This is a genomic window from Natronobacillus azotifigens (genome assembly GCF_026805325.1).
GTDB lineage: Bacteria > Bacillota > Bacilli > Bacillales > Amphibacillaceae > Natronobacillus > Natronobacillus azotifigens.
Genome location: NZ_JAPRAT010000024.1, coordinates 1 through 57,671, shown reverse-complemented (window position 1 = coordinate 57,671; position 57,671 = coordinate 1). Strand labels below are relative to the sequence as shown.

Annotated in this window: 55 protein-coding genes, 1 tRNA gene and 1 riboswitch (1 of these 57 running past the window's edge); of the genes, 35 read left to right on the top strand and 21 right to left on the bottom strand. The window is 35.9% G+C overall.

Going from position 1 to position 57,671, the window contains the following annotated elements:
* Positions 1-1,116: the 5' portion of an MATE family efflux transporter gene (locus OWO01_RS12015; protein WP_268780703.1), read on the bottom strand. 225 nt of this gene lie to the left of the window's left edge; 1,116 of the gene's 1,341 nt are visible here — the first part of the coding sequence; the start codon lies at positions 1,114-1,116; its stop codon lies off the left edge, out of view.
* 264 nt (positions 1,117-1,380) lie between these two features.
* Positions 1,381-2,241 carry a DegV family protein gene (locus OWO01_RS12010; RefSeq protein ID WP_268780695.1) on the bottom strand — a complete coding sequence of 287 codons (861 nt, stop codon included), beginning with the start codon at positions 2,239-2,241 and terminating at the stop codon, positions 1,381-1,383.
* Positions 2,242-2,500: 259 nt separating this feature from the next.
* Here OWO01_RS12010 and OWO01_RS12005 point away from each other — a divergent pair, with 259 nt between their 5' ends.
* The gene (locus OWO01_RS12005; RefSeq protein WP_268780694.1) at positions 2,501-3,349 is read left to right on the top strand and encodes a YitT family protein; all 849 of its coding nucleotides are present in this window, start codon (positions 2,501-2,503) and stop codon (positions 3,347-3,349) included.
* Positions 3,350-3,438: 89 nt separating this feature from the next.
* Here OWO01_RS12005 and OWO01_RS12000 read toward each other — a convergent pair whose 3' ends face one another.
* Positions 3,439-3,702 (bottom strand): NifU N-terminal domain-containing protein, encoded by a 264-nt coding sequence (locus OWO01_RS12000; protein ID WP_268780693.1) that lies wholly within the window; start codon positions 3,700-3,702, stop codon positions 3,439-3,441.
* 137 nt (positions 3,703-3,839) lie between these two features.
* On the opposite strand from OWO01_RS12000, the gene OWO01_RS11995 reads away from it, so the two are divergent.
* Positions 3,840-5,456, top strand: coding sequence for a GGDEF domain-containing response regulator (locus tag OWO01_RS11995; protein WP_268780692.1), 1,617 nt, complete (start codon positions 3,840-3,842; stop codon positions 5,454-5,456).
* A 279-nt stretch (positions 5,457-5,735) separates the two neighbouring features.
* Here the strand turns inward: OWO01_RS11995 and OWO01_RS11990 are convergent, their stop codons facing one another.
* Entirely contained in the window at positions 5,736-6,557 is an 822-nt protein-coding gene (locus OWO01_RS11990; protein WP_268780691.1) for a Cof-type HAD-IIB family hydrolase, read from the bottom strand.
* A 179-nt stretch (positions 6,558-6,736) separates the two neighbouring features.
* On the opposite strand from OWO01_RS11990, the gene OWO01_RS11985 reads away from it, so the two are divergent.
* A complete protein-coding gene (locus OWO01_RS11985) occupies positions 6,737-7,501 on the top strand; it encodes an alpha/beta fold hydrolase (RefSeq protein ID WP_268780690.1) in 765 nt (254 codons plus the stop codon).
* 287 nt (positions 7,502-7,788) lie between these two features.
* Entirely contained in the window at positions 7,789-8,100 is a 312-nt protein-coding gene (locus tag OWO01_RS11980; protein WP_268780689.1) for a metal-sulfur cluster assembly factor, read from the top strand.
* Between the two features lie 284 nt (positions 8,101-8,384).
* Here the strand turns inward: OWO01_RS11980 and OWO01_RS11975 are convergent, their stop codons facing one another.
* Together OWO01_RS11975 and OWO01_RS11970 are read right to left on the bottom strand one after the other, a co-directional pair.
* Positions 8,385-9,077, bottom strand: a complete 693-nt coding sequence (locus OWO01_RS11975; RefSeq protein ID WP_418936220.1) for a Crp/Fnr family transcriptional regulator — start codon at positions 9,075-9,077, stop codon at positions 8,385-8,387.
* Positions 9,078-9,118: 41 nt separating this feature from the next.
* Positions 9,119-9,937, bottom strand: a complete 819-nt coding sequence (locus OWO01_RS11970) for an undecaprenyl-diphosphate phosphatase (protein ID WP_268780687.1) — start codon at positions 9,935-9,937, stop codon at positions 9,119-9,121.
* Between the two features lie 165 nt (positions 9,938-10,102).
* On the opposite strand from OWO01_RS11970, the gene OWO01_RS11965 reads away from it, so the two are divergent.
* The 5 genes from OWO01_RS11965 to OWO01_RS11945 all read left to right on the top strand — a co-directional run bounded on the left by OWO01_RS11965 (position 10,103) and on the right by OWO01_RS11945 (position 15,239).
* On the top strand, positions 10,103-10,672 hold the full coding sequence (locus OWO01_RS11965) for a hypothetical protein (protein WP_268780686.1): 570 nt from the start codon (positions 10,103-10,105) through the stop codon (positions 10,670-10,672).
* Positions 10,673-11,132: 460 nt separating this feature from the next.
* Positions 11,133-12,068, top strand: coding sequence for a beta-ketoacyl-ACP synthase III (locus OWO01_RS11960; protein ID WP_268780685.1), 936 nt, complete (start codon positions 11,133-11,135; stop codon positions 12,066-12,068).
* 50 nt (positions 12,069-12,118) lie between these two features.
* The gene (gene fabF / locus OWO01_RS11955; protein ID WP_268780684.1) at positions 12,119-13,354 is read left to right on the top strand and encodes a beta-ketoacyl-ACP synthase II; all 1,236 of its coding nucleotides are present in this window, start codon (positions 12,119-12,121) and stop codon (positions 13,352-13,354) included.
* Positions 13,355-14,161: 807 nt separating this feature from the next.
* Positions 14,162-14,374, top strand: a complete 213-nt coding sequence (locus tag OWO01_RS16195) for a YuzI family membrane protein (protein WP_268780702.1) — start codon at positions 14,162-14,164, stop codon at positions 14,372-14,374.
* A 97-nt stretch (positions 14,375-14,471) separates the two neighbouring features.
* Positions 14,472-15,239, top strand: a complete 768-nt coding sequence (locus OWO01_RS11945) for a DUF3603 family protein (protein WP_268780683.1) — start codon at positions 14,472-14,474, stop codon at positions 15,237-15,239.
* 140 nt (positions 15,240-15,379) lie between these two features.
* Here OWO01_RS11945 and trpS read toward each other — a convergent pair whose 3' ends face one another.
* Positions 15,380-16,375 (bottom strand): tryptophan--tRNA ligase, encoded by a 996-nt coding sequence (trpS, locus tag OWO01_RS11940; RefSeq protein ID WP_268780682.1) that lies wholly within the window; start codon positions 16,373-16,375, stop codon positions 15,380-15,382.
* Between the two features lie 1,033 nt (positions 16,376-17,408).
* On the opposite strand from trpS, the gene OWO01_RS11935 reads away from it, so the two are divergent.
* From OWO01_RS11935 to pepF, 11 genes are all read left to right on the top strand, one after another.
* Positions 17,409-18,422: an ABC transporter ATP-binding protein gene (locus tag OWO01_RS11935; protein ID WP_268780681.1), complete on the top strand. Its 1,014-nt coding sequence runs from the start codon at positions 17,409-17,411 to the stop codon at positions 18,420-18,422.
* The gene (locus OWO01_RS11930; RefSeq protein WP_268780680.1) at positions 18,409-19,341 is read left to right on the top strand and encodes an ABC transporter ATP-binding protein; all 933 of its coding nucleotides are present in this window, start codon (positions 18,409-18,411) and stop codon (positions 19,339-19,341) included. The genes OWO01_RS11935 and OWO01_RS11930 overlap by 14 nt, the downstream gene beginning before the upstream one ends.
* A gap of 7 nt (positions 19,342-19,348) precedes the next feature.
* Positions 19,349-20,314: an oligopeptide ABC transporter permease gene (gene opp4B / locus OWO01_RS11925; RefSeq protein ID WP_268780679.1), complete on the top strand. Its 966-nt coding sequence runs from the start codon at positions 19,349-19,351 to the stop codon at positions 20,312-20,314.
* A gap of 25 nt (positions 20,315-20,339) precedes the next feature.
* The gene (locus tag OWO01_RS11920; RefSeq protein WP_268780678.1) at positions 20,340-21,248 is read left to right on the top strand and encodes an ABC transporter permease; all 909 of its coding nucleotides are present in this window, start codon (positions 20,340-20,342) and stop codon (positions 21,246-21,248) included.
* Positions 21,249-21,349: 101 nt separating this feature from the next.
* Positions 21,350-23,164 carry an oligopeptide ABC transporter substrate-binding protein gene (gene opp4A / locus OWO01_RS11915; RefSeq protein ID WP_268780677.1) on the top strand — a complete coding sequence of 605 codons (1,815 nt, stop codon included), beginning with the start codon at positions 21,350-21,352 and terminating at the stop codon, positions 23,162-23,164.
* Between the two features lie 514 nt (positions 23,165-23,678).
* Entirely contained in the window at positions 23,679-24,896 is a 1,218-nt protein-coding gene (locus OWO01_RS11910; protein WP_268780676.1) for a putative glycoside hydrolase, read from the top strand.
* Between the two features lie 171 nt (positions 24,897-25,067).
* Entirely contained in the window at positions 25,068-25,658 is a 591-nt protein-coding gene (locus OWO01_RS11905; protein WP_268780675.1) for a GNAT family N-acetyltransferase, read from the top strand.
* Positions 25,659-26,041: 383 nt separating this feature from the next.
* Entirely contained in the window at positions 26,042-26,437 is a 396-nt protein-coding gene (spxA, locus tag OWO01_RS11900) for a transcriptional regulator SpxA (protein WP_268780674.1), read from the top strand.
* 325 nt (positions 26,438-26,762) lie between these two features.
* Positions 26,763-27,449, top strand: coding sequence for an adaptor protein MecA (gene mecA, locus OWO01_RS11895; RefSeq protein WP_268780673.1), 687 nt, complete (start codon positions 26,763-26,765; stop codon positions 27,447-27,449).
* 431 nt (positions 27,450-27,880) lie between these two features.
* A complete protein-coding gene (locus OWO01_RS11890; protein ID WP_268780672.1) occupies positions 27,881-29,038 on the top strand; it encodes a competence protein CoiA in 1,158 nt (385 codons plus the stop codon).
* Positions 29,039-29,206: 168 nt separating this feature from the next.
* On the top strand, positions 29,207-31,024 hold the full coding sequence (gene pepF, locus OWO01_RS11885) for an oligoendopeptidase F (protein WP_268780671.1): 1,818 nt from the start codon (positions 29,207-29,209) through the stop codon (positions 31,022-31,024).
* 216 nt (positions 31,025-31,240) lie between these two features.
* On the opposite strand, the gene OWO01_RS11880 is transcribed toward pepF, so the two are convergent.
* The 3 genes from OWO01_RS11880 to OWO01_RS11870 form a co-directional block, all read right to left on the bottom strand.
* Positions 31,241-31,417, bottom strand: coding sequence for a hypothetical protein (locus OWO01_RS11880; protein WP_268780670.1), 177 nt, complete (start codon positions 31,415-31,417; stop codon positions 31,241-31,243).
* 390 nt (positions 31,418-31,807) lie between these two features.
* A complete protein-coding gene (locus OWO01_RS11875; RefSeq protein WP_336284138.1) occupies positions 31,808-32,710 on the bottom strand; it encodes a ClpXP adapter SpxH family protein in 903 nt (300 codons plus the stop codon).
* Positions 32,711-32,875: 165 nt separating this feature from the next.
* Positions 32,876-33,454 carry a CYTH domain-containing protein gene (locus OWO01_RS11870; protein WP_268780669.1) on the bottom strand — a complete coding sequence of 193 codons (579 nt, stop codon included), beginning with the start codon at positions 33,452-33,454 and terminating at the stop codon, positions 32,876-32,878.
* 172 nt (positions 33,455-33,626) lie between these two features.
* On the opposite strand from OWO01_RS11870, the gene yjbM reads away from it, so the two are divergent.
* The 4 genes from yjbM (at position 33,627) to OWO01_RS11850 (ending at position 36,916) form a co-directional block, all read left to right on the top strand.
* Complete coding sequence (gene yjbM / locus OWO01_RS11865) at positions 33,627-34,280, top strand: GTP diphosphokinase (protein ID WP_272506110.1); 654 nt, start codon at positions 33,627-33,629, stop codon at positions 34,278-34,280.
* A gap of 3 nt (positions 34,281-34,283) precedes the next feature.
* Positions 34,284-35,084 (top strand): NAD kinase, encoded by an 801-nt coding sequence (locus OWO01_RS11860; RefSeq protein WP_268780668.1) that lies wholly within the window; start codon positions 34,284-34,286, stop codon positions 35,082-35,084.
* A 339-nt stretch (positions 35,085-35,423) separates the two neighbouring features.
* Positions 35,424-35,744 (top strand): GNAT family N-acetyltransferase, encoded by a 321-nt coding sequence (locus tag OWO01_RS11855; RefSeq protein ID WP_336284134.1) that lies wholly within the window; start codon positions 35,424-35,426, stop codon positions 35,742-35,744.
* 293 nt (positions 35,745-36,037) lie between these two features.
* Complete coding sequence (locus OWO01_RS11850; RefSeq protein WP_268780667.1) at positions 36,038-36,916, top strand: RluA family pseudouridine synthase; 879 nt, start codon at positions 36,038-36,040, stop codon at positions 36,914-36,916.
* Between the two features lie 34 nt (positions 36,917-36,950).
* On the opposite strand, the gene prpE is transcribed toward OWO01_RS11850, so the two are convergent.
* Positions 36,951-37,694: a bis(5'-nucleosyl)-tetraphosphatase PrpE gene (prpE, locus tag OWO01_RS11845; protein WP_268780666.1), complete on the bottom strand. Its 744-nt coding sequence runs from the start codon at positions 37,692-37,694 to the stop codon at positions 36,951-36,953.
* Positions 37,695-38,034: 340 nt separating this feature from the next.
* On the opposite strand from prpE, the gene fabI reads away from it, so the two are divergent.
* Complete coding sequence (gene fabI, locus OWO01_RS11840; RefSeq protein ID WP_268780665.1) at positions 38,035-38,814, top strand: enoyl-ACP reductase FabI; 780 nt, start codon at positions 38,035-38,037, stop codon at positions 38,812-38,814.
* A 191-nt stretch (positions 38,815-39,005) separates the two neighbouring features.
* Positions 39,006-39,644: a CotO family spore coat protein gene (locus OWO01_RS11835; protein ID WP_268780664.1), complete on the top strand. Its 639-nt coding sequence runs from the start codon at positions 39,006-39,008 to the stop codon at positions 39,642-39,644.
* A gap of 422 nt (positions 39,645-40,066) precedes the next feature.
* Here OWO01_RS11835 and OWO01_RS11830 read toward each other — a convergent pair whose 3' ends face one another.
* Positions 40,067-40,516, bottom strand: coding sequence for a CotY/CotZ family spore coat protein (locus OWO01_RS11830; RefSeq protein ID WP_268780663.1), 450 nt, complete (start codon positions 40,514-40,516; stop codon positions 40,067-40,069).
* A gap of 205 nt (positions 40,517-40,721) precedes the next feature.
* Between OWO01_RS11830 and OWO01_RS11825 the strand changes: the two genes are divergently transcribed.
* The 3 genes from OWO01_RS11825 to OWO01_RS11815 are packed head-to-tail and all read left to right on the top strand — an operon-like array spanning position 40,722 to position 41,652.
* Positions 40,722-41,105: a hypothetical protein gene (locus OWO01_RS11825; RefSeq protein ID WP_268780662.1), complete on the top strand. Its 384-nt coding sequence runs from the start codon at positions 40,722-40,724 to the stop codon at positions 41,103-41,105.
* 41 nt (positions 41,106-41,146) lie between these two features.
* The gene (locus OWO01_RS11820) at positions 41,147-41,299 is read left to right on the top strand and encodes a hypothetical protein (RefSeq protein ID WP_268780661.1); all 153 of its coding nucleotides are present in this window, start codon (positions 41,147-41,149) and stop codon (positions 41,297-41,299) included.
* 56 nt (positions 41,300-41,355) lie between these two features.
* A complete protein-coding gene (locus tag OWO01_RS11815) occupies positions 41,356-41,652 on the top strand; it encodes a hypothetical protein (RefSeq protein ID WP_268780660.1) in 297 nt (98 codons plus the stop codon).
* A 65-nt stretch (positions 41,653-41,717) separates the two neighbouring features.
* Here the strand turns inward: OWO01_RS11815 and OWO01_RS11810 are convergent, their stop codons facing one another.
* From OWO01_RS11810 to OWO01_RS11785, 6 genes are all read right to left on the bottom strand, one after another.
* The gene (locus OWO01_RS11810; protein WP_336284146.1) at positions 41,718-42,371 is read right to left on the bottom strand and encodes a DUF421 domain-containing protein; all 654 of its coding nucleotides are present in this window, start codon (positions 42,369-42,371) and stop codon (positions 41,718-41,720) included.
* A 106-nt stretch (positions 42,372-42,477) separates the two neighbouring features.
* Positions 42,478-42,906: a GNAT family N-acetyltransferase gene (locus tag OWO01_RS11805; RefSeq protein ID WP_268780659.1), complete on the bottom strand. Its 429-nt coding sequence runs from the start codon at positions 42,904-42,906 to the stop codon at positions 42,478-42,480.
* Positions 42,907-43,202: 296 nt separating this feature from the next.
* Complete coding sequence (locus tag OWO01_RS11800; RefSeq protein WP_418936219.1) at positions 43,203-43,790, bottom strand: cell wall hydrolase; 588 nt, start codon at positions 43,788-43,790, stop codon at positions 43,203-43,205.
* A gap of 532 nt (positions 43,791-44,322) precedes the next feature.
* Entirely contained in the window at positions 44,323-45,435 is a 1,113-nt protein-coding gene (gene ftsW / locus OWO01_RS11795; protein ID WP_268780658.1) for a putative lipid II flippase FtsW, read from the bottom strand.
* 24 nt (positions 45,436-45,459) lie between these two features.
* Entirely contained in the window at positions 45,460-46,623 is a 1,164-nt protein-coding gene (rodA, locus tag OWO01_RS11790; protein ID WP_268780657.1) for a rod shape-determining protein RodA, read from the bottom strand.
* Between the two features lie 205 nt (positions 46,624-46,828).
* Positions 46,829-46,901, bottom strand: a tRNA-Val gene (locus OWO01_RS11785).
* Positions 46,902-47,262: 361 nt separating this feature from the next.
* Between OWO01_RS11785 and OWO01_RS11780 the strand changes: the two genes are divergently transcribed.
* Complete coding sequence (locus OWO01_RS11780) at positions 47,263-48,261, top strand: permease (RefSeq protein ID WP_268780656.1); 999 nt, start codon at positions 47,263-47,265, stop codon at positions 48,259-48,261.
* Positions 48,262-48,296: 35 nt separating this feature from the next.
* Complete coding sequence (locus OWO01_RS11775) at positions 48,297-49,217, top strand: TIGR03943 family putative permease subunit (protein WP_268780655.1); 921 nt, start codon at positions 48,297-48,299, stop codon at positions 49,215-49,217.
* Positions 49,218-49,299: 82 nt separating this feature from the next.
* Here OWO01_RS11775 and OWO01_RS11770 read toward each other — a convergent pair whose 3' ends face one another.
* Positions 49,300-49,713 carry a NusG domain II-containing protein gene (locus tag OWO01_RS11770; RefSeq protein ID WP_268780654.1) on the bottom strand — a complete coding sequence of 138 codons (414 nt, stop codon included), beginning with the start codon at positions 49,711-49,713 and terminating at the stop codon, positions 49,300-49,302.
* 376 nt (positions 49,714-50,089) lie between these two features.
* A riboswitch (cyclic di-GMP riboswitch) is annotated at positions 50,090-50,181 on the top strand.
* A gap of 125 nt (positions 50,182-50,306) precedes the next feature.
* On the opposite strand from OWO01_RS11770, the gene OWO01_RS11765 reads away from it, so the two are divergent.
* The 3 genes from OWO01_RS11765 to OWO01_RS11755 all read left to right on the top strand — a co-directional run bounded on the left by OWO01_RS11765 (position 50,307) and on the right by OWO01_RS11755 (position 54,941).
* A complete protein-coding gene (locus OWO01_RS11765; protein WP_268780653.1) occupies positions 50,307-52,385 on the top strand; it encodes a methyl-accepting chemotaxis protein in 2,079 nt (692 codons plus the stop codon).
* 297 nt (positions 52,386-52,682) lie between these two features.
* Positions 52,683-53,636: an immunoglobulin-like domain-containing protein gene (locus OWO01_RS11760; RefSeq protein WP_268780652.1), complete on the top strand. Its 954-nt coding sequence runs from the start codon at positions 52,683-52,685 to the stop codon at positions 53,634-53,636.
* A 540-nt stretch (positions 53,637-54,176) separates the two neighbouring features.
* Complete coding sequence (locus OWO01_RS11755; RefSeq protein WP_268780651.1) at positions 54,177-54,941, top strand: hypothetical protein; 765 nt, start codon at positions 54,177-54,179, stop codon at positions 54,939-54,941.
* Positions 54,942-55,374: 433 nt separating this feature from the next.
* Here the strand turns inward: OWO01_RS11755 and OWO01_RS11750 are convergent, their stop codons facing one another.
* The gene (locus tag OWO01_RS11750) at positions 55,375-56,178 is read right to left on the bottom strand and encodes a Cof-type HAD-IIB family hydrolase (protein ID WP_268780650.1); all 804 of its coding nucleotides are present in this window, start codon (positions 56,176-56,178) and stop codon (positions 55,375-55,377) included.
* A 137-nt stretch (positions 56,179-56,315) separates the two neighbouring features.
* A complete protein-coding gene (locus OWO01_RS11745; protein WP_268780649.1) occupies positions 56,316-57,455 on the bottom strand; it encodes a YecA family protein in 1,140 nt (379 codons plus the stop codon).
* 90 nt (positions 57,456-57,545) lie between these two features.
* On the opposite strand from OWO01_RS11745, the gene OWO01_RS11740 reads away from it, so the two are divergent.
* The coding region (locus OWO01_RS11740; protein WP_268780697.1) for a transposase at positions 57,546-57,671 on the top strand (126 nt) is incomplete at its 3' end.

The window sequence follows — 57,671 nt, the reverse complement described above, 5'->3', positions numbered from 1 at the left end:
TCGTAAAGAGTTGATTAACACGAGGTTAAATGCTCTTCCGGGTTCCAGAATAATCGTAATGAGAAGTAAGAATTTCCCTTCAGAAATGATCGTAGCATCATTAGAAAAAATACCAAGTAAAAATTCACTAGAAAAATAGATGGTGACGGCAGCGAACAAACTGATTATAAAAGAGATTTGTAAGCTTTTCATCCCACGTTTATAAGCGGAATGAGTATCTCCAGCTCCGATCATGTGTCCAATAATAATTTGTGAGCCTTGCCCAATTGCAATGGAAAATAACAGAATGAACATCATGATATTTTGAACATATACTTTCGTCGTGATGGCTACCGTACCTAATTGAGCAATAAAATATGTAATTACCATCTGACTTCCATTGTACGAAAGTTGTTCGCCGGCAGAAGGTATTCCGATATTTAATAGATCTTTCACATGTTGTTTGTTGTATTTGTATAAAGATTGAAAAGGTAAAAGACCTTTATTTCTTTTGACCAAAATAAAGAGTAAAACAATAAAACCAAGAAAACGACTGGTCATCGTGGAGTATGCTACTCCTTCTACACCGAGAACTGGAAATCCGAACGGACCAAAAATAACAAAATAGTTACCAATAATATTAACAATATTCATTCCAACTGTAACAAACATTGTATCTTTGGTGTAACCATAACTTCTCAAAATAGCTGCAACAGTCATAATAAGTGCTTGAATGAAGATGAAGCCACCAACAATATTCATATATCCGGTAGCTTCACTCATTAATTCAATCGGTAAATTCATTAAATGGAGTAACCGCGTACTAAAAACAAAGAGAAAGATACTTAGAGATAACGAGAATAGCAAATTTAAACTTAGTGCTGTTACTGCAATTTTACCAGCAGTCAGCGGATTATTAGCCCCAAGGTTTTGAGCGACTAAGATTGATGCCCCTGCAGCAACAAAACCGAACATGACAATAATTACGGATAAAATTTGATTAGAAACCCCAACAGCTGCCACGGCATTATCAGAGAATTGACTCAGCATTAATGTATCCGCATTCCCCATAAGCATGTGGAGAAATATTTCAATGAAAATTGGCCATGTTAAGGCAAGTAATGATAGTTTTTTCATCGTATTATGATCTTTCAAATGAGCACCCCTTATATAGTGGTAAAATAATTTCGAGTAACTAAATATATATACACGATTAATACTTTACTGCGGGGAAGAAGAAAAGGCAATAGTTTTTTTGTAAATCATGATAGTATTTTTCCCTTTTGAAAAAAGTTCATAAAATTATCAAGTGCCACGCAACAAAGTTTCTTATCTTTCAGACCATAATCTGGTTATAAATAAACTCGTCATGGAAAATTTCCATAACGAGTGAATTATACTTTATTGATATTTATCGTTTGAGAAGAACAAAGCAATTGTTCCTGGCCCAGAATGAGCACCCACCGTTGATCCTACCAGTCGAATTTGAATGTCTTTTACTTCAAAACGTTCTTTAATCATGTCCGCTAATTGTAGAGCGGTTTCTTCGACATCACCATGACTAATACCAATTGTTTGGTTGCTAAAATCGGTACCACGTTCTTCCATGATGTCTAACATCCGCTTGAATACTTTTTTTGAACCACGAATTTTTTCTAAAGGAATTAATTTACCATCTTCCATATGAAGAAGTGGTTTAATCTTTAATAGTGTACCAACGAATGCAGCAGACTTACTTACACGTCCACCACGGTATAAATACTCCAAGTCATCTACGGTAAAAATATGTTCCATATGATCTGCTTGATACTGACTAATGGCAGTAATATCTTCAAGTGAACGTCCTTCTTTTGCTAATTCTGCTGCTCGAAGAACTACTAACCCGTAGCCGAATGAAGCACATTTTGTATCAATAATTTTTAAATTCCAATCAGGGAATTTCTCTTGCACCTCTCTCGCAGCAATTGTTGAAGCCTGATAGGTCCCAGAAAGCTCAGATGAGAAAGCTAAATAGAGACAAGGTTGTTTCTTTTCTGCATATTTCGTAAAAATTTCTGAAAAATCCTGAGGTGTTACTTGTGATGTTTTTGGAGACTTACCTGCACGCATTGCATCATAGATCGTTTTTGCAGAAATGTCTCTGCCATCTTGATAATTTTGATCGTCTAAATGAACGGTTAAACTAGCTCGGTCTATCTCATGTTGCTGATAGTCTTCGTTATTGAGATCACAAGCTGAATCGGCAATAATTTGTACCTTCATTTTGTCCCCTCCATTAAATTAATTTGATTGTGCGAAAGATAATAAAATAATTACTTAAATAATTTCGTCCTTACTACTTCTAGTTTATAGTTAACCATGGTTTTCGTCAAAAGATATTTCTGCTATTGCATGATATACTGACATTTACGTAGAATAAGGTAGAATGTATCTTAGGAAGTAGATTACTCTATCGTATGATTGGGTATGGAAAAGGTAAGGCTATCAAATTAATTTATGACAGTTTTAAGGGGGAAGAACGTTGTTCATATTTGAAGCAAAGAGAATTATTATTGTAATTGTTGGTGCTTTAATTAACGCATGTGCTCTAAATTTTTTCTTTATTCGTGCAGATGTATATGCTAGTGGGTTTACCGGGATGGCGCAGTTATTATCTACAATATTTTCCGATTTTCTTAATATCGATTTTATTAGTACAGGTATTTGGTTATTATTATTAAATATTCCTGTCGCTATTTTAGGTTGGTATAAGGTCGGCAGGCATTTCACCATTTATAGTTTTCTATCAGTAGCCACTACTACTATTTTTCTTGAACTAATTCCGATCTATAGTTTTTCTAATGATATTATGTTAAACGCGGTTTTTGGTGGTGTTCTTGGCGGATTTGGTGTTGGAATCACACTAAAATGGGGGGCTTCAACAGGTGGGTCAGATATTGTAGCAATGGTTTTATCACGGATGAAAGATCGCCCAATAGGTAGTTATTTAATGTTGGTAAACGGATTTATCATCCTATTTGCTGGGATATTAAATGAACCAGAAAACGCTTTGTATACTTTATTAGCACTTTACGTATCTACCCGTGTTATCGATGCGATTCATACTCGTCATGAAAAGGTTACAGCAATGATTGTAACCAAAAAGACAGATGAATTACAACAAGCGATTCATACTAAAGTGGTACGAGGGATAACTATTTTACCGGCACGTGGTGCTTATTCAAAAGAAGACAAATCAATGCTTGTACTAGTGATTACTAGATATGAGTTATATGACTTAGAACGAATTATTACGGAAGTAGATCCAGAAGCCTTCACAAATGTTGTTCAAACCGCCGGAGTATTCGGTTTCTTTAGAAAAGATGCTTAGATTGTTTACTATCAAATGAAAGAATGAAACTAACGTCAAGAAAAGAACCATTCTTTGGTCACTATTCTTGACGTTTTTCTTTTGAGTGACTAATAGCCGTAATTGCTTATAATTGCTTCTACTTTAGGAACGATTTGTTCCCAATCTGCCTCAGAAGATTTATTGATGGTAATAAAATGTTGGTAACCAAACACGTTATCCACGTGATCAAGTGCAATTAGTTCATTTAACAGTTCGTGTTCGCTAGCTTGCCCAGTCTTAATAGAAATGCTAGCATCCCCAGTAAATATTTGTTTATCGGAAGTGAATTTCATTGCGTTTGGATTTGGTGTTGCTTCTGTTATAATAGCCAAGTTAAGTCCTCCTTATCGTTACTAGCTAAAACTAGTTTAGCAAAATTTATAAAAAGACGAAAGTGAAATTATTTCTTGGTCTTTTGTTTGATGAAATCATACGGTATACTAAAGGGAATAAAGGGAAAGGGGTGAGTTTGATTCTTAATATTGAAACAATTTTTTTTGAAAGGCAAGAGAAACAAATCGCCCAATTTCAAAATAAAAGTACAGTAACGAAACAAGAACTACTCGTATGGTTAGAAGAAGTAAAAGGATCGTCTCGCCATATTGGTTTGGATACGATTGCGAGGCATGCTAATAGCTTAATAGAAGAGCTATTACATCAGAATAAAGAAATATGGCAAGAAGATGAGTGGAGTAATTTGATTCAGCTCTTTGTCCTCAAATTAGATGAACATAAAAATAAACCGATTAATGATACACATACTAAAGAAAAAATAACGTTATTATTATTTGATAATGAAGTGGGTTCGTTAGATTCTAGAAAGCAATCCTTAGAAAAGCAGGGATATGAAATTTTAGTTGCAACGAATATGAACCGAACTATCCGTCTATTTTATGATTATCGCCCAAATGTAATACTATTGGATGCAGACAAAGCAGAGGAAACAGTTCAAAAACTAGTGAGTCGACTATCTAAGCGAGCGTTTGAAGCCTTTATTCCGATAATTGTGATTGGTACCAAAATTTCTGATGAATTGCAGATTAATTTATATGACGTTGGTGTTACGGATTTATTGGACAAAGCGATTAGTGAAGAGGTCTTTCCGCATCTGATTAATAATAGATTAAGGCAGCAAAAGTTTTTAAAGGCTACGACGTTAGTAGATGAGTTAACGAAAGCATATAACCGAACGTTCCTTCAACAGATCTGGAAACAATTTTTTGATGACTATAGAAATAGAAAAATAAACTTTAGTATGGCGTTACTTGATTTAGATTTCTTTAAACAAGTTAATGACACCTATGGCCATGCCATTGGCGATGAAGTTTTAAGAAGTTTCTCAAAATGTGTGTTAAATAATAAGCGCGATCAAGACTACTTTTTTCGCTATGGTGGAGAAGAATTTATTTTACTTATGCCCGAAATAAATCAATGTGAGGCAGTGCAGCAAATCAAATATATTCTTAATCAATTCAATAGAATTACACATAGCTCTGGTAATGATAATTTCTCCGTCAGTTTCACAGCTGGTGTATGCGAAATGCAGCCAACGATTAAAACGATGAGGGATTTACTAGAAAAAAGTGATCAAGCCCTATACTATGGTAAGGAAAATGGAAAAAATCGTGTGGAAGAATATCGTCAAGTAGTTGAACAAGCTAGGATAGAAGTGGATAAAAATACAACATTTAAAATTGCTGTAATAGATGATGATCGATTCATTTGTTACTTCCTAGAAGATCGTTTAAGTAAGATCAAAGCTAATAATTATCCAATCGAAGTAACAACATTTGCTGACGGTGAAACTTTCCTTGCTTCTGATTGGAGATATCAACCGGGAAAAAAATTAATCTTATTAGATATTATTTTGCCAAAAATGGATGGTTTAGAGGTTTTATCACATTTACGACGCATCGTTGAACAGAAAAATGTTAGTATTATGATGCTTACAGGGAGAAGGAAAAACAAAGACATGATCAAAGCATTAGAATTAGGTGCAGATGATTATATCACAAAGCCATTTACCTTTGAAGAATTAGAAGCGAGAATTAAACGATATGCAGATCGCTTATTTGGAAGAGAATGATTAGTCCGAATGTACAATTGTAAAGAAAGATTGATTGTGAGTGTCACGTATTAACATTAGAGTACCTGAATTTACTATGAAATCAAACGCAGTTGATCATTTATATGAGTTATCGCAAAGTTTCGCTTTATCCCGGAGCAACCGTCCGTAAGACTCCCACTTCAAAATAACGAGAATAGTGGGAGTAAGAGAGACTAGCACCCCGAATGGTTGGTCATCCTTTAGGGCTAACAATTGGTGGGGGAATACCTAAAAACCCCCACTGATTGAAATTTCATTTTATCCCAAATTAAAATAAGACTCAAGAAAATCTGCAACACCGTCTTCTTGATTTGTTTTTGTTACATGAGAAGCAACGGCCTTTAATTCGTCGATTGCGTTCTCCATAGCGACCCCTATTCCAGCAAATTCAAGCATCTCCAGATCATTATCTTCATCTCCAAAAGCAATAATCTGCTCTGCTTCTATATGATGATAGTGTGCAATCCGCTGAAGTCCAACTGCTTTATTCATGCCTTTTCGAACAATTTCAATCATATTCCATGGCGCGCCCCATTTTCGATGTTCAATTACTGAAGCATGATCACGGTCTAATATTTCCCCAAGTTCGGAAACATGTTCATCTCTTGGATGAATTAGTAAAGATGTTGGATCTTCTTTTAACTCATTTTTGAGATTTCCGATTGTAATTGGATTTTCTTCTTTACTACTATGCATGATATTTAATAGGTTCTCATCATAGTGGTCTATGTACAAGTCACCAATTACTTCAGCGATTAAATTGTTTACGTTAAAGTCATAACAAGTTTGTACAATGCTCTTTGCTGTTCGAAGTGGAAGTGGGCTGTGTAAAACTTCCCATTTCGTGTCCTTCGGATGATGAAGATAGGCTCCATTAAAATTAACCATTGGAGTATCCAAACCCAGTTCGTTGTAATAATCCAGACTAGCTCGATGAGGACGACCAGTTGCAATAACAACAATATGTCCTTCTGCTTTCACCTTCTCAATAACTTTTTTATTGCGTGCACTTATTTCCTGTTTGTTTGATAATAGAGTTCCATCCAGATCAAGTGCAATTAGATGTTGTCCCTTTTTCATAAAAATCACCTCTATCTTTGTACATATAGTGTAATGAAGTTTGCGCTTGCTGTAAAGTGCTTTCGTTTTTCTCAACTGAATTTAGTTCCGTAATTTTAGGAATAGTTTTTGCAATTGTTGAATGGAAAATATATCATAGTAGTAATAACGTATTTCAACAATAGAAAGGGATTCAGCAAATGATACAAATCGAAAAAGAGCAGTGGGAAGACATACCTATTTTAATTGTAACCAAACATGCTTCTAGACAACAACCTTTGCCAGTTATCACCTATTTGCATGGATTTACAAGCGCAAAAGAAGATAATTTAGCCATTGCCTATTTGTTGGCAGAAAAAGGATATCGAGTTCTGCTTCCCGATGCCTTTCTACATGGTGAACGAACAAAAGGTGTTGATCCTGTTGAACAACAATTGCGATTTCTTGAGATTGTAAAACAAAACGTTAGTGATTTAGAAACAATAAAATCTATGTTAGAATCACGTAATTGGTTAGTTGATGATCGCTTTGGTTTGGCTGGTACAAGTATGGGCGGAATCTCTACTGCAGCAGCTTTGACGAATTATCCTTGGATAAAAGTTGCAGCAGTATTAATGGGATCTCCAAAGTTATCGGAATTTGCACAAGGGATCATTTCTGTCGCAAAGGAACAAGGCTATTTGTCTTCCATGACTGATGATGAGATAAAAGAGATTCTTCTTGGATTAAAACAGTTTGATTTATCTCTACATCCAGATCGGTTAAAAGGGCGTCCACTGTTTATGTGGCATGGTGAAGAAGATGCCGTTGTACCATTTACTCATGCTTTTAGTTTTTATGAAAAAATTCGAGCCGATTATCAAAATCCAGCTCATATTCGATTTTTGAGTGAGAAAAAAACGGGTCACAAAGTAAGTAGATTTGCCCGATTAGAAGCGGCGAACTGGTTTGCAGAGCAACTGTAATATCTGGTTTTCGTTCTAGTTTATATAATATTCTTGCATACAACATGAAGAAGCGCAGATTAGATATAAGTAAAAACGAAAGGCTTCACTTTTCTTCTAATAACCTTAGAGATTGTTTTCAATGTACGAATTAATTTATTCAATTATCGATCCTATTCATTATGTTTTGATACGATAGGATTTAATTTATTTTAATTTTTATTCGATTTTGTTTATAATAAAAGTGTATCTAAAGAAAAATCGTTGTTGAACAACCCTAAATAAAGGGTGAGAAGGGGGAAATAGTAATGGAAGATGCATTACAAGAAAATCTAATGGGTGCCTTAGAAAATGTCATTGACCCTGAACTAGGAATAGATATTGTTAATTTAGGATTGATTTATGGTGTTAATCTGAATGATGAGGGATTAGCTACTGTTACCATGACATTAACAGCAATGGGTTGCCCACTAGCAGGTCATATTGAGCAAGATGTTAAGCGTGCCTTAGAAGATATACCTGAAGTAAAAGAAACAGAAGTAAATATCGTGTGGTCTCCACCATGGAACAAAGATCGCATGTCACGTTATGCAAAAATTGCTTTAGGTATACCAGATTGATATTCAAAAAACCTGATCGGTTGATCAGGTTTTTTGAATATTTAGGTAACGAAAAAATATTTTGAATGGAAAAAATTTTTGAGACAGACATAGCCACGTCTAGCTCCGAGCGCAGAAACTAGCAACTTCACAAAGCAACCGTCCGTAAGACTCCCACTTCAAAACAACGAGAATATTAGGTTATTTAAGTGGGAGTAACGGATGCTAGCACCCCGAAGGCTTTAAGAGTCTTTAGGACTAACAATCAGTGGGGAAATACCTAAAAACCCCCACTGATTGAAGTTTTACTTTATGGAACATAGAACAACGGGACAATTTTCACAATTGATTTCTGTTTTCAGATAGTCCAGTTGATAAATAGTAATTCTTCCTTTCTCGATGCCAATAATACCATCTCGTTTCAGGTCGTTTAACATCCGATTGACACTTTCGCGTGAAGTCGCACAAAAATTAGCAATTTCCTGATTTGTTAAATTTACATCGAGATAAATCCCATCAACTTTTTTTACGCCATAGCTATTGGATAACCGAATAAGTGTCGAGTATAAGGCACCTTTTTTCCCAAACATAACTAAATCACGAAATTTTGTTTGATCTTTTCGATACTGAAGGTTCGAATGCTTAAGTAGTTCGATGATTGATTTAGAATCATCCATGAGCTCGTCCCTTACCCGCTTTTGTTTAACAACGGCAACTTCTCCATCTTCTACGACCTTTGCGTCTACAATATAACTAACTTCTTCCTCATCAAAAATAAATTCACCGATGATGTCACCAACATCACAAAATCGTAAGGTAAGCTCTCTTCCGTCAGGGGAAATTTTTCCTATCTGTATTTTCCCCGATAATAATATATATAACTCTTTGACCTTTTCTCCTTGCTGAAATAAAAAGGTATTCTTTTTGATCGTGAGAAATTGGTCTGGTGGTGATAAACGATCTGCTAATTGTTTAGATAAACCATTTATTCTAGGGATTTTCCGCATGGATATCAACTCCTAAAACGATATAATTATCATTATAAAATGAGAAAAGCAATAGTTCCAACGATAAAGCAGTAGAAGGCGAAATACTTTAAGTTTCCGCGTGCCATAATTCCCATAAACCAACGTAAAGAGAAATAAGTAGCGATTGTTGCAGTAATAAGTGCTAATAAGTAAGGAATCCAAAGCTCGGCCAATTGATCGTCAAATAATCGGTCTATTGACAACAATAATAGCCCAGAACTAACTGGAACGTACAATAAAAAAGAGAATCGTAAAGCAGTAGCTTGTTTCATTCCTAGCAACATGGCTGCAACAATGGTAGCTCCTGATCGGCTAATCCCTGGTATTAAGGCAACAGATTGTGCCAAACCAACAATAAGCGCATCTTTCCAAGTTAATTCTCCATCATTTTTTCGTCCCCGTAAGTTTCGGATTGTCCAAAGTGCAATTCCAGTAACGATTAAAGTAATACCTACCATATTTGCTGAACTAAAAACAGAAGCAATACGATCTTCAAATAAAAAGCCAATTAGACCAGCAGGAATCGTTGCAAGAATTAAATAGAGTATAAAATGAAAATCATCTTTTGCTTCAATGTCTTTTTTTGATAGATAAAGGAGACTGTTCTGTATGATACGGATAATATCTTGACGGTAAATGATTAATACAGCAATTAGAGAACCAGAATTGACTAGAATCTCGAAAGATAGATTTTCCATCTTTAATCCGAACAGATCTTGAAAGATAACTAGATGTCCACTTGACGAAATAGGAATAGGTTCTGTGAATCCTTGGATAAATCCAAAAAAGATATATTTTATTAGTAAAACAAAATGATCGAATAATTCCATGTAAATCCCTCCATAAGTTTAATGATTGTTTTGTGTTAATTAAAAGATGTGAAATAGATCAATTAGCTCAAGTTGTGTAGCTGCAACGAAATTAATTAGCGATCTCTTGTAACATGTCAGTGCTAATGGGCATAGGCTATGGTGAGAAAGGGAGGTTTTATATAAATGAATCAACCTAAACAACATCAACCTCATATGTATGATTTATGTAAAAAACATATTCATCAGTATGTTACCGTACAAACATCAGATGGCTCTTTAGTGCAAGGTATTATTACTGATGTAGACGATGAGAATGTGCATATTGCTGTCCCAGATTATTCTCGTAACTATGAATCAGATGAAAGAATCTTGTCCGGCCTGGGAGCAGGCTTCGGCCCAGGAGCAGGCTTCGGCCCGGGAGCAGGCTTCGGCCCAGGAGCAGGCTTCGGCCCGGGAGCAGGCTTCGGCCCAGGAGCAGGCTTCGGCCCAGGAGCAGGCTTCGGCCCGGGAGCAGGCTTCGGTCCGGGAGCAGGCTATGGCCCAGGAGCAGGCTTCGGCCCGGGAGCAGGCTATGGCCCAGGAGCAGGCTTCGGCCCGGGAGCAGGCTATGGCCCAGGAGCAGGCTATGGCCCAGGAGCAGGCTTCGGCCCAGGAGCAGGCTATGGTCCAGGAGCAGCAGGGACTGGATCATTTCGGAATATGATTTTACCCCTTGCAGCTGTGACTGCATTAGGTGCACTTCCCTTCATCTAGAAAGTAACAAACCCTTGTCTTACAGGTGACAAGGGTTTGTTCGTCATAATAAATTAGGAAATGTTACTAATTTCAAGGTTAGCCCTTCTTCTACTGAGCGAAACAAAAGCAATATGGTTTTCTCGATAAATAATCAAACACGAAATGAACGGAAAAGCACATAGTACAGCAATTAGAAATCACATGATATCACATCAAATAAATTACATGGTTTGTTTTTATTTATTTTATCAAAGTATCGGGATAAAATAAATAATTATTTCCAATGTAAATGTCTGTAATATTCAAATAAAAGAAAACAAGAGATGAATGAAGCTGGACTAGCCACCTAAATGCGCACTTCTCACCCATCTAGTATATTGATCAAAAACGGACTTGATTCTTACGTGATTTTCGCTTATATTAGTACCAAGTCTTAATAATTGATAATATAGGTTAATTGAGTGAGGAGCAAATGATTATGGCAACAGGAATTATTGGTGTAGGGCACTATGTTCCAGATAAAATTGTTACAAATTTAGATTTGGAAAAAATCGTTGATACAAATGATGAGTGGATACGAACAAGAACAGGCATAGAAGAACGGAGAATTGCAGAAGATCATCAAGATACGTCAGAGCTTGCTTTTCATGCAGCTGTCCATGCAATAGAAGATGCTAATATTAGCGCAACCGAAATTGATTTAATCTTAGTTGCTACTGTGACCCCCGATAAGCCGTTTCCATCTGTAGCTTGTCAGTTGCAAGAACGTCTTGGCGCTACGAGAGCAGCGGCAATGGATATAAGTGCTGCATGTGCTGGTTTTATGTACGGGATCATTACAGCCAAACAATTTATCGATACAGGTGTCTATCAGAACGTGCTAGTAATTGGTGCTGAAAAATTATCGAAAATTACTGATTGGGAAGATAGAAATACTTGCGTGTTATTTGGAGATGGTGCCGGTGCAGCTGTTGTAAGTAACGTAAATGACGATTACGGTATTTTGTCTTTTGAATTAGGTGCAGATGGTACTGGAGGAAATGTGCTTTATCAAGAAGATGAACGTATTCGAATGAATGGGCGAGAAGTATTTAAATTTGCGGTACGACAAATGCCGGAATCCTCTGTTTCTGTTGTTGAGAAAGCTGGTTTTCAAAAAGAAGATGTGGATTATCTCATTCCTCATCAGGCAAATATCCGAATCATGGAAGCGGCACGCACACGATTAGGAATTCCTGTTGAAAAAATGGCAAGTTCGGTAAAACGATACGGTAATACATCGGCTGCGTCCATTCCGTTAGCACTGTCTGAAGATGTGCAAAATGGAAAAATTAAAAAAGGTGATCTTGTTGTACTTGTAGGATTTGGTGGAGGACTAACGTGGGGAGCAATTGCAATGCGTTGGGGGAAATAACAGTATGTTAAAATAGATAGGAAAACATTGATTGAGAGAGGATGGAAGTAATGGAAAATAGACGTGTGGTTGTAACTGGTTTAGGCGCAATTACGCCATTAGGAAATACCATTAATCAATTGTGGGATAATTTAATTGCGGGTAATTCAGGTATTGATTATCTAACAAAAGTAAATAAAGATGATTTTCCAGCAAAAGTGGCTGCAGAAGTGAAAGATTGGGATCCAACACTTTATATGGATAAGAAAGATGCGAAAAGAATGGATTTGTTTACGCAGTATGCTGTTGCAGCAGCAAAGTTAGCTGTCGAAGATGCTAAACTCGTAATTACTCCTGAAATTGCAAACAATGTAGGCGTGTGGGTTGGCTCTGGTATCGGTGGGATGGCTACTTATGAAGAACAATTCAGAAATTTCATGGAAAAAGGTTATCGTAGAGTAAGTCCTTTTTTCGTGCCTATGCTTATTCCGGATATGGCTTCTGGTCAAATATCGATCCAACTAGGTGCAAAAGGAATTAATTCTTGTACAGTAACAGCTTGTGCAACCGGAACTAACTCGATAGGAGATGCATACAAAGTAATTCAACGTGGCGATGCAGATATTATGATTAGTGGGGGAGCAGAAGCGCCACTGACAAACATGTCCTTTGCAGGTTTTTCGACTGCAAAAGCCCTATCTTTTAATGAAGATCCAAATACAGCAAGTCGTCCGTTTGATAAAAATCGTGATGGTTTCGTAATGGGTGAGGGTGCTGGAATTCTGATTTTGGAATCACTAGAATCAGCGGAAGCTCGTGGTGCGAAGATCTATGCAGAAATTGTTGGTTATGGATCTACAGGGGATGCTCACCATATTACTGCACCTGCTCCTGAAGGAGAGGGAGCAGCGCGTTCCATGCAACAAGCTATTGGTGATGCAAAAATTACAGCAGATCAAGTGAACTATATCAATGCACATGGGACGAGTACCCCATTCAATGATGCTTTTGAAACAGAAGCGATAAAAACTGTCTTTTCAGCACACGCATCTAATGTAGCAATTTCTTCAACAAAATCGATGACTGGACATTTACTTGGTGCTGCGGGTGCAGTAGAGGCGATTGCTTGTATAAAGGCAATTGAGACAAGTACTATACCTCCAACAATTAACTATGAAACCCCAGATCCAGCTTGCGATTTAGACTATGTACCAAATAACGCGCGTAAAGCAACGGTAGACGTTGCCCTCAGTAATTCATTAGGCTTCGGTGGTCATAATGCAACATTAATTTTTAAAAAACTATAAGTGAAAAACATCCTTCTTGTCATCGACTTGAAGGATGTTTTTCATATGAACAGAATTATTAAGATTACGATTGAGATCCTCATTTTTGTGCTCATATTCTATTAAAATATAATGGTAATGGATCCAATAAACTAATAAACTATTACATAAAACAATTTCTCCGTAACTAGTCCACGTTTAGTTTCTTACATACGTCTTCAGTAAGTACTGGAGAATTCACGCAATTAAATTATACAGGAGCAACCGTCCGTAAGACTCTCACTTTAAGGCACCAAGAAAATCAAGGTTGTTTAAGTGGGAGTAACGGACGCTAGCCCCCCGAATGGTTCAAGGGCCTTTAGGTCATCCTTTAGGGCTAAACAATCAGTGGGAAAGTCGCCCAACTGATTGAAGTTTCACTTTATCCCGGAGCAACCGTCCGTAAGACTCCCACTTTAAGACACCAAGAAAATCAAGATTGGTGAAGTGCGAGTAACGGACGCTAGCACCCCGAATGGTTCAACTAAACAATCAGTGGGAAAGATCGCCCCACTGATTGAAGTTTCACTTTATCTCGGAGCAACCGTCCGTAAGACTCCCACTTTAAGGCACCAAGAAAATCAAGATTGGTGAAGTGGGAGTAACGGACGCTAGCACCCCGAATGGTTCAACTAAACAATCAGTGGGAAAGTCGCCCCACTGATTGAAGTTTCACTTTATCATTTCAGCTTCTTTGTATTTCTATATCTGTAGATAGGCGTCATATTTTTAATCGTTCGTATCATAGACTAAAAAAGAAGAGAGGACAAGCTAGTGAGGTGATGATCACTGTTTTATGCTACGTTATTCTTAATTGGGTTCGGCCTGTCCGTTGCAGGTGGGGTAACGATCATTTTATATTTAAATTTAATTCCTGCTGGCCTATCTTGGCAAGGTTATGTGATGTTTATTTTTTCACGCAGTGAATGCTACCTATTCTTTATTGGTGTGATCCTGATTGCCATCTCAGTAAATCGTTTGTCAAACAATGAAAATGAATAAATTTTCCTAAATTGGTGATACTGACTGCTAACACAAAGTCCAACTTCACATAGTATTTTCACAAAAGAAGTTGAATGATTGAAGTGAGGGAATAGTGATGATGTATTTACACGATGTGTGGGTGAATTGGTTTGAAGGAGAAGAAAATGGCTACAATATTTGCCCTTATTATGAGTGGAAGAAAACAGATACGATAGAGTTATTGGATCAAATCCCAGTACTCTTCATTGAAACACGCTTATACAAATATATTGAAAACCATCTATCCGACTTACCTAAAAAACTTTTAGACAATATCCACGAACAAACCTTTATTAAAAAGGGAGATGAAAGAATACCATTAACGTATGCAACGGTTGTCACCGATGGTGAGGAGGTATTAGCATTTGATACTATCGGTTATTCCGTCCCCATTCGAAAAAGTAGACTAATCCCTAGACAGGAAAGGAAGGTTTTACAAATAATTAAGCATGAACAACGAGCCTTCTTTCCATTAAAAGAGAAGGAGGAAAAAAAAGAATATCATTTACTCTCGTTATCTCCGGATGCTATGGTAGGGTTGACAAGACGAGAACGTCAGTTAAAACAATTACTAATGATGACTTTGGATGCGCTAAGAGAAACGAAAAACAGAACAGAAACACAGTACTGGCTAACAGAATGGTTACCTGATCAATATGAACGAAATCGCGAGTTGTCTTTTACCACAGCTTGGGAAAAACTCTATCAAGGAGTTTATAACGGTTGGTCAGAAAAGCACGAAGCATTTTGTCTTGCGATGATCAAAGGACAACCTTTCTTTGAACAATTGTGGGAACTGGCTAATCAGGAAACTAGTACGACGTTGGTGAAAAGGACGTTATAATCTTCTGGGTTCTAGTCAGAAAAAAATACCCTTAATTCTTCAATCCCCCTGACAAATGAGCAAAAAAGAAAATAAATAAGATAAAAATGCCCGCAGAGAAACTTCTTCTCATCTACGGGCATTAATATTTTTTAAAAAAATTATTTTCGTTTTTTTACACGACCTAGTCCCATTGCCTTTTTCGCTTTTGCCAATGTTTTATTTGCTACTCTACTTGCTTTTTCTGCTCCCTGATCAAGAATATCATCTAATTCAGATGACTGAATAATTTTATTGTATTGTTCTTGAACAGGTGCTAATGCATGAATTACCGCATTAGCAGTATCTTCTTTAAATTGTCCATAGCCAATTCCTTCATATTTAATAACTAGTTCTTCAATCAATTGATTTGAGCATGCTGCGTAAATGGTTAACAGGTTACTTATACCAGGTTTGTTTTCTGGATCGAACTGAACAATACCTTCTGAATCAGTAACTGCGCTTTTTATTTTCTTTTCGATTTGCTTTGGTTCATCAAGCATGAACAGCGTTGCTTTTTTATTTGGATCTGATTTACTCATCTTCTTGGTTGGCTCTTGTAGTGACATGATCCGCGCACCGACTTCAGAGATGCGAATCTCTGGCACTGTAAATATATCATTGTATTTACGATTAAAGCGCTGTGCTAAATCTCTAGTAATTTCCAAATGTTGTTTTTGATCATTACCAACAGGAACGATGTCTGTATTATATAGTAAAATATCAGCCGCCATTAATGGTGGATAAGTTAGTAATGCAGCAGATACAGCTTCTTTACCAGTGGATTTATCTTTGAATTGTGTCATCCGCTCCAATTCTCCAATATAACTCTGTGTTTGCATCATCCAACCTAACTGTGTGTGTGCCCCTACTTCAGATTGAATAAATAATGTTGATTTTTCTGGATCAATACCAGATGCTAAATATAGTGCTGCTAATGATCGAATGTTTTCTCTTAACTTCAATCGATCTTGAGGTACTGTAATTGCATGCTCGTCGACAATACAGAAGTAGCAGTCATAATCGTCTTGCATAGTGGGAAATTGTTTCATTGCCCCGATGTAATTGCCAAGTGTTAATGTACCACTTGGTTGAATACCTGAAAAAATTGTTTTCATATCAATCACCTTTCTTATGTATAGTAAAAATAAAAAAACCTCACCCTTGGATAAAAAGGGACGAATCAACCGCGGTGCCACCCTTATTATCTCAAATATGAGATCACTTAAACCTTCAGTTAACGCCTGAGATACGGTAGGCTACGAATTACCTACTAGCTCCAAAGCCCCAAATTCATCATACCTTCGTGTCTGTTTCCAGCAATTCAGACTCTCTAGTAACCAGCGGGTATGAATCCCATGCTTCATCTATGCTAATTATTTTAGATATAAAAAAATTATAACACAAAAAAATCTAGAGGCAAGTTGATCCTTTCACTTTCTCTATTCAACTAGCAATTGTTTTACTATCCACTATACGAAACTTCTACCAGTGACAGAAGACTATCTTACATACATTTAGAATATAGTTGAATTTGATCGTTTCGGAGCTAAATCATTGTCTCGGTTTACCTGCGGATGGAAGTGTTGTAAGGTATAATTTAAAGGATGCATTTCGTTGGAGATAGATGCAATGGTGGGCTTCCATAACCAATGCTATTCATTTTTATTCAACATGTAAAAATATAACTGTTGAGCCCTCGTTACAGTCATACGAACAGGTACAGTAATTGTCAGAAAAGTGATTCATTTGCAAAAATTATATTATTATGCGATTGATATTGCAATTTCTAATCGAATCCAATATAATTTTCTTTATGCAAATATTTAATCTCAATTTGTTGGAAAAAGTCGATAAATATCAGTTTTTAACGTTTTCTGTAGGAGAAGATTAACTGTTAATTATCAGAATAATAGCTGAATTTCGTGAATATCCTAGAAAAATTTCTACAACCGAACTATTTTACTATTTATTTATCTATACCTTTGACGGAAAATAGCGACTGACACATAGCTCAAATAGGGTTAATCGAAGCTGTTATTCGATTGGTTCATTTCATGAGCTAATTCCCATGCGCTTGACCATAAAGATCGTAAATGTCAGTTCATTGATCTAGGAAAACACATAGCTAAATAATATAGGAGGATTAACGTGGATAATAAATTATTGGAAATTAAAAATCTGAAAACATCTTTCCGAATTAAAGATGATTATTATGCTGCAGTTGATGATGTTACCTTAACAGTAAATAAGAATGAAGTCCTCGCCATCGTTGGTGAATCAGGTAGTGGAAAAAGTGCATTAGCATTCTCAATTATGCGTTTACACAATCGAGCTAAAATAGAAGGCGAAGTGTTGTTCAAAGAGAACAATATTGTAGAATTATCACCTAGCAAAATGAACAAATTACGTGGTAATGACATGGCAATGATTTTTCAAGACCCATTAACAGCATTGAACCCTTTAATGACAATTGAAGACCAAATTGGTGAAGCATTGTTTTTACACAACAAGAAAATGTCACCAAAAGAAAGACGTAACAAAGTGATAGATTTATTAAATCAGGTCGGAATTCCACGTCCAGACTATACTTGTGATCAATTTCCTCATGAACTGTCTGGTGGGATGAGACAGCGAGTTATGATTGCGATTGCCATATCAAATAATCCTGAGTTGCTTATTGCAGATGAGCCTACTACTGCATTAGATGTAACGATCCAAGCACAGATTCTGGACTTGATTAGAGATTTAAAAGAAAACATGAACGCTGGAATTGTATTAATCACTCATGATTTAGGTGTAGTAGCTGAAATGGCGGATCGAGTTGCTGTTATGTATGCCGGTGAAATTGTTGAGATTGCTGATGTACACACGTTATTTGAAAATCCACGACACCCCTATACAAGATCACTATTAAATTCTGTTCCTTCTGATGGTCATGAAGGGAAACTCCACGTTATTCAAGGGATTGTACCATCATTAAAACACTTACCACGTCAGGGCTGTCGTTTCTCTGCTCGGATGCCGTGGATGGATGAAAGTGTACATGAAGAAAACCCTGTCTTACATGAAATCGCACCAGGACATCATGTTCGTTGTACTTGTCATGAACATTTTTATTTTCCAAAAGAATCTAAGGAGGTACAAAACGATGGGATTTCTTGATGTTGAAGATTTAAAGGTTCATTTTCCAATAAGAGGTGGCCTACTAAATCGAAAAATTGATGCAGTCAGAGCCGTTGATGGCGTATCTTTCTCTATCGAACAAGGAAAAACGTATGGTTTGGTTGGGGAATCAGGCTCTGGTAAAACAACGACGGGACGTGCAGTTATTGGTTTGAATAATATTACTGCTGGAAAAGTATTTTTTGAGGGCAATGATTTAACAGATAAAAAGAATAAAATGCTCGATGTTCGAAAAGATATTCAGATGATTTTCCAAGATCCGTACTCATCCTTAAATCCAAAGAAAAGAGTAATCGATATTGTCGCAGAACCGTTACGGAATTATGAACGTTTAACGAAGAAAGAAGAACGTTATAAAGTAGCCGAGTTACTAGAAAAAGTAGGTCTTTCACCAGAAAGTATTTTAAAGTATCCACATGAGTTTTCCGGTGGTCAAAGGCAAAGAATTGGTATTGCTAGAGCGATTGCTTTAAAGCCTAAATTAATTATTGCGGACGAACCAGTATCCGCACTAGATGTTTCTGTTCAAGCGCAGGTTTTGAACTTTATGAAGGATATTCAAAAAGAACTGAACTTAACATATTTATTTATTAGCCACGATCTTGGTATTGTTAAACATATGTGTGATGAGATTGGCATCATGTATAAAGGCCGATATGTGGAAGAAGGAAAAACTGGAGATATTTTTACGAATCCTCAACACATTTATACGAAGCGACTCGTTGCGGCGATTCCTGATATTGATCCGAAAAACCGAGAGAAACAGAAGCAATTCCGCGAAGAAGTTCAACGAGAGTACGAAGAATCGTATGAATCATACTTTAATGAAGAAGGCTTGGCTTACGGTTTGAAAAAAATTTCCGACACACATGCAGTAGCTTTGCCGGAGAAAGGTTGATAATGATATGTGGAAATTTATTGTAAGACGTTTACTTATTGCATTACCGCAGATTTTGTTACTAAGTGTATTAGTGTTTTTGATGGCACAGATGATGCCAGGGGATGCGTTATCCGGTTTAATCGATCCTAACATTGATCCAGCAGCTATCGAAGCGCAACGGGAACGACTTGGATTGAATGACCCGTGGCATATTCAATATGTAGATTGGATTACTGGCGTAGTCACGGAAGGTGATTTAGGAAGGTCGTTTCGTTATAAAATGGACGTTACGGAAATCATCGGGCAGCGTCTAACAAATACATTTTGGTTGTCTTTAGTAACATTAATCTTTACCTATTTAATCGCTATTCCATTAGGCATTACAAGTGGTCGTTATAACGATACGTTTAGAGATCAAATGATTACTGGTTATACGTATGTAGGTTTTGCTACACCATTATTTATTTTTGCACTAGTAGCGCTATGGATCCTCGGTTTTCAATTTGGTTGGTTCCCAACAGGGGGAAGTGTATCACCAGGTTTGACACCAGGAACTTTCGAATATTTCTTGAGTAGATTACACCATCTTATTTTACCAGCATTATCGATGGCATTAATTACTACAGTTAACACCGTACAGTATTTAAGAAGTGAAATTATTGATACGAAACAAAAAGATTTTATCATAACAGCTCGGGCAAAAGGAGCTTCAGAATCAAGGGTATACAATCGTCATATTTTAAGAAATTCACTTTTACCGATTGCGGCGTTTTTCGGCTTTGAGATTACAGGATTAATTGGCGGTACGATTTTTGTGGAGACAATCTATAGTTATCCAGGAATGGGTCAATTATTTGTTGAATCGATTAATCTCCGGGACTACAGTGTCGTAACTGCTGTTGTTCTATTATTAGGAATTGCATCGATCCTTGGTGCATTACTTTCTGATATTATTCTGAGTCTTGTTGATCCGAGAATTCGTATTAAGTAATCAATAAAAGGAAGAGGTGAAAAATGTGGATAATTTACAAAAAGAGTTAGATAATAAAATAAACAACATAGAGAAAAGCCCATCTGGAGTTAGCATTATTTGGCGAGAGATTATGAGAGATAAATTAGCACTAATATCTCTAGTTTTTCTACTCTTAGTTACAACGCTAGTATATGGTGTGTCTATATTTTTAGACTTGGATGAAATTGTAAAAATCGATTTATTCGCGATCCACGAACCACCTTCTAGTGACTTTTGGTTAGGAACAGATTATGGTGGAAGAGACGTGTTCGGGCAATTGATTATTGGAACACGTAACTCGCTAACGATCGGTTTTCTGGTTACATTAATGACTGGACTTATCGGTGTTACCTTTGGTTTAACGGCTGGATTTTTCGGTGGTCATATTGACAACATTATGATGAGAGTTCTTGATTTCTTTATCATCTTGCCGTTTTTAATGATTGTTATCGTTTTTGTTTCGATTGTACCAAACTATTCGATCATTAGTTTTTCCCTAATTATGACAGCATTTTTATGGATGGGAATTGCACGCCTTATCCGTTCCAAAGCATTGCAAGAACGGGAACTGGATTATGCGCAAGCATCGAAAACGTTAGGAACACCAAGGTGGAAAATTATGTTTGGTCAAGTGTTACCGAATGTTAGTTCCTTAATTATCGTAACGATGACGTTAAATTTAGCAGCAAATATTGGTTTGGAATCTGGGTTATCTTTCTTAGGCTTTGGTTTTCCAGAAGAAACACCAAGTTTAGGGACATTATTAAGTTATGCAAGAAATCCACAAACATTAGAAAACCGCTGGTGGATTTGGATGCCAGCCGCCATCTTAATTTTCTTGTTGATGTTAAGTGTGCGTAATGTTGGTGAGGCGCTGAAACGAGCGACAGATGCTCGTCAACGTAGAGGTTAGTATTTACATTAATAAAACTATTAATGTTTATATATTATATTTTGGCTAAAAATAAAATAGAAGCCAATATAGTAACAAAAGACTTGGGGAGGTCATACAACATGAAGACAAGCGTAAACAAATTTTTACTAACGCTTATCCTAATGTCGTTATTCGTTCTTGCAGCATGTGGTGGTGGCGAGACTGGAGAAGACGATAACGGGAATCAAGCAACAGAAGAAGAAGATCGTATTTATACAATCGACGATTTTAATCAAGTGAAAACGCACGAAGATGGTGCAGAAGCAATCGATGGTGGCGTTCTTAACTTTGGTTTAGTGTCGGATACTGCATTTGAGGGCACATTAAACTTTAACTTCTACACAGGTAATCCTGACGTGGAAATTATTAATTGGTTTGATGAATCATTACTAGCAATTGATGAAAACTACGCGTATACGCAAGATGGCGCGGCGACTTTTGAAGTAGATGAAGATGAGGGCTCCATGACGTTTACGATTCGTGACAATGTCAATTGGCATGATGGAGAACCAGTGACAGCAGAAGACTGGTTATTCTCTTATGAAGTTATTGGACATCCTGATTATGATGGTATTCGTTATGGTTCTATGTTTACCATTATTGAAGGTATGGAAGCATACAATAACGAAGAAGCAGATACGATTTCAGGTATTGAAGTATTAGATGAGAAAACATTAAAAATCACTTATGATCAATTTACTCCGTCACTACTAGCAAGTGGTGTCTGGGCATATGCAATGCCAAAACACTTATTTGAAGACATCCCAGTAGCAGATATGTCTTCTCATGATTTAGTTCGACGTAATCCAGTGGGTATGGGACCATTTAAAGTGGATTCTATCGTTCCTGGAGAGTCGGTAACTTATGTGAAAAATGAAGATTATTGGCGTGGAGAACCAAATCTTGATGGTGTAACGTTACGAGTTGTTAATCCTAATGTTGTTGTTCAATCATTAAGAAATGGACAAATCGATTTGGTCAATCAATTCCCTGCAGATCAATACCCAGAAAATGCAGAGATGTCAAATGTTGAATTCCTTGCATCTATTGACACAGCATACACGTATATTGGTTTTAAATTAGGTACTTGGGATGAAGAAGAGCGAGAAGTTGTTATGGATCCAGATGCGAAAATGGCAGATGTAGAATTACGAAGAGCGATGTGGCATGCGGTTGATAATCAAACAGTAGGAGATCGTTTTTATAACGGTTTACGTTGGAATGCAACTACTTTAATACCGCCATCCCACCCAGATTATCATGATGAAACAATCGAAGCACCTTTATATGATGTGGAGTTGGCAAATACAATTTTGGATGAAGCTGGTTATGAAGATGTAACGGGTGATGGTTATCGTGAAGATCCAGAAGGTAATGAGTTGGTAATTAATTTTGCATCCATGTCAGGTGGAGATACAGCAGAACCATTAGCACGTTACTATATCCAGAGCTGGGACGCGATTGGCTTAAATGTTCAATTAGTTGAAGGTCGATTAATGGAATTTAATAACTTCTACGATCGTGTTGAAGCTGATGATGCAGCAATCGACATCTACCAAGGCGCGTGGGGTGTAGGAAGTGACGTAGACCCAACAGGTTTATACGGACGCAACGCTGGGTTTAATTACACTCGCTATGCTAGCGAAAGAAATGATGAATTGTTAGCTGAAGGATTGTCAGAAGAAGCTTTTGACGAATCATATCGTCAAGATGTATACAGCGAGTGGCAAGAATATATGGTTGAAAATATACCAGCATTCCCTACGCTATATAGAGCTAGATTAGTGGCAGTAAATGACCGTGTACAAAATTACGCAGTGAATTTCCAAGCAGGTCATGATATTTACCGTTATGAATTAGCAGTCACACAAGAAGATGCTAATGCTGCTGAATAATTAAAAATGAAGAAGTTGTCGACTTTTGTTGGCAACTTCTTTCTGATTTTTTGGGGAATTATAAAATTCCTAAGCTGTGAAATACTTTTCTGAAAAGATTAAAGCCTCGTCCAGCTCCGAGCGCCAAAAACTAGGCTACTTCACGAAGCAATCTGCGATAAGTCATCATCGGTTCGTAAGCAAAACGTGATTCTTTTATCTCCATTGATTCGCTCCAGTTGCTACATTTTTAATCTGTGCTCTACGCTTTTGTTCTGTTTTTCTAGGAAAGTGTCGTGCTATAGCTTGTACTATCACCCCCTTACAAAACAGATAATTTCTTCCGCTCGGGCCTGTATAATCTAGATTAAAATAGAAAAAAATTCTAATCATGGAAGGGAAGTAGTAAATTAAAATGTGGTAATTTGTAGTTTTCGATAGGATTATTCAATAATTTCTTATATAATGGAGAAAAGGTGACAAGCTAATTAAGCAACTTTTTTGTTAGATACTACAGTTTGGGGGTTACACAGAGATGAAACATAGGAAAAGACACCTACTTCTATTTATTCCTTTTTTGATCGTGATTCTAAGTGTTCCAAAAATAATTTTTGCAGCAGAGAATGAAGATGTTTTAGTGGCACAGGATCATGGAAAGAAAGAGATCAACCTAATTGTTCAAGATCATGTTCAACATATGGCTCGATTTACATATGACTCTGGGTTTACATTTAATTATCCAGATGCAGTAAGAGGGATTTATGTAACTGGACATTCAGCTGGTGGTGAACGATTTAACACCCTTCTTGATTTGGTTGACTCAACAGAGTTGAATGCAATGGTTATTGACATAAAGGACGACCATGGCAATCTAACATATCGTCCTGATGAAAATTCACCATACTATGACATTGCAAGGAACTATATCGGAAATCCAACAGAAATGATGGAAGTATTAGAAGAAAAAGACATTTACCCAATTGCGCGAATCGTTGTTTTTAAGGATACTGTGCTAGCAAAAGAAAGACCTGACTTGTCGTTTACAGAGAACGGAGAAGTTTGGTTAAACAATCGTGATGAGGCATTTGTTAATCCTTATGAAAAAGAAGTATGGGAATACAATATTGATATTGCGATTAAGGCAGCTGAAATGGGCTTTCAAGAAATTCAATTTGATTATGTACGTTTCCCAGAAGGATTTGAAAGAAGAGATGAAATTTTAGAATATTCCCAAGGTGATTATGCAGATATAGAAATGACTGGAGTAAAAAAACGAGTAGAAGCTGTTACGGACTTTGTTTCACATGCTCGGGAATCCTTGCAACCATATAACGTTGATGTTTCTGTTGATATATTTGGATATGCTGCGACCGTAGAAGAAACACCAGGTATTGGTCAAAATTTCTCTCGTATTTCTGATAATGTTGATGTTATCTCGTCCATGATTTATCCGAGTCACTGGACGCCACACTTTGGGATTGATTTCCCTGATCGAGAGCCATATGAGTTAGTAAACGAGTATAGCAAGCTTGAAAATGAAATTTTAGACGCTCTAGACACACCTCCTACTTCAAGACCATGGATACAGGATTTCAGTGCACCATGGCTATATAGTGGTCCTACATTTATTTATGGGGTAGATGAAGTGGAAGCGCAAATTCGAGCATTAAACGAAAATGGAATATACGAATTTTTGTTGTGGAATGCAAATAATGTTTATACAGAAGGTGTAGATTATACACCATTAGATTAAGAAATTAAGCAAAAACTCCTTTTCAAGAGTGAAAAGGAGTTTTTCTTGTTTATCTGATAATAATCATCTAGATTAAGGGTATATCTAAACATGGAAGCGTGTAATGAGTTTCACAAAAGGTTTGGTATTCGTTATAATAAATAAGCAGTCTAGAAGAGAGGGGAATACAGTATGGATTGGTTTGAGAAATTAAATGAATATTTTCCAATACAAGAAATGAAGTCAAAGCAACATATGGAAACATTATTAAAAGAAAAAAGCGACGTATATTATAAAGATGAAGGCGATGAACATGTTTTGATGTATGCAGAGTTTGAGGAATTTATTTTTATCGATTATTTGTATGTTGCTGCCAGTTCTAGAGGAAAGGGACTGGGCCATCAGTTAATTGAAAAACTAAAGGCCAGAAAAAAACCAATTATTTTAGAGGTTGAGCCTGTTGATTATAAAGACACAGATTCAGCAAAAAGATTACATTTTTACCGTCGAGAGGATTTTAAACACGCGAAATCAATTGGATACAACAGAAGGTCTTTAGCAACAAATGAAAATACACCTTTAGAGATATTATATTGGTCACCAAATGATGATAATGAAGAAACTATTTATCAGCAAATGAGAAGAATGTATGAGGATATTCATACATATAAAGATGAACAGTTGTATGGAAAACCATATCAAAAAGCGGAAGAAGTATTATCTTATGACCAAAAAAGAAAAACAGATGATATATTTGGTGCTCTTAAGGAAACGAACAAATAGGTAGGAAATAGATCCCTTGCTGCACAAAATTTTCAGAGCAAGGGTATTTCTTTTGAAAAAAATATAAAAAGTCTTCAAATCGAGATATTCACCTTCCCATTGCGATAAAAATAGTTTATAATATAATAAGTCAAGAAAGTAGATGAAATATTTTTTTGAAAATGAGGTTTACCTTATTTATTTACGGGTATATTTATTAGCGAAAGCAATCAAGCTATCGGTAAATAGAGTATGTAATTTCTGAGGAAAATTACATTTTACTATATCGTAAATATACATGGTATAGTATACTATACATAGGATGTTTATTTAAAATAATTTTGATTTAATAAACACTATAGAATCGTAAAAATAAATTTATTATAATTGAGGAGTGAAGTACAATGGTAACACTTTATACCTCGCCAAGTTGTACATCTTGTCGGAAGGCTAGAACATGGTTAGAAGAGCATGACATTGCCTATGAAGAAAGAAATATTTTTTCCGATTCGCTGTCCCTTGATGAGATCAAGGAAATTTTACGAATGACAGAAGATGGAACAGATGAAATTATCTCAACAAGATCAAAGGTCTTTCAACAGCTAGATGTAGATATCGAACAAATGCCACTGAAAGATTTAATTAACATTATTCAAGAGCATCCAGGTATTCTACGCCGTCCAATTATTATTGATGAGAAGCGTCTACAAGTAGGTTACAATGAAGATGAAATACGACGATTTTTACCTAGAAAAGTACGTACTTATCAATTACGTGAAGCGCAACGAATGGTTAACTAAGAATATAAAAAAATATGTTTAGAAGGCGCAGTCCATAATGGATTGCGCTTTACTATTTAAAACATGAAAAAGACAATTGTAAGATGAAGAATTATGCATTTTTTTCATTCAGACGTGACAAGTTCATGAAAATACGTTAAAATAGGTACTCGTGAAATGAATAATTTCGTATTTTTTATTTCAATTTCTGAAGATTTTGCATAAGATATAAGTAAATAAAGAACCAGCTAATTCATGGCTTATATTTACGTTATTTCGGGTAAGGTATAAATAGGTGGAATATTTATTTTCTCCTACTTATCTTTTCGAAGGGAGAGATTAACTAATGGAAATAGAAAGAATTAATGAAAATACCGTTAAATTTTATATTTCTTATATGGATATTGAAAATCGTGGATTTGATCGCGAAGAAATATGGTATAATCGGGAGCGAAGTGAGCAGCTTTTTTGGCAAGTTATGGATGAAGCGAATTATAATGATGAAGAATTTAATATAGACGGACCACTCTGGATTCAAGTACAAGCTTTAGATAAAGGATTGGAAATTGTCGTTACGAAGGCGAAAATCTCCAAAGATGGGCAAAATTTAGAATTGCCAGCTGAGAGTGGAATCGGATTTGATTTGCCAATCGATGAAAAAATGGAATCGTTATTAGACGACAAATTTGGTCGTGATGAGGAAGATGATGATGACGACTATTTATCTTCCGTTGACCAAGATCTGATCCAAATCATCCAATTTGAAGAATTTGAAGATGTTATTCAATTAAGTCACAACCTGACTTTTTCGGATGGAATATTGGACCGTCTTTATCATTATGAAAATCGCTATGTATTACTTGTACAGTTTGATGATATTTACCTTGATGATGACCAGCAGGATAATATCGTTAGCCGACTAAAAGAATATGGTCAAAGAGCGAATGTAACGGTTCATTTATTACAAGAATATGGGAAAGTTATTTTTGCAGACAATGCACTAGAAAATACGAAGCAATTTTTCGAGAAATAGAGAGTATTCCTTTGGGAGTACTCTCTTTTTTTTGCAAAATAAGAAAGCCTAGAATTTTGGCTCTATAGTGTATTTCAAGGTGTTATATCATTAAAAAGTGTCACGCTATAGCTTGCTTGTCACCATCTACCCCTTACTAAATATAGCTTTTTATCCCGGAGCAACCGTTCGTAAGACTCCCACTTCAAAACGACGAGAATATCAAGTTGTTTAATTGGGCGTAACGGACGCTATCACCCTGGATAGTTCAAGCGCCTTTAGGTCATCCTTTAGGGCTAACAATCAGTGGAGGAATACCTAAAAATCCCCACTGGTTGAAGTTTGACTTTATCAAGACATGCTATACATTTAAAAATATAATCGACTAAAAGAAGGGGAATATCAGTTTTGAGTCGAATAAGTGAAGATAAAATATGTGAAAGGAGCTAAAAATGTTACAAGCAGTAACGAAACAAGGAGAACGAATCACTTTGGCACTATTGACGAAAACAGAGATCACAAATATTAGAAATAAGTTAAATTTCTATTGTCCCATCTGTAATCAAATGGTTATTGTTAAAGCAGGAAGTAAACAGATCGCACACTTTGCCCATAAACAACAAAATTCTTGTGAGTTTAGCGAAGGAGGAGAGGGGGCATATCATGAACATGGTAAACTTGATCTTTATCAGTGGTTGCGTAAACATAACTTAGCCCCGGAGTTAGAAAAATATTTCCCAGAAATTAAACAACGAGCTGATCTTTTTTTTCGAATAGGTGGAAAGAAAGTTGTTATCGAATACCAATGTGCAAGAATTAGTGTTACATCGATAATAAAAAGAACAAAGGGTTTTCAATCCTTGCATATCACTCCAATCTGGATTCTAGGCGGAAATCGTTTCAAACGAAAAGCTAAAGGTTCTTTGTATATCACCAGTACTGAACTTCACTTTATCCAGCGTTTATCCTCAAAAAAAGCTTTACAACTTCTCTATTATTGTCCAAACCAAAAACAATTCGCCTTATTTCATAACTTGATGTTAACGGGAAGAAAAGAAACACTTGGTAACCTAACATTTATTGCTCTAAAGGATTGTAGATTAACTCAATTATTCCCACTCTTTAAAGAACCTTCTTATCAATTATGGCAGAAAGAAAAAGAATATTTAAGAATAAACATCCCAATTCAGGCAAACAGGTCAGAACGTCAATGGAGAGAGTGGCTGTATCTAAAAAAACAATCAACCCAAACAATGTCTGCGTGGATTCACTTACCAGTGCCAGACCAATGGAAAATGACTGTTCCCCCATGGAATTGGCAAAGTAGATTATGTTTTGATTTTTTTATGAGAAGACAGATTTTTAATTGGAAAGAATGTCAGGCATTTCTAACCCCTTTTTATACAAATAGTCATAATTATCCTCTAATTACCTCATATGAAGATCCTGTTAGACAATATCTTCAATTGTTTATTTGCAGAAAACAAATCAAAGAAATTCAACCACAATGTTTTCAACTTGTGCGACCAATTCAAACGTATGCAACAGTGGATTTAGCAAGAAAAAAAGATCAACAATTAATTGACTTTTTGATAAATCAAAGCAGATAAGCATACGATTGGTAAAAAATGCGTTATAATAAAAAGTATAAGTAATTTGAGAATGTTTCACTTTATTTTGTGAATAGTAGTATAAAGAGAAACTTCTATTAGTGTTGATTATCTAGTCATAATACTAGTTAGTGAGCATCAGAAAAATCAAAACGGGAGGTCATTATAATGACGAAAGCAACTGAAAAATTGCAAACACGTGATCAAGTTTCTGAAGAAAAAACATGGCGTTTAGAAGACATCTTTGCATCTGATGAAGCCTGGGAAAAAGAACGGTTAGAAGTAGAAGTAGCTTTAAAGGAATTTTCAGAATTTCAAGGGAAATTAGCTGAATCAGCTGAGACATTATACAATTTGCTTGTTTTCCAAGATCAAATATCAGAGCGAGTTGGTAAACTATATACATATGCACATATGCGTTACGATCAAGATACTACCAATTCTTTTTATCAAGCGTTAAATGCAAAAGCACAAAGTCTTTATACGAAAACTTCTAGTGCAATGAGTTTTATTGTCCCAGAGATTTTACAGATGAATGAAGGAAAACTAGAATCATTCATGAAAGAAAAGCCTGAGTTAGTCGAATATCGACAATCATTAGAAGAAATCACCCGTCAAAGGGAACATGTTTTATCAGAGCGGGAAGAGGCATTGTTAGCTGAAGTGTCCGAAGTAACGAGTAGCTCAGCACAAACATTTAGCATGTTGAATAATGCAGACTTAACGTTTCCTTCTGTAAAAGATGATGATGGTAAAGAAGTCGAGCTAACACATGGACGTTTTATTAACTTTTTGGAGTCAGAAAACCAACAAGTGCGTCGTGATGCATTTATGACAATGTATGGCACATACAAAAAATATATCAATACTTTTGCAGCAACCTTAACTGGTCAGGTGAAAAAAGATAATTTTAATGCAAAGGTGCGTAATTATGATTCTGCTCGTCAAGCAGCACTAGATAATAACAATATTCCAGAACAAGTCTATGATAATCTTGTTGAGGCGGTTAATGATCGCTTAGATCTGTTACATCGCTATGTTGCATTAAGAAAACGCATCTTAAAAGTTGATGAGCTTCATATGTATGATATGTATACCCCATTAATTAAAGACGTAAATATGAAGTATACGTATGAAGAGGCACAAGAGCATTTATTGCATGGCTTGAAACCTTTAGGAGAAGAGTATGTGAATCGTTTGAAAGAAGGCTTTGATAATCGATGGGTTGACGTAGAAGAGAACAAGGGGAAACGTAGTGGTGCCTATTCTTCTGGTGCGTATGGTACCAATCCATATATTTTAATGAACTGGCAAAATAATTTGAACAATGTATTTACATTAGCTCATGAGTTTGGCCATTCATTGCATAGTTATTATACAAGAGAGAGTCAGCCATTCCGTTATGGAAATTATTCAATTTTTGTTGCCGAAGTTGCTTCAACTTGTAACGAAGCTTTATTAAATGAATATTTAGTAGAGAAAACTACTGATCCGAAAGAAAAACTGTATTTATTGAATCATTTCTTAGAAGGATTCCGTGGAACTGTTTTCCGTCAAACAATGTTTGCAGAATTTGAACATATTATTCATCAGCTTGCACAAAGTGGAGAAGCGTTGACACCAGAAAAGCTAAGTGAAGAGTATTACGCATTGAATGACAAATACTTTGGAGATGAGATCGAAAAAGATGAGGAAATAGGTTTAGAATGGGCTCGTATTCCTCATTTCTATTATAATTATTATGTGTACCAATACGCTACAGGTTATTCAGCAGCACAATCATTAGCAGCACAAATCCTTGATGAGGGAGAGTCGGCTGTTGAACGTTACTTTGGTTTCTTAAAAGCAGGTAGCAGTGACTATCCTATTGAAGTGTTGAAACGAGCTGGCGTGGATATGACTTCAAAAACACCAATACTTCAAGCACTTGATGTTTTTGAAGAAAAGTTAACGGAGATGGAAGGGTTATTGGAAAAAGTAGAATAAAGTAAAACTTCAATCGGTGGGGGTTTTTAGCTATCCCCACTGATTGTTAGCCCTAAAGGATGACCTCTAAAGGCTCTTGAGCCATTCGTGGTGTTAGTGTCCGATACTCCCACTTAAACAACTTGCTTTTTTGTTGTTTTGAAGTGGGAGTCTTACGAACGATTGCTCCGTGATAAAACCGAAAAAAGAGCTCCTATCGATTTTGATAGGGGCCCTTTATTTAAACCCACGAAAACTATTTCTTCTGGTGATTGTTGCTAAAGAAAAATAAATGGAGAAAAATAATAACGGTAAGGTAAAGACTAAAGGAATGATCCGCATGAAACCAAGAATATTTAGAAAGAAACTAAAAGAAACAAGCAACAATAAAAGTAATAGTGGAATAGCAGTCATTATCTGTCCTCCTTTTTTAAATAGTCTATGTTTCATGGGACAAAGTTAGAAGTATGACATTTTTGTGAAAAGATGAACAATCCCTTGCGTGGAATTCAAAATATTGCTATATTAACTTTGTGAGATGTTTAACAAACAAAACCCCTTTGTTTGAACGAAAAACTTTCTCCCATCCCCCCATGTCTCTGCAAGGCATGGAGAGAGTATACCCTAGTGGTATACTCTTTTTTTCTATGATCAGAACAAATTCGTGAAGCTTTCCTAGTTTTTGGCCCTTGGAGCTGGACGAGGCTATACTCTGTTCGGAAAAGTTATCTACTGCTAACGAAGCTTATTTCCTAGACAATAAAAACCCCCTAATAGGTATCTATCAGGGGTATACTAGCTTCTTTATTTGTTGGAGGTATTATATCTCCAAAAAAACCCATTTTTAACTGGAATTGCGGTAACGATTTGTTTCAGTTGCAATTTCTTCATCTCTTTGCACGCCTTTTCGGGAGACCAATCATAAATGACCGCAATTTCTTTTGAACCAATAAATTGGAAATATGAAATGAATTCTTCGAGTTTTGGCTTTTTAGCTGGTGTAACATCCTTCTCGAGCATCTGTTTAAGTACTTTAACATAAATATCATAATCATAAAGTCCGGTAAGTTTTAAACCTTCATCTTCGGCAGATTCGTTAAAAAAAACAATGGCAGGAGTTCTTTCAATATCCATCTCCTTAGAAAGCTTCACATCACATTGTAATGCTTTTTTCGCCGAGTTGGAATGAAGATCGGCTTTAAATTCATCTATATCTAACATGGCTTCCTCTGCACAAAATAGTAGGTTATTTTCTTTTGATATATCAGTTTTTGTCAAGAATGCATGCTCTTGAATTTTCCGTAGATATCGTCTCCCTGCCTTGATACCTTGTAATTCGGCAGCTTTAATGGCAAGAGAAACATTAACCGGATAGATAATTGGATCTTCCAACCAAATATCTCCATCACAGCACATTCCTGTACGATTAGAAGTTTGTTCCCAAATCTCTTTAAGCTCCCTAGGTTTACCTAAAGAAGTCTGATTTAAAGCGGATAGTTGTCCACTTAGGATAGGTCGAATGGTAAAAAAACGACCATATTCTAGTGTAAGTTTTTTAATGATAGGGTCTAGTGCCCAACATTCTGGACATAGAGGGTCAATGAAAAGATAAATTTCCAATGGTTTTTTTAGAAGATCAAAGTAGCCATACTGTGCCTTTGTTTGTGTCTCTTGCGGGATAGATGGCCCAGATTGTTTCCAGCTCACATCGATTCTCCTTTCTCTTTTCTATGTTGTAGTAATTGCTTACTGTTTGAGTAATTAGAAACTGATTACTATACTATTGTAACAGTCTATTTAGGGATTGAGCAACTAATCTGTTTGTAAGATCTTACAGTTTGACATAACGAACAATTGGATAAAAATATATTACTAATTAGACTGAAGTGATTGATAAAATCGCTCAATTTTATTTGGAGTCGTTTTTTGTTTAATTTCAAGTGATGTTAAAAGTTCTTCCATAACTTCTTGACTTAATGAAAGTGAATTGGCCTCCACCTCTAATTCATAATCAGTCAGTCCATTGTATCGACTAAAATCAAGCACAACAGTTGTATTTTTATACGGAATCTCAATTCTTTCTGTCTCTAAGCTACCACCATATTCTAAGGCTGATCGTTCAACGCCAAGAGCTTTTAATTGAGCATCAATGGTTGGAGCAGGACAAGGGTTTCCTTGCAACCATTGATCTACTTGCTCTTTAGATAGTGGATGATGGGTCTCTAATAAGCCGTCTTGATATGGTTGTTTTAAGGTGAGCATCCATTGATTTTGCTTTTCACGAATTCGTAATGCTGATCCATTCTCTTTTAATTGAAAATCTTCTGTTTCAAAATAATAATTCCGTTGCTTTGTTTTATTATGATCATCAACCGAAAAGAAATGTAATAACCGTATATATTCTTTTTTGGTTAGTAAATTTTTGCTTTCCATTTCAATTTCTTGCGTCAAAATAATTCCCTCCTTCAACTTGATTGCTAAGATTAGTATAGTCTAATTTAACCACTTAAGTCGAGTGATTTGAAAATGCTATCCTATGATTAAAGTAGTGTGAAAAACAAAATATGTGTTACAATAAATATGGTAAATAGGAGCAAAAGAGAAACGATGGGCGGTGTTTCAATTGAACTCAGAAACAAATTGGGTGGTTTTTTTAGCCCCGTATACCCAGGTGGTAGAAGAGTTAAAAGTGAAATTAAGGGGCATGCGATCGCAATATGAAATCGAATCAAGTCATTCTCCAATTGAGTTAGTGACAGGTCGTGTAAAACCAGTCTCTAGCATCTTAGACAAAGCAAGAAGAAAAAATATTCCGCATGATCAAATAGAAGAAGAAATGCAAGATATTGCTGGGGTACGAGTTGTATGTCAATTTGTTGATGATATCTATTCGATTGCAAGCATGCTTCGAGCCCGCCATGATTTTGACATACTAGAAGAAAAAGACTACATAAAAAACAAAAAAAATAGTGGATATCGTTCATATCATGTGATTGTACGCTATCCTGTCGCAACGATCCATGGAGAAAAACATGTCATTGCAGAAATACAAATTCGCACATTAGCTATGAATTTCTGGGCAACGAATGAGCATTCATTGAACTATAAATATGCTGGCCAAATACCTGAAAATATTCAAACGAGACTAAAGCGTGCAGCAGAAGCGGCTTTTCGTTTGGATGAAGAAATGGCAAAAATTAAAGACGAGGTACAAGAAGCACAATGGATTTTCCATCAATACAAAAGTAATGCAAACAAAAAGGGAGGACATGCATAACTAATGAAATTTGCCATAACATCAAAAGGCGACAACAAATCAGATATGATTAAGGAAATTATTTATCAATATTTAATGGATTTTGATTTAATCTATGATGAAAAAGAACCAGAGATTGTTATTTCTGTTGGGGGTGATGGCACATTCTTACATGCATTTCATTCGTATATCGATCGTTTAGATGAAATTTCTTTTATTGGTGTACATACAGGCCATTTAGGTTTTTATGCAGACTGGTTACCGGAAGAAATTGAAAAGCTTGTTATTGATATTGCGAAGAACTCCTTTGAAATCGTTGAATATCCATTACTTTCTATGGAAATACACAGAAAAGATACAGATCCTGATTGTTACTTGGCGCTGAATGAAACATCAATTAAGAAAGTTGATGGTTCTGTTGTGTTAGATGTCATTATCAAAGGGGAGCACTTTGAACGATTTCGCGGTGATGGTTTGTGCATTTCAACCCCTTCTGGAAGTACAGCATACAACAAAGCGTTGGGCGGAGCGATTATCCACCCATCATTACCTGCTATGCAAATTACAGAGATGTCATCGATTAATAATCGGGTATATCGTACGATAGGTTCACCATTAATCTTACCAGATCATCATGTATGTCGGTTTAAACCCGTAGATTTAAATCAGCATTTTTTAATTACAATTGATCACATAACAAAAAGTATTGAGAATATTGTAGCGATTGAGTGCAAAGTTGCGGATCAAAGAATTCGTTTTGCGCGATTTCGACCATTTCCATTTTGGAAAAGAGTTCGTGACTCATTTATATCTGATCAACGTTAAAGTGAAACTTCAACATTATGTGGGGGAATACCTCAAAACCCCCACTGATTGAAGTTTCACTTTATTACGTTGTTTTTATTCGGTATTACGTCGGACTAGTTATAATGATAATCTGTTGTAGTAACGGGTTCCATTGCCTATTTATCTAGTAAAAATTAACTTAATTTGACTAGCGAAACGTAAACCATCTGTTAGTCTTTTCTTCAGCTGTTTGCTTTTTTAAAAAAATAAGGAAACCTCTTTCCTTATGGTATATGGAATTATTGTATAATTATAATTGGAGGAAATGATTTCATAAGTCAGTCACTGCACGTGAATGGAGAAAGGGCTAAAATTCACATGATACAAATTGTGAAAGCCGATGAAAGTCGTGTTGAAGGAATATCAAGCGTGTGTACAAATGCATGTTGGGCTACTTATAGTGAAACACACCAAAGTGGTTACATTGAAGAATCTATTAAAGAATATTATAATCACGAGAGAATATTAAGAGAAGTAGGAGAGTTATTCGTTTTGTACTTGGACCCAACTAGAAGAAATGAAGGAATTGGTACCAAATTATTGGATGCTATTACGCAACAACAAAAAGAAGAGTTTGGAGCAGAAAAGCAATGGGTGTCTGTTCAGAAAGGAAATAGGAAAGGAATACTTTTTTTATGAAGCTAAAGGTTTCAAATTTCAACATGAAAAAGTACCACAAGAAAACCCTAAATATATCAAGTTAAGATACGCTAGAGAGATTTAGAATTATCTTTCTTTTTCAACAAACGAAAGAAATAGGGAAAGAAAGACATGAAAGATTTACAATAGGTATGCCTCCGTTCAGATAAACCAAGCCGTTTTTAGACTTTGTTTTAACGAAAGTTTTTATGGTGATTAGATACCGACTAAGTTGGGGGATTTCGGGATAAAAAAAGAGTTTACGAAAGATTATAGAGAGACAGGTGTTATCGGTGAAATGGATAGTGAAAGATGCAGAGCATGGAATGATGGTTCGTGATTTTTTAAAAGACGTGGCAAATATCTCGCGGAATATGGTTAAGGTATTGAAACATGAGGGTGGTCAAATACTTATTAATCAAAGAGATGTGACGGTGAGGGAAAAGTTGCAGAAAAATGATTGTATTCAAGTGATATTTCCACCTGAAGAACGTGGTAAGTTTTTACTTCCAGAACCTATTCCTTTAGAGATCGTTTATGAAGATGAACATCTATTAGTGATTAATAAACAAACAAAAATGGCAACGATGCCTTCTCCTCACCATAAAGCGGGAACAATTGCGAATGGATTGATTCATTATTATGAAGAAAAAGGTTGGCAGTATACTGCTCATGTTGTAACAAGGTTAGATAGAGATACTTCTGGATTAATGTTGATTGCTAAACATGGCTACAGTCATTCTTTATTTCAACAAGAAAAAATTGAACGAAGTTATCAGGCAATTGTAGAGGGGAAGCTAGATAATCAAAAGGGAACAATTAATGCACCAATTGCTCGTAAACCTACATCGATTATTGAACGTATGGTAGCTGAAAGCGGTAAACATGCGATTACCCATTATCACGTATTAAGAAATTTAGCAAATGGTACCTATGTTGAGGTGAATTTAGAGACGGGACGTACTCATCAAATTAGGGTCCATTTTTCTTCACTCGGTCACCCTCTTGTGGGGGATGACTTATATGGAGGTAGTTTAACCTATATAGATAGGCAGGCTTTACATTGTACATCACTCCGATTTATTCACCCGATCACAAAAGAACAATGTCATTTTCAATCCGCATTACCAAATGATCTGACACAGTTGTTGGATGATTTGGATCGTAAATAAAAACAGCCCAATTAGAGGCTGTTTAATTATTTAACTATTCATGAGATAGAGTGAATTTATTTGCTTGAAAGGGTTGTAGTGATGGAACGGATATTATTTTTTCTTCGGGTAATTGATAAGCAGCTAATTGGTTGCCATAGACACAACCAAGATCAACATTTACTGTCTTATTAACAAAGCGTGCTTCTTTTACAGGTGTATGACCATAAACAATCCATTTTTCACCATGATAACCTTGTGCCCAATCTCGTCGAACGGGTCGACCGTCAGGATGTTTTTCCCCACTAATATCACCATACAAAACAAACGTTTTGACCTTTTTGTCATAGCGACCAATTAGGTCTTCACGAATTCCTGCATGAGCGACAACTGCATTAACTTCAGGTATCATCTCGTATAGGTTCGCCTGTTCGTATAGTTCAATAAATTGGGTTTTAATTTCCATTTGCTCTTTGCGGGTCAACTTTTTATACTCAGCAATCGTTGTTTCTAACCCATGTATTGCTTTAACGTTATTGCCCAGGAAATAACGATAAAGTTTATTACAGTGATTACCTGGTACATAACGAGCATTTTTTTGCTTCATTACAAGGTGATACACGAGTTCAATTGTCTTTATGGAATGAGGTCCACGGTCTGTTAGATCTCCAACAAAAACAATCTGTCGATTTTCAGGATGGTGATAAGAATAACTGGATTTTTTGTAACCTAATTTCTCTAAAAGGTTTATTAGTTCATCATAACAACCGTGAATATCTCCAATAATATCTACTTTCATACAGAATTACCTCCTATTCAAGATTAATTGATAATCTTATCGTGTCCATGTGTGAACGCTTCATCCAATATTTAAATCATCTGGATACTTTTCATTATCATAACATTCAGTAGGTTCGGATGTAAAAAGTATTTGGTAAGGGAAGTGTAGAGCAGCTACATTCGGGAAAATCTCCTTATATCCCCCTACATTTGAAACTTTAGCTAGTTGCATGTGTCTTTTTGTTCTAAGGTAATCCATCATTAAAAAAAAATTAGGAATTGAGTTTTAGAAACAATTAAGATAAAATAGTAGCAGGTACTAATAACAAGTTATATAACTTGTCAGGAGGATATAATCTATGAATTTTTCATTAGAAGGTCGTACGTATGTCATTATGGGTGTAGCAAATAAGCGTAGTCTTGCTTGGGGAATAGCGAAATCATTGCATGAAGTAGGGGCAAGACTTATTTTCACCTATGCTAATGAGCGCTTTGAAAAACCAGTTAAAGATTTAGCAGCAACACTAGAAGGACAAGATGCCTTATTTTATCCTTGTGATGTTACAAATGATGATGCTGTTGCCAAGACTTTTGCTTCCATAAAAGAAGATGTTGGTACTATCCATGGTATTGCACATTGTATTGCATTCGCGCAAAAAGAGGATTTAAAAGGCGAATTTGTTGATACATCAAGAGATGGATATTTATTGGCACATAATATTAGTGCATACTCACTTGTAGCAGTTGCTCGTGAAGCACAACCTTTAATGTCTGAAGGTGGTGGAATAGTTACCTTAACGTATTTAGGTGGTGAACGTGTGGTGCAGAATTACAATGTAATGGGTGTTGCCAAAGCAAGCTTAGATGCGAGCATGAAGTATCTAGCAAATGATTTAGGGAAAGATAATATTCGTGTCAATGCAATCTCAGCAGGACCAATTCGTACATTATCTGCTAAAGGTGTTGGTGATTTTAATTCTATCTTAAAACAAATCGAAGAAAAAGCACCATTGCGACGCACGGTAACACAAGAAGAGGTTGGTTCAACTGCTTATTATTTACTAAGCGATCTATCACAAGGAGTTACAGGAGAAATTATTCATGTAGATTCTGGCTATAGTATATTAGGATTATCTTAAATAAAAAAACGAGTCCATAGGGCTCGTTTTTTTGTTTCTAAAGTGTGATATATACATGTTGAAAGGTAGAAAGATTTTGTGTGGGATCAGTGTGAATATCTGGAGTGGATTAATTTAGTCTTGCAGATGGGCACCAATTTTTGTGATCAATCATATAGTAAGGAGAAGAGGTTTGAAAGGAGGAAGTTACGTTGCGACGGAAAAGAAAAACTAGCCCTGTCGTCTATATAGATCAACCAGATTTTCGCACACCACATGCATCGATGCAAAACGAATATAATTCTTTATTAGATCGACCTGAAGAAAAAGTAACAACAAAAAAACAAAAAACTGTTCGTTCACCCCAAGCTAGATGGAATCAATCGATGATTTTTAAAAATGATGTTAATGATATTGAGGTGTTCGACGCAGCAGAAGTAGCGGATAAGCATATCGAAGAGGATGTGGAAGAGAAAGGATTAGTGGAGCCAACCAATAGGAAAAAAGAAATAGAAAGTGAAGGGCATAATACACCGGATTTAGAGACTGAGATAGAAGAATCAAAAAGAATTTCAGAAACGGAAATATCGAATGAGACACCGGACTTTAGCCCATCTTTTGAAAAGAAGCCATTTAAAGAGATGACGATTATTGAGCAGATTGACTATTTAGTCACACCTTCAAAATTCACCCCAAAATTGAAATGTGAAGTAAAGACAAATGATGAACGTTTTCGTGGAAAAATTATTGAAAAAAAAGAGGATCATATCAAATTTGAAACTTTTAAGCAACCAAAATATCATCAAATTAAGATCGAAGAAATTAAAAACATTCGTTTGCTCGGGTTCTAAAAAGGCTTTGGATAAAACAAAATTCCTTTGCTTACAAGAAGTTTAATCTTCTTGTATAAGTAAAACTTCAATCAGTGGGGATTTCAGTTTCCCCCGCTGATTGCTCGTCTTAAAGGCAACTAAAGACTTTTGAACCATTCGGAATGATAATATCCGCTCTTACCACTTAAATCAGTTTGATTTTTCTTGGTTTTAAGTGGTCACCTATCGGACGGTTGGTCCTGGACAAAAAAGTAAAAAAACAGCACAGCTGAAATGTGTTTCTCAGAAAAATAACCGCATCATAATGGATGAGACCTCTATTATGATGCGGCTATTATTCTTGTTTTTTTTCAGTCTCTGTGCTTATTTTTTGTATATGTTTGTTTAGGACAAACAAAAAGTCATACCAATAAGAATTGGTATGACGTATTTTGTTTGCCTTATAGTGCTTGAATTGCTGGTAAACAAGTAATATGACAGAAACAATCAAGATCGACAGTAATACAAACATCAGTTGCTACTAATTGTTTAGTTAGTTGGTCCACTGGGGAACGAGGATCTCTTTTTTGATCGAGTGGATCACGTAATAATTCCAATACTGCACAATTGGATTCATCCACGCTTTGAACACGGAAATAGAAGCTACCAAATACGTTGCAAATATCATTAACTGGAGCACCAAAACCTTTGAATGGTTTACAGTCTTTACAATAGAGAATAACTGGAACAGTATCAAGATTACTAACTGGGCCTGCTTCCCCCAATAAATCAGCTATTGATTGTTCGCACCCAGAAGTACACACTGACTCCAGGTCTGTTTGTGCGTCTGCAATCTCTCTTAATATATCAGCAACGCAATTGCCAGTATCGAATTTTTTTCCACATGACATAAATATCTTGCTCCTTCCTATATTTTAAATGACATGATTGTCACTTATAGCTTATGGTAATTGTTCGTTCCGGTGTGGGCAGATAACATAAACAACAAAAATAACAAGGAATTAGGTCCAATTAGGCGGATATCCCTAACATACATTGGGTCTGGACATAGACTAATAGCGACTTCATTTTTGATAAGAAGGAGTGAAAAGTATCATGGCAGAAGAAAAAAAGGAGAAAAAAGTTATTCATGTAAAGGATTTAGTGATTAAAGCAGAGAATGTTCATTTTGAACCTGCTCAAGCGCCAACACAGGCACCAGTACCAAATCCTGTACCAGCATCAGTTCCGGGTCCGATGCCACGTCGTCCGTTTGATGGGTTATTTGGAAGAAGACCAATGGTTCAACCAGCACCAGCAGAGCCGGTTGAAGTTCAGGATCCAACAAACACAGAAGAAGAGACTCCAGTGCAAGAGGAGTCACCAGAAGCGACAACTGAGCAAGGATCAGAGCCAGTGCAAGAAGTTCAACCAGAAGCACAGCCAGAAGCTCAACCAGTTAATCAAGTTCCACCGCGTCGCCCATTTTCATGGATTTAGAAAATCAATAAGGAGAAAAGAGAGTTGAGTTTAGGATGAAGATGAGTAAATTAGTTAAAAATATTGATATTATTGAAGATCATTTATCAAAAAACGATCGATATTTTCGTTATCCAGAACAAAAGCTCGAGTCACTATTTACTGATGTGGAGCAACAACTTGATCTTTTAGATAAAGCATTAGAAGATTGGTAAAGTGGCATATTTTTTTATGAAAAAGGGTATAGATTAGTATAAAGGAGGGATAATTCATGGGCTACATCTTACCAATTGAAAATTACCAATCAACAAATTATCACAATCGGGTCATACATCCAGATCGAGATCCATACCCAATTGAACGGTTATATCCAGTTCAATTGGATATGAGTTACAGAAATACAGCAAATCAAAATGAAGAACATCGCTTTGAACTAGTAGAGTCTGATAAGCATCTATATCCCCAACAAAAAAAGACACCAGCTCATGAAGTGCATTCCTCTATGCTAGCAGCAAAACTTCATGCGGAGATGACTGGTGTTGGAAGAGAAATCAATACCTATATCTAAAGAGATTGTATTGTTGCGTTGGACATTATAGCTGAAGAATTTACTATATTAAAAAAAGGAGAAACTCACATCATTTGGATGTATAGAGTTTCTCCTTTTTTGTATTCAGCATAAAAAATATCTTGATGGGATTTAATGTTTTGCATTTTCAATTGTTCCTCTAACCATTTTCTGTCATGTTCAATCTCACTCAAGTTATCCTCAATAATCTCACCGTCGTTAATTAAAGTGATTGGAAGAATGACTTGCTCAGGTGTTAAATTTAAATCCAACCGATTTGGGGATTGAAAATATGTTTTTTTTAAGACAGACACGGTACCGTCTGTTTCAAGTATCGCATAGTCAACTTCTTGCACCGAAAAAACATCTTTCATACGTAGTAGATGAAGCAATTCATTAATATCTATTTTATTTTTGGCCATCACTTCTCGTTGAAGTTTTCCTTTACTAATGACCATGGAAGGGCGTCCTTCCAGAAGGGCACGAGTTCCCTTGAATTTTTGTGTAACCCATTCCGTTAAATATAATAATCCTCCCCACAAAAACACCGCAAAAGCAATATAGCGAATCCCAACCTCGTCATCATATAGTGCATTACCAACTAATTCACCTAGAATAAGTGCAGAAATAAAATCGAAGGCAGTTAATTGTCGAATTTGCGTTTTTCCTAATAACTTTGTTAAAACAAATAATACGAAAAAACCAAATATTGTTTCGATAAAAATGGAACCAAAACTAAGCAGTGGAAACTCCTCCCTCTATGGTTTTAAACATACATGTTCATCTTCGACCATTTGAAGAGGATTTATACCATCTACTTTTTCATTATTTGATTAGCTTTTTTTCCATTGCGACATGTTCGATTCCCGCTTCATAAAACGGAGCTGAAGTGGTTTGATAGCCTAATCCATGATAAAAACGAAGGGCATGTGTTTGAGCATTCAGTTTAGCTTTTTTTAGTTCATGTTTTAAAAGAACTTGTTCCATTGCAATCATTAGTTGTTGACCGAAATTATTTCCACGATAGTCTTTCATTACAGATACACGCTCGATTTTTCCAGCTTGGTCAATTATTCGAATGCGTCCTGTTGCAATTGGCTGCTTATCAAGATAGCCGACAAGATGAATGGCTGTTTGGTCATGTTCATCATGTTCAATTTCGGCCGAGACTCCTTGTTCTTTAATAAAAACATTTTCGCGTACGTGAAAAGCATCCAATAGTTGTTGCTTACTTTCTACTGTAATAATTTGCATTAGGTAGTCATCCTCTATGTAAAAGTTTTTCGCCTATTATAACACGACATTCTATTCGTTTGGGAATATAGTAATAGAGATTGTTTAAAAAGTTATCAATGATAAGCACTATAATTCTTCGTTGAGCTGTTATTCTCGTTCTCATATAGGGAAAGCCTACACTCCGTTTCTTAAAACGTTCCCACCTTGACCTGGTTGCTTCTAATTCGTCGTTTTTTTGAACACGTCTTAATAGACTCCAACCTATAAAAAATAATCGCGAATAGATTGCTATCCGCGATTATTGACGGTTCTATTTATTTTGCAAAACGATGGTTACCGATTACAATTGTTACTTCTCTCGTGCGAATCCATTCGTTGGTTGCAATTCTAGGATTATAAAAATATATCGATCCTTGCCCTTGTCCACGAAAAGCCAATGCTTCTTTTACTGCTGCAATAGAATCAGCATCTGGTGTTTGATTGATTGCACCATTTTGTACTGGAGTGAATGCATAATGCCCCCCTGCTGAGCGTTCATAAATGACATTACGAACGGTGTTTGGAAATTCGGGATGATCTACTCGATTCAATACAACGGTTGCTACAGCAACTTTTCCTGCATAAGGTTCACCTTTTGCCTCTGCATGTACAAGTTGTGCCATCAAAGCTTGATCTGCAGCAGAAATGGTTGAAGGAATGGTTAATCTTTGTCCTGGGAAAATCACTGTACCTGTTAATTGATTGGCTTCTATTAAGTTAGTAACAGATACACCATGTTGATTCGCAATTTTCCATAGTGACTGACCAGAAGTAACGGTATGTGTGGAAGTAGCTCCTACTTGTGTTGGTATGAAAATTAATGCAATTGCAAGCATACTTATTATTTGAATTTTTTTAAACATCTTTTCTCCTCCTCAAAGTTGTTGTAAACTATTGCTCTATTAAAATGCTAACAGTTGTAACATACATTTTCATTAGTCTATTTATGGTAAATAGTTTACGAGAGTGAGAAACCAAGTTGTGTATAGAAGAAATTTTAACTATGTAAAAATAACCAGTTTAAATTTTTTGGATGGATGTGGCTACCTTGTTAAGGGATGGTCGCTTTGTGACAAGTGTGTCATGAGCGTTACAAAGGAAGTTGTGGAGAATGTTAGCGTGCTAGTATTAAGAAATGTGATGTTTATTTTTTTTAGAGACATTTATCTTGGTTCAACTGTTCGTAGACTACCAACTTCAAACCAACAAAAGAATCACAACTGTTTAAGTCAGAGTAACAGACGCTAGCACCCCGAATGCTTCAAAGGCCTTTAGGTCATTCTTTAAGGCTAATAATCAGTGGGGGAGTACCTAAAAAAAACCACTGATTGAAGTTTCATTTTATCCAAAATAAAAAAAAGAGACTGAAGTTTCAGTCTCTACTCTAATATAGTATTATTCAATTTTATTTAATGCTCGCCTACCAGATATATTTACGAGTATCCCCGCAGAAATGAGCGTGAATGTAAGAGAAGTTCCTCCGTAACTGATAAACGGAAGGGGAATCCCCGTAATTGGAAGCATTCCGCTGACTGCACCAAGGTTGAAAACTGTTTGTATCATAATTTGGAAAGTGATTCCTAGTGCTAACAACTTTAAATACATATCATCCACTTGTTTACTAATTTGAACCCCGCGATAAAGGATAAATAAGTAACCACCTATGACAAACAATAGCCCGAGTATCCCCAATTCCTCAACGATTACTGCCATAATAAAGTCAGTATGTGCTTCTGGCAAATAACCTAATTTTTGTACGCTATTTCCCAGTCCATTACCGGTAAATCCACTTGTTGCAATAGAAACGTAAGAATTAATAAGATGAAACCCAGATCCAGTCGGGTCATCAAAAGTAGCCCGGAAAGATGTTAATCGTAATAAACGATATGGTTGTGAAACAGCAAAATAAAAAATTCCTGCTATCGCAATGGATCCAAGTAAAAGGATATGATGAAAGCGAACCCCTGATAAAACGACAATGAGTCCACAGACCGCCATAATCAAAGTAGCTGATCCAAGGTCTGGTTGCTGCAGTATCAATAAGAATACAGCAGCTAGAATTACTAATGGTGGTAATACACCTTTTGTAAATTGATGAAGATAAGGCTGTTTTTTTGCATAAATGTAAGAAAAATAAATAATCATGAACAGTTTAACAATCTCCGATGGTTGAAAAACGAAACCGCCGTATCCAATCCACCGTTGAGCGTGGTTTCTTACTTGCCCAATTTCAGGGATGAGTACGAGAATCAATAGAATAATCGAGAGTAAAACAAGAAATGGACTCATTTTCCCTAATATACGTAAGGAAAAAAAAGCTGCAATTGTAAACAGGATTGTTCCAATCACAGCCCATTGTAATTGCCGAACAAAGAAAAAGTGACCACTTTCATTATTAAGTGAGGCCAGTGTATAACTAGAGCTATAAACCATAATGATCCCAAATATAGTTAAGGAAAAAACGGCAATAATTAGCCCATAATCAAATGTTTTCAATCTATTGCGCATGATAAAAGACCCCTTAAAATAGGATTAGCGAATTGCCTCCTCATTGCTAAACATGTAGGATTTCGTTCGTAGATGAACACTCGTGACTAAACCAAGTGCCATCATATTGGTAATTAGCGCGCTCCCTCCATAACTTATAAATGGTAGAGCGAGCCCCGTAATAGGCATTAACCCAATAGTCATGCCAATGTTTTGAAACACTTGAAAAGCAATCAAACCAATTACTCCTACACAAATATAGACACCGAATAGTGAATTTGCGTGAAAAGCAATTGTAATGATTCGGTATATCAATAAAAAGAACAAACAAACCAAAATACTTGCACCGATAAAACCGAACTCCTCGCCTATTACGGCAAAGATAAAATCTGTCTGTGCTTCAGGAATCCGTCCATTTTGCACTTGAAATCCTTGGTTATACCCAGAGCCTGTAAGTTGACCCGAACCAATTCCAAGTAAAGATTGGCGGAGTTGAAAGCCAAACCCTTGCGCATGCATCTCTGGATTTAACCATCCATAAATTCGTGGCATTTGATGACTTTTGATCACTTTAGAAAAAAGCTCAAAATGGTGAAAATATAAAAAGATTAATGTACCAAGCCCGGTGGCGGCAAGAGAAACTAATAATAAAATCATCTTAATAGAGATGCTACTAACGAATAGTAAGCCAAAAACTGCGAATGCGATCATTAAGGTAGAACCCAAATCGGGTTGTTCAAAAATTAAGTAGAGCGGTATTGCACTATAAAAAAGAACTTTCATTGTAACCCAAATACTATCTTTAAAAGATAGACGATATTTCCCAATTTTATTAAGTATCGCTGCAATGTGCAAAATGAGAAATATCTTCATAAATTCTGAAGGTTGAATGTCTGTGAAACCAAGATCTAACCAACGTTGTGCCCCTTTAAGCTCTTTTCCATAGAAATGAACCAAGATAAGTAAAATCGTTCCAATGGCATATAATGCAAGGGTCCATTTCTCAATTAGTTCAAAATCAACATAAGCAATAACGATCATAACCAAAATACCGACAACGTACCAGACAATTTGTCTTTTTACAAAGAAGGTCGGATCTCCACTAGCATATTGAGCGGAACCACTATATATTGCTAATACACTAAAAAGTAAAAAACATCCTAATAAAAATAATATTGTATAATCAATCGGTAATTTTTTTGTTTGCATATATCTGTCCTCATTTTTTAGAAGTATCTATCCCATGTACTAAATTGATGTTGAAGAGATTCATGATTATATCATTATATAATAAAATCTTTCCTCTATCATATCAAAAAAAGCACATGAATTGTTATGAAAAGAAAACTTATTTCAATGTAACCAAGCAAAGACACTTCTTCAAATAATGAAGAAGTGTCTTTACGTTTAATAATGACTCCGATTGGGCTCGAACCAACGACCTCTTGCCTGTCAAGCAAGCGCTCTCCCAGCTGAGCTACGGAATCTAAGTAGTATAGAACTTGATCTAACTATAAGCGATGAACCGAGATTCGTCAACTTTGACTTAGTTTCTCCTAGTGAAATTTTAATTTTCTAAGTACATGTGGATACCTTTCCCCATAGATCAAAAGGGAAAGAAGACCACCAATCAAAAACAACTGTACCGTTAGTATGCCAATTTTAAAAATCTACAAGGTTAATTTTTGGACTATCAACCAAATGATAGTTCTATTAAATCGATACTAGGAATAGGTATAGAAAAAGGTTTAGCAAGCTTTTGTGTTAAAAACATACAAAGTACCGTCAAAAGTTCCAATCATCGTTGTTATTAAAGAACAAATATTTATGTGAAGAAGGTGTTTTAAGATGTTTAATAGGTTTCATGGTACACTAATCGATCTAACAGGGATCATCCTATTTGGGTTAGCCGTTTATCTTCTTTCATTTAGTGATTGGATTCAATCGCTGATTAAGCTACCTTCCTCCGTTTATACGATGAGTACAATATTTTTAAGTATTCTTATTGAAGCACTTCCATTTGTGTTAATCGGCGTAATGATTGCAGGTTCGATTCAAATATTTATTACAGAAGACCATATAAGAAAATGGATGCCGAAAAATAAATTTTCGGCAGTCATTATGAGTTGCGTATTAGGTGCATGTTTTCCCGGTTGTGAATGTGGTATTGTTCCGATTACAAGGAAGTTACTTCAGAAAGGAGTACCTATTTACGCTGCGATTGGTTTTATGCTGACAGGACCATTAATCAATCCGATTGTAATTGCATCTACTTATATGGCTTTTGGAAACAGTTGGATGATGGCGATTTCTCGAATGTTATTAGGATTTTTCCTTGCTGTTATTATTGCTTCTGTTGTTAGTTTGCTTTTCCATACCAATCAATTAAAAGAAGTAATTCCTGATAAAATACCAGTTTCAAAGGGGATTCCAACTGGATTTGGTAAAAAGTTCGGGAATGCATTAAAGCATGGTGTAGATGAGTTTTTTGATATGGGAAAATATTTAATTATTGGTTGTCTTTTTGCAGCTTTTGTACAAACATATGTATCTTCAGAAAAGTTAATGGAATTGGGGGAGGGAACGGCATCTGCATCATTAGTTATGATGGGGCTAGCCTATTTACTGTCACTTTGCTCAGAAGCAGATGCTTTCGTAGCTGCATCTTTTCAACATGCTTTTCCACCAATACCTATTTTAAGCTTTCTGATTTATGGACCGATGATTGACTTAAAAAATACGCTCATGATGTTTAGTATATTCCATAAGAAATTTGTTTTCATCTTTCTACTTATTGTGACGGTGATTGTATTTGGAGGTTTGATACTTGTTCAAGGATTTTATTAAGGAGAATGACTTAATTTATAGAGGGAGGAATCTAAATGCATTTTCATTTACGTCATGCACTAAGAGCTATTATTTTACTGTTGTTCGTACTCCTCATTTTGCATCTGCATCTGAATGGTGATCTATTCAAATTAATTAATCCAAAATATGAGCGCTTAAGTGCATTGGGAGGAATTATTTTCATTATATTATTTGTTCTTCAGATTCAACAGATCTGGACAACAAATAAAGCCGATGATCATCATTGCCATGAGCATTGTCATCAGCATGATCATGATTCCTCCGTTTGGAAACGGACGATTGCTTATTTAATTATCATGCTACCATTATTTACAGGGTTTGTATTACCATTCGCTACATTAGATGCGTCGATTGCATCGAATAGAGGAGTGATGTTATCGCTAACGAATCATGCGAGGGCTAGTAGTCTGAATCGTGATGTGGAAGTTGAACTTCCACCGGATCCAATGCAGAATCAGGAGAGAGAGCATTTTTATGATACCCCTGCTGATCCTAACCTTTATTCAAATACGATATCAAAAGAGGAACACCAAGTGATCATTGAAAATTTGAAAACAGTCGATTCGATTACGATGAATGATCAAGTATATGCTACCTATTTTGATGAAATAAATCATGATATCGAAATGTTCATCGATCGAGAGATTACATTGAAAGGCTTTGTTTATAAAGACGAGGAATTAGAAGAAAATCAAGTCGTAATTGGCAGATTTCTAATTACACATTGTATTGCTGATGCAAGTTTTATCGGTTTTCTATCGGAAGTAGAAAATGCATCTCTATTAGCAGAAGATATGTGGGTTGAAGTAACAGGTACCCTCCAGCTAATTGAATATAAAGGAATTCAGTTACCTACAATTAAGGGGGCGGAATGGAATAAAATTGTACAACCAGAACAACCCTATGTATATCCACATACAATACAAATACGATGAAATCTCTCCTCTAAATAGAAAAAAACACTTATTCTAAGGATTCATGAAATCCGTAATAAGTGTTTTTATTTGAAAACAAGTATTAATACGACAGAATGACGTCATCATCTGTGTTATTTCCAATGGATTTTATTTCAATGAGTAATTTATGCGGTAAACTAACGATCGTTTCGCCCGGTCTGCTCTTCCAACCCATATTAACCCCTACCTGATGAGGGGTATTGTCGTGTCGGATCCGAATTCGTTCATCTTCAATTTCGACAAGGTTGTACTGATCTCCATCGCCTTCGATTCTATATTCAGAATTTCCTTCATGACCTGATAAAGTCACTTCATGTATTACTTCTCCATCTCGACTAATAACTGCAATAATATCATCACCTTCATTATAGGTGTTAGTCATTGAAAAAACGGTAAGAGGAACAAAAGAGATTGTGATTAAAAATAATATTACAACAACATCTAAAGGTTTCATTATTTTTAGCATATTTCGCATAGAAAAAAACCCTTTCTACTTAGTAAGAGTTGAAAATTCTTTAAGATAGATTAAGTATAACATGTTTTTTAAATTGGATGTCAAAAAAGCCACTAAATGATACAGAGTAGCTTGTTTGCACGTTATTCACCAGGAAAAAAAGCTTTGACACAAGTGGAAAATTCATTGGTATAGTTATTTCTAAAATCCCCGTAATTACCAGCTACTTATGAAAAGGTGAATAAGAAAAATAGGAACTCCCTATTAATAAACGAAAAGGTTACTAATGTATAAAAAACCCAAAATTGCAGAAAATTGTTGAAAAAGATCTTTTTATGTCATATAATTAATCACACATTAAGAATGATTAAGAGATCTTTGATAATTTAATATGAATAAACGAAAAAGGCAAACTATTTGAAAAAATAGGACGCAAAGTTACGGGTCTAAGGGATTCTGTTATTTCCTATTGATCGCCGGATCACCAAATTTTTCAATAAGCTTTGCTATTTGGCTAGTTCTATGTATGTATAGAACTAGCCTTTTTTATTTTTTTTGCATGTATTTCCAAGACAATCAATGAAAAACATCACAGAACAAAAGGAGATAAGAAAATGAAAAATGTAAAAATGAATAATAAGCTTATTATTATGTTTGTATTAACTGGGTTCATTCCGCTTTTTATTTTGAGCTTAGTTGTGCAAGATTATGTTGCAAAGCAAATGACAGAAGATGCCTTAGCAAAAAATACATTATTTTTATCATTAAAAAGAGATGAAATTAACGATTATTATCAAGGACGAAACGCCGATGGCATTGTTTTAAGTAAAATACCAGAAATGTATCAAGGATTAGAAGCTTTTGAAGAATTCTCAGAGAACTCTTCAGAGTGGGAAGAATTTTATCTTCAAATAGAAGAAATACTCTCGACGGCTGTTATAGAATATCGATTATTAGATATTTATCTCACGGATGCAAGCGGAGAAGCAGTAGTAGCTACTAGATATAAAGAGGAAATCGAAGGAGAAAATTTTTCAGATCGACATTATATTCAAACAGCTTTAAATGGTGAACAAGTTTGGTCTGAATTGTTTTATTCAGAATTCATCGATAATAATACGATTGTATTATCGACTCCAGTGTATCGTGGATCAGGTTCGAACCAAGTGTTTGGAACGATCAATATTTTGATTGATCAAACGGAAATGGATCATATCGTTCATAGTGGGATTGGTCAAATTGGTGAAAGTGCGGATGCATATATTGTCGATCAGAATGGATTATTATTAACCAATACAATGCTGGGTGACTATGCAGAAAATGCAGCGATGAATGAGCATATTGACACTAAAGCTATCAGAGAGATCGGAGTAGCAATTGAAAATCAAGATAACGATTTTTCTTTTGCAGAAATATATGATGATTACCTAAATAACTCTGTTTTGGGTAGCGCGGGATTTGTTCACATTGGGAATACGTCTGCGGCATTGATTGTGGAGATTGATGAAGACGAGGCGCTAAGCAGTATCATTGTCATAAGAGCAATCGCCTTTTCCATTCTAGGATTTGCCTCAATCATTGGTTTAATCACTGCCTTCTTTGTAGCTAAAACGATAAGTAAACCGATTAAAAAAATTGTTGGAAGTTCCAATGTAATTGCCGACTTAGATATTCGTGAAGATATTCCAAGCAAATTGGTAACTCGGAAGGATGAAGTAGGAGACATATCAAAAGCGTTACAAACGATTATTGAGAATTTACGTGATATGATCAACCATGTTTCCAATTCTTCTGAGATGGTGGCAGCATCATCAGAAGAGTTGACTGCTGCAGCTCAACAGTCAGCTAGCAATACTGAAGAAGTTGCTCGTACCATTGAGGAGATTGCCAATGGTGCTACCGAACAAGCAAGTACCTCTGAAACAGGTTCTCAAAAAGCACTTCAACTTGGTGAAATTGTGGTGAAAGATCAGGAATACGTAAGAGAAGTCACCAAAGCTTCGAGAAGAGTAAACCAGGTTGTAGAAGAAGGTTTGCAAGAGATAGAATCACTATCAGAAATCACGAAACAAAGCAGTAAAGGAACAAACCAAGTTCAAGAAAGTATTTTACAAACAAATGAGAGTGCGAAAAAGATAAGCCAAGCGAGCAAAGTAATTTCAGATATTGCTGATCAAACGAATTTACTTGCCTTAAATGCAGCGATTGAAGCAGCTCGTGCAGGTGAAGCCGGAAAAGGGTTCTCAGTTGTTGCAGATGAAATCAGAAAACTTGCTGAGCAATCCTCATCATCAACCAAAACGATTGATGATGTCGTCAGTGAACTGTACGACAATTCTAATGCAGCGGTTGATATCATGGGGAAAGTATCAACTATTCTGGACGAACAAGTAATCAGTGTGAAGAAAAATAAAGAAAAATTTGAAAGCATTGATCTAGCAATGGAAGAAGTTGATCAAGTGGTAGACAAATTGCAACTATCTGGTGCTGAAGTAGAAAAGATGAAAGAAGCTATTGTAGATACATTACTAAATCTGTCTAGTATTGCTGAACAGAATTCAGCTTCTACTCAACAGGTGAGTGCATCTATGGAAGAAGAAACAGCTACTGTTGGTGAAATTGCAAATGCCAGTATAGGATTATCAAACTTGGTAGAAAATCTACAATCCGTAATTGCTAAGTTCAAATTTTAACTTTTTCAATTATACAAAACACCTGTCAACCTTGTTCTCAAGAGCATGGTTAGAAACAGGTGTTTTTTATTGCGAAATATTACCTGTTAACTATCTGCTCAACAGGGTAGTGATGAATAAGTACAAACATACTACATCAAGTTAAACTTTCAAAAAAAAAAGAGGATGGAGACAAATAAAGATCCCTGTTAATAATCACTTCTAGATTTGTTAATCAGTGTATAAATACTAATGATGTAACTAAAATAGTTAAAAAACGACTAATTTTATATATGAATAATGAAGGAGTGCTATTAAATGGACCGAAAAAGAAAATATAGAATAATGATATTTTGTTTTATCAGTGTATTGTTCGTATTAGTAGGGTGTGGACAAACCATAAACACTGGTGGTGATGGTGATAGTGCGAATTCTTCTAGCCAAAGCGATTGGGAACTAGGTGAAGGGGAATTACCTAATCAAATAGGCGAGCAAATTGAGATTGAAGATATGTTAACTGATTTATCATCAGAGGGTTTATTTGACAGTAGTGTAAGATTAGCAGAAAAAACAGGTGATAACCCACCTACTGGGAAGTGGTTCATCCATGAAGGAGAAGGGGAATTCGGGTATGGTCTAACTAGTGGAACTGCTAAACCAGGAGATGAATTCTCGGTTCGTATAATTGGTCATGAAGCCGATGGAGTTGAATTTCATCGCTCGGTTAGGGTTCAACTGACATCACTAGTTGGTGATTATGAACAAGATGAACTTTTCGTTGATGAGACTGTCTATCTTGAAAAAATAACAAAAGAGGAGAATGTATTTTCAGGAACGCTTCCAGAGGGTGAGAACGCTCATTACCTTCTTCGTGTTGAAATTTTAGACGATGAAGGGATGGTTGAAGATTCAAGGCTTTCTTTGATTTACGTACCCGCAGAAGAAATGAATGTATCGATGTATTTAGATCAAGATGTTTACGATGTAGAAGATTCAGAAGCTATGCTCACCTTAGAAAATTTTGGGCCGACTATACTATTTTTGAGTATGCATTACTCGATAGAGAAACGAATAGAAGGTACTTGGCGTGTTGTACCACTTGATTTAGCGTTTATTGAAATTGCAATTCACTTAGGTGTTGGTGGAACGCATGATCAATCTGTTGATTTAACAGAATTGGACGAGGGGGAGTACCGTGTAATCAAGAATGTAGGAGCAGAAAATATGAATGATCTTGAAGCGACTTTGGCAGCAGAGTTTATCATTGAATAATACAGTTATGATTGAAAAAACAGTTAGTTGTTCTTCTAACGAAAACAACTAACTGTTTTTTTCGAAGCAACCGTCCGTAAGACTCCCATTTCACAACAACAAGAATACCAAGTTGTTTCAGTGGGAGTAGCGGACGCCTAGCACCCTGAATGGTTCAAGGGCCTTTAGGGCTAACAATCAGTGGGGGATAACTAAAAACCCACGCTGATTGAAGTTTCACTTTATTCTATTAAGATTTTGGCTATACTAGGGTGTTTATAGCTGTTTTCTATCAGTACAAAGCTTATGCAGCACTTCCACTTTAATAAGCAGAGAAAATAAAGGTCAAAGTATTGATACTTTAGAAATTCGGATTTTTTTATAAAAAAGTTATTATATAATTACTCTACATGAAAGCCAAAGAAATAGTTTTCTTATCAAAAAAATCGATGTGTTTTTTAGAATAGGAATGAACAAAAAAAGTATAAGAAAATTGAAAATTATCGTGACGTATTTTATCGATAAATGCTATAATTAATAAAAAGATTGGAGGTGAAGAAAATGGAAAAAATGTTAAAAGAAATTGTACACGAGGTCAAATTATTAAATATAGGGATTGTAAACATGAACAAGAAAATGGATAACATGGAAAGTCAGATGGGCAAAATGGAGATCAGAATGAATAACATGGAGAATGGAATCCAAACTATTTACGATGATTTGACTGGTATTCATGGAGACGTAACAACTATTCATAGTGAAATAGGCGGCATTCATGGAGATGTAGGCAATATTCATAGTGAAATAAATGGCATTCATGGAGATGTAGGCAGTATTCATAGTGAAATAAATGGCATTCATGGAGATGTAGGCAGTATTCATAATGAAATAGGCGGCATTCATGGAGATGTAGGCAGTATTCATAATGAAATAGGCGGCATTCATGGAGATGTGGGCAGTATTCATAGTGAAATAAGCGGCATTCATGGAGATGTAGGCAGTATTCACAATGAAATAGGCGGCATTCATGGAGATGTGGGCAGTATTCATAGTGAAATAGGCGGCATTCATGGAGATGTAGGCAGTATTCATAATGAAGTGGGCGGCATTCATGGAGATATAGGCAGTATTCACAATGATATTGATCAACTAAAACAAGGTCAAGCTCGTTTAGAAGAAAATCAAAGACAAATGCAATCTAACATAATTGAGAACATAGGAATGTTTACAGATAAAATAACAGAAGATATAGATAGAAAAACAGAAGTGTTAAATAAAAGAGTTTTTCAGTTAGAATGCTCGATGGAAGGTTTAATGGCTGAATAAACTAAATAACTTCAATAGAAATTCCTCCATAGTACATTTATCCTCCTATACTGGATCTTCATACAAATACCACTAATACAAGTAACCTTTAAAAGGGTGCCACCTCATGGCATCCTTTTTTCCTTTATCCGGAGCAACCGTCCGTAAGACTCCTGCTTCAAAAAATTGAGAATATCAAGTTGTTTACCTGGGAGTAAGGGAGGCTAGCACCCCCAAGGCTTCAAGGGCTTTTAGGTGATCCTTTGGAACCAACAATCAGTAGGGAATACCTAAAAACTCCCACTGATTGAAGTTTCACTTTATCATTAAATTAATTATCATGTGTAAAACTAAGTAAGCTTCTAATGCATTAGTTATTATTGATTTGTTTTTTGTGGGAAATAAAAAAGATGCAGGGGACGGTATTTCTTCCCCTGAATCATCGTGTGTAGCATTAAAGGATGTATTTTTCTACTATTTTAGCCACACCGTCATTCATGTTTGAATCTGTAACGATGTCAGCGATTTTTTTAATATCTTCTGGCGCATTCCCCATTGCAACACCAAGGCCAGCAAATTCAATCATTTCTTGGTCGTTGTAGCTATCTCCGATTGCTATAACCTCTTCCTGTTTAATGCCACAAAGTTGAATCAAGTGGTCTAAACTTGTTCCTTTTGTAACCCCTTTTTCTGTGAACTCAAGGAAAAACGGCTTCGAGCGCATGACACTAAATTCTTCTGCTAATTCCTTTTGAAGTTTTGTTTCCACAAGCTTCATTTTGTCTGGTTCACCGACCATTAAAACTTTAACGGGCTGTTCTATTATGTGATCCATAAATTTTGTAACCACTTTGATTGGAAGTCCTGTAATTTCCGATTCAATCGTTGTAAAAGGATTTTCATTCTCGGTGATAATATCATCGCCAATGTAAGTATGAACATAAACCCCTTCTCTTCGGCTAAGCTCATAAATTCTTTCTACTGCTTTAGCAGCTAAGGTACTGCTAAAGATTTCTTCCTTTGATTGAAAGTTTATGATTTTTCCTCCATTAAAAGAAAGAATAAAGCTCCCGTGATCGGCTAAGGCGAGTTCGTCTGCCACAGCATTCATTCCGAATGTTGGACGTCCGGATGCAAGGACTACCTTAACTCCCTGCTCTTGTGCTTTCATAAGGGCTTGCTTGGTACGATCAGAAATAGAATGATCGTCACGTAGTAATGTATCATCCAAATCTAACACAATCATTTTATATGACATTTGTATTGTCCCCTTTTTTCAACAGTAACTTACATTTTACTAAATTTTCGTAGGAAAAGGTAGTTAATCTATGAAAAAAGTTTGTTCAATTAAAGTAAGCTATCCTTTTCGACAAAAACCGGGCGGTGACAGGCACTTTATTTACCGCAACACTTTTTGTGTTTTTTTCCACTTCCACACGGGCATGGGGCATTGCGTCCGACTTTTTTTGCTGTATTTAGTTGTACAACGTTATTTTTCGTGGAACGTTTTGGTGGTCTTCTTGAGGATAATGGAGAAATTTCGCTCGGCATATATCCTTTTAATTGCCACTGTCTAGTTCCATTTTGTGCTGCCATTACTAATTCGGCTAATTGTTTGAAAGACTCTACATCATTAAACGCAAGATGAGTTTGCAAATAATTTAATCCACTAGTTGGTTTTTCAGAAGTATTCGTTATCGTAATTAATTTATCAATATGCTCATTTATTTCATGCTCACTTAAATGGAACGTATTTTTCATATAACGGATTAATTGCATCATTGGGGCGGTAATATCAAGGTAATTCTCTACTCCAGCCGCTAATAGCTGTTTACGGGTGAAAGGATAATAGTCAATGGTACTGCGACTGTTTTGTTGATGGATCAAGCCATCAACATCGTAAACACGCGTATCAATGAAGAAAGAACGATCCCATGCAATATGTTCATAATAGCTGCTTGCACTGTGAATGACAGAAAAAAAATCACCCGCATCAAAATCGAATGATGTCATAGATTTGACTCGTTCTACTAGGTTGTTTATTTTTAGTACGCCATAATAATAAAGCATTCCTTGTGTTAGACGAATCCATTCTTCATTCCGCTTTGCTTTTAACTCGATATCTTTTCGGTTATAATTTTTGAGTCTATCAATTAATTCTTGTGGCATGATTAGTACCTTCTTTTCATTAATCATCCCTGGAAATACAACTCCGTATCTTCTTAATGTATCAATTTTCTTTAAAGGTAGTTGATCTTCCATTTCGATAATTCCCTCATACTCCATAAGAATATCAATGATTTGCAAACGCTCTTGATCAATAACATCAATAAATTTATTGATTCGATTAGGAATTCTTTCGACAAGTTCGTCAATCAAATCAGCTTTTTTTAACGAACTGACTCCCGTAATTTCTAAACCTCTTCGAATATAATCCAGTTCTACCTTTGTTAACTGCTCTAATAGTGCATGAAAACTCATAGAAGGAGATAGGTTTCGCCATAATTTCTGTTCTTGCTTTTCTTTAATTTCCAAAAGCGTGGTCAAACTCCACCGTCTTTAGACGGTATCCGCTTTTAGCCTTATCTTTTGATGTCCATACTTAAGGTACGAGGTGAAAAAAGTATGGGTGGATATAAAAAGAATAGTCATGCAGTGTATGATATTAAGTATCATGTGATCTGGGTAACCAAATATCGATACAAGGTATTGCACGGTCAAATTGCGATGAGAACGAGAGAGTTAATTAGA

Excerpts from the sequence above, each read along its gene's own strand:
- OWO01_RS11825 (WP_268780662.1), top strand. The coding sequence starts at position 40,722 with ATGGCAGAAGAAAAAAAGGAGAAAAAAGTTATTCATGTAAAGGATTTA.
- OWO01_RS11855 (WP_336284134.1), top strand. The coding sequence starts at position 35,424 with ATGATACAAATTGTGAAAGCCGATGAAAGTCGTGTTGAAGGAATATCA.
- OWO01_RS11800 (WP_418936219.1), bottom strand. The coding sequence starts at position 43,790 with ATGTTTAAAAAAATTCAAATAATAAGTATGCTTGCAATTGCATTAATT.
- OWO01_RS11905 (WP_268780675.1), top strand. The coding sequence starts at position 25,068 with ATGGATTGGTTTGAGAAATTAAATGAATATTTTCCAATACAAGAAATG.
- trpS (WP_268780682.1), bottom strand. The coding sequence starts at position 16,375 with ATGAAAACAATTTTTTCAGGTATTCAACCAAGTGGTACATTAACACTT.
- OWO01_RS12010 (WP_268780695.1), bottom strand. The coding sequence starts at position 2,241 with ATGAAGGTACAAATTATTGCCGATTCAGCTTGTGATCTCAATAACGAA.
- OWO01_RS11980 (WP_268780689.1), top strand. The coding sequence starts at position 7,789 with ATGGAAGATGCATTACAAGAAAATCTAATGGGTGCCTTAGAAAATGTC.
- OWO01_RS11830 (WP_268780663.1), bottom strand. The coding sequence starts at position 40,516 with ATGTCATGTGGAAAAAAATTCGATACTGGCAATTGCGTTGCTGATATA.
- OWO01_RS11760 (WP_268780652.1), top strand. The coding sequence starts at position 52,683 with ATGGACCGAAAAAGAAAATATAGAATAATGATATTTTGTTTTATCAGT.
- opp4A (WP_268780677.1), top strand. The coding sequence starts at position 21,350 with ATGAAGACAAGCGTAAACAAATTTTTACTAACGCTTATCCTAATGTCG.
- spxA (WP_268780674.1), top strand. The coding sequence starts at position 26,042 with ATGGTAACACTTTATACCTCGCCAAGTTGTACATCTTGTCGGAAGGCT.
- OWO01_RS11960 (WP_268780685.1), top strand. The coding sequence starts at position 11,133 with ATGGCAACAGGAATTATTGGTGTAGGGCACTATGTTCCAGATAAAATT.
- OWO01_RS11990 (WP_268780691.1), bottom strand. The coding sequence starts at position 6,557 with ATGAAAAAGGGACAACATCTAATTGCACTTGATCTGGATGGAACTCTA.
- OWO01_RS11985 (WP_268780690.1), top strand. The coding sequence starts at position 6,737 with ATGATACAAATCGAAAAAGAGCAGTGGGAAGACATACCTATTTTAATT.
- OWO01_RS11945 (WP_268780683.1), top strand. The coding sequence starts at position 14,472 with ATGATGTATTTACACGATGTGTGGGTGAATTGGTTTGAAGGAGAAGAA.
- OWO01_RS11770 (WP_268780654.1), bottom strand. The coding sequence starts at position 49,713 with ATGCGAAATATGCTAAAAATAATGAAACCTTTAGATGTTGTTGTAATA.
- OWO01_RS11775 (WP_268780655.1), top strand. The coding sequence starts at position 48,297 with ATGCATTTTCATTTACGTCATGCACTAAGAGCTATTATTTTACTGTTG.
- OWO01_RS11820 (WP_268780661.1), top strand. The coding sequence starts at position 41,147 with ATGAGTAAATTAGTTAAAAATATTGATATTATTGAAGATCATTTATCA.
- OWO01_RS11805 (WP_268780659.1), bottom strand. The coding sequence starts at position 42,906 with ATGCAAATTATTACAGTAGAAAGTAAGCAACAACTATTGGATGCTTTT.
- OWO01_RS11970 (WP_268780687.1), bottom strand. The coding sequence starts at position 9,937 with ATGGAATTATTCGATCATTTTGTTTTACTAATAAAATATATCTTTTTT.
- fabF (WP_268780684.1), top strand. The coding sequence starts at position 12,119 with ATGGAAAATAGACGTGTGGTTGTAACTGGTTTAGGCGCAATTACGCCA.
- OWO01_RS11755 (WP_268780651.1), top strand. The coding sequence starts at position 54,177 with ATGGAAAAAATGTTAAAAGAAATTGTACACGAGGTCAAATTATTAAAT.
- OWO01_RS11880 (WP_268780670.1), bottom strand. The coding sequence starts at position 31,417 with ATGACTGCTATTCCACTATTACTTTTATTGTTGCTTGTTTCTTTTAGT.
- opp4B (WP_268780679.1), top strand. The coding sequence starts at position 19,349 with ATGTGGAAATTTATTGTAAGACGTTTACTTATTGCATTACCGCAGATT.
- OWO01_RS11750 (WP_268780650.1), bottom strand. The coding sequence starts at position 56,178 with ATGTCATATAAAATGATTGTGTTAGATTTGGATGATACATTACTACGT.
- OWO01_RS11765 (WP_268780653.1), top strand. The coding sequence starts at position 50,307 with ATGAAAAATGTAAAAATGAATAATAAGCTTATTATTATGTTTGTATTA.
- OWO01_RS11910 (WP_268780676.1), top strand. The coding sequence starts at position 23,679 with ATGAAACATAGGAAAAGACACCTACTTCTATTTATTCCTTTTTTGATC.
- rodA (WP_268780657.1), bottom strand. The coding sequence starts at position 46,623 with ATGCAAACAAAAAAATTACCGATTGATTATACAATATTATTTTTATTA.
- mecA (WP_268780673.1), top strand. The coding sequence starts at position 26,763 with ATGGAAATAGAAAGAATTAATGAAAATACCGTTAAATTTTATATTTCT.
- OWO01_RS11860 (WP_268780668.1), top strand. The coding sequence starts at position 34,284 with ATGAAATTTGCCATAACATCAAAAGGCGACAACAAATCAGATATGATT.
- pepF (WP_268780671.1), top strand. The coding sequence starts at position 29,207 with ATGACGAAAGCAACTGAAAAATTGCAAACACGTGATCAAGTTTCTGAA.
- OWO01_RS11780 (WP_268780656.1), top strand. The coding sequence starts at position 47,263 with ATGTTTAATAGGTTTCATGGTACACTAATCGATCTAACAGGGATCATC.
- OWO01_RS11815 (WP_268780660.1), top strand. The coding sequence starts at position 41,356 with ATGGGCTACATCTTACCAATTGAAAATTACCAATCAACAAATTATCAC.
- OWO01_RS11890 (WP_268780672.1), top strand. The coding sequence starts at position 27,881 with ATGTTACAAGCAGTAACGAAACAAGGAGAACGAATCACTTTGGCACTA.
- OWO01_RS11930 (WP_268780680.1), top strand. The coding sequence starts at position 18,409 with ATGGGATTTCTTGATGTTGAAGATTTAAAGGTTCATTTTCCAATAAGA.
- fabI (WP_268780665.1), top strand. The coding sequence starts at position 38,035 with ATGAATTTTTCATTAGAAGGTCGTACGTATGTCATTATGGGTGTAGCA.
- prpE (WP_268780666.1), bottom strand. The coding sequence starts at position 37,694 with ATGAAAGTAGATATTATTGGAGATATTCACGGTTGTTATGATGAACTA.
- ftsW (WP_268780658.1), bottom strand. The coding sequence starts at position 45,435 with ATGCGCAATAGATTGAAAACATTTGATTATGGGCTAATTATTGCCGTT.
- OWO01_RS11965 (WP_268780686.1), top strand. The coding sequence starts at position 10,103 with ATGAATCAACCTAAACAACATCAACCTCATATGTATGATTTATGTAAA.